The sequence below is a fragment of the Pandoraea pulmonicola genome, from assembly GCF_000815105.2.
Lineage (GTDB): Bacteria > Pseudomonadota > Gammaproteobacteria > Burkholderiales > Burkholderiaceae > Pandoraea > Pandoraea pulmonicola.
Window position 1 is genome coordinate 1,894,653 of the sequence record NZ_CP010310.2, and the last position, 57,671, is coordinate 1,952,323.

Here is a 57,671-nt window from a genome sequence, read left to right on the forward strand (position 1 = left end):
CGTCAAGATTTTCGAGACAGATTGAGGGACCGCGTTGCGCCCGTTGACTGGCGTTACAATCCCGCAGATAACCTCAACGCAGTGACGGCCCACATTGGATTCGTGGAGCAGACTCCTCGTTTGGCGATGGCCACCGTAAGAACCCAATCAATCGAGGCGGCAACTCAACCGGGGGTGACAGGAAATCACGTTATCGGCCGCTCGATTCTGGGCCGAACAAGGCCCGGTGATTCGGGAGGGCCTGTGTTGGCACATATCCCGGGTATCCCAGAGCTTCGGGTCGTTGGTGTCATCAGAGGCGGACTGGAGCGCCCACTGCCCGGCCCCTTTAGAGGCGCGCGCGAGCTCTGGACGCCGCTCAACCAGGAACTGGTGCTCCGACTGCGGATTACGCAGAGGCCTTTTGAAGTGACGTTGGCCGCACCGCGCAACGGCACGATCGCCTCATGCTCGTACCGAGTGGCGCGCGATTCGTGAGTTGCCAATCGATTTGCCTGCTTTGGTCATCGCCGAGCGCTATTGCGTGAGTATACGATCCGTGAATTACCCGCACGCGGCGTCGCACGAGCGACGTTGGCCCAGATCGCCATGTCTACACACACTTCTAAACGGTACCGCACGTTCCACCGCCGGGACGGCATGAGCGGCGCGCCGCGCCTGTGACACTCATTCAGGAGAGCACAGGCTCCTGCCCCTAGTCCGGCAGGGTAGCCACACGCGGCATCCCGCGGCAGGCAGACGGCAGCATTCAAACTGAGCACCGAAATGCAGCGCCCATCGAAGTGGGGAGGGGCGCTGCGCTTCGGTGTTTTTTCATTTCCGGTCCGGCTTCGTCTCGATTCGTTTTTAGGTATTTTGTATTCAATATATTAAAAGAAATGCGGCAAAATTCATGGGAACGAGGGCTTAGTTTTCATCCAACAAGCATGCCTGTAAACCCTAGGGCGTACAGGGTTTAGTTCATCGTGCCGTGCCGTAGAGACCTTATCAAACAAGGCTTCGCGGGATTTTCTCACCCTCGATGCTGCGCACCGATGGACGCCACCGGCAACAGAAAGCCGTTGATAAAATATCGTGTATGAAATACTGTATATCACAAGAATGTGTCAGCGCTAGTGACGGCGCCCGAAGCGGCGACGGCTTGCTGAACCGGCATCCCCCGATTTGCTTATCACGCATACCAATTACATAAACGCCGTCGCATCAGGAGGAGACAAACCATGATGATCGTCGCCAGCATCCGGCGCGAAGCCAGCCCTGCGGGCCGCCCGCACGCACATCGCATGCGGGCGCGTGCCACCAATCCCGTCCGACTTTCGACGTGTGCGCCGGCCACCACGGTCCGAGCCATTTCCTGAGCGGAGACGATCATGGGCAAAGCACTCGAAGGCGTTCGCATTCTCGATTTCACGCACGTGCAGTCCGGGCCGACCTGCACGCAACTGCTGGCATGGTTCGGCGCTGACGTGATCAAGATCGAACGGGCAGGGCATGGCGACGTCACGCGCGAGCAACTGCGCGACATTCCCGATGCCGACAGCCTCTACTTCACGATGCTCAACAGCAACAAGCGCTCGATCACGCTCGACACCAAGCACCCGGAAGGCAAGGCCGTGCTCGAGCGCATGATTCGCGACTGCGACGTGCTGGTGGAGAACTTCGCACCGGGCGCGCTCGATCGCATGGGCTTCACCTGGGAGCACATCCACGCGCTGAACCCGCGCATGATCGTGGCGTCGGTCAAGGGCTTCGGCCCCGGCCCGTACCAGGACTGCAAGGTCTACGAAAACGTCGCGCAGTGCGTGGGCGGTGCGGCATCGACGACCGGCTTCGACGACGGCCCGCCCATGGTGACAGGCGCGCAGATCGGCGACTCGGGCACGGGACTGCATCTGGCGCTGGGCATCGTCACGGCGCTGTACCAACGCACGATGACCGGCCAGGGCCAGCGCGTGCTCACCGCCATGCAGGACGGTGTGCTGAACCTGTGTCGCGTGAAGCTGCGCGACCAGCAGCGTCTCGAGCGCACGCGCGTGATGGAAGAATATCCGCAGTACCCGAACGGCACGTTCGGCGACGCGGTGCCGCGCGCGGGCAACGCGTCGGGCGGCGGCCAGCCCGGCTGGATTCTCAAATGCCGCGGCTGGGAGACCGATCCCAACGCCTACATCTACTTCATCACGCAGGCGCCCGTGTGGGGCTCGATCTGCAAGGTGATCGGCAAGCCCGAGTGGGTCGAGCATCCGGACTACGCCACGCCGCGGGCCCGCCTGCCGCGCCTGCGCGAGATCTTCGACACCATCGAGCAATGGACCATGACGAAGACCAAGTTCGAGGTCATGACCATTCTCAACGAGTACGACATTCCGTGCGGCCCGATTCTCTCGATGAAGGAGATCGCCGAGGATATGTCGCTGCGCGAGACCGGCACCATCGTCGAGGTCGATCACCCGGAGCGTGGCAAGTACCTCACCGTCGGCAACCCGATCAAGCTCTCCGACAGTCCCACGCACGTGGAACGCTCGCCGCTGCTCGGCGAGCACACCGACGACGTGCTTGCCGAGTTCGGCTACAGCGCCCAGCAGATTGCCGCATTGCGCGAAGTCGGCGCGGTCTGAGCGGTTCGCGCGCGCATCGAATGGATTCAAGACATCGCGCCCGGCGCGCACGCGGCGAACGTTGCCGCGCGGCCGGGCCGTCACCGGAATGGCAAACGCATGAAACTCTGGACCCGCTTCAAGACCGCGCATGGGCGCATCGGCTTTGGCCTGCTGCAGGGCGATCAGATCGCCGAGCACCGCGGCAATCTCTACGATCAGCCGGTGCCGACGGGCGCGACCATCGCACGCGACGCGGTCGATCTGCTGTGCCCGTGCGAGCCCACGAAAATCGTGGCGCTCTGGAACAACTATCACGCGCTCGGCGCGAAGCTCGGCAAGGCCGCGCCGTCGCATCCGCTCTTTCTCATCAAGCCGGCCACCACGCTGGCCGGGCCCGACGCGGTGATTCGCCGTCCCCCGTCGTATGCGGGAAAGATCGTCTTCGAGGGCGAGCTGGGCGTGGTCATCGGCAAGCCGGCGAGCCACGTCAGCGAGGAAACCGCACGCGACTACATCCTCGGCTACACGCTGGTCAACGACGTGACCGCCGCTGAAATCATCGAACAGGACGGCAACTTCGCGCAGTGGACGCGCGCCAAGGGTTTCGACACGTTCGGCTGCCTCGGCCCCGTCATCGCGCAGGACTTCGATTGGCGCGAAGCGGAACTCGTCACGCGTCTGGACGGCGCGGAGCGCCAACGCTATCCGCTCGCCGACATGATCTTCAACCCGTGGCAGCTCGTCGCACGGCTCTCGCAGGACATGACGCTGCTGCCTGGCGACGTGATCGCCGTGGGCACGTCGATCGGTGTGGGTTCGATGAAGGAAGGTGCGCTCGTGGAAGTGAGCATCGACGGACTCGGCACGCTGGCCAACCGCATGGGCGGATGAAGCAAATGGGGCAGCTCAGCCGCTTCAGCCCGGAATAGACGGACGCAGATGCGGACGGGCGCAGCGGGAACGCAAGCGATTTCACGGTGGTCGGCCGGGGTGGCAATGGCCTGAGTCGATCGCCCTTTTTCATTCGGCAGACCGTGTGCGATGCGGCGCGGTCTGCCCTGGGGAAGCGCGTGGTTTGCCTGATGCGGCGCTCAAATGCGCTCGAACTTGCATCAAACGCCGATGCCTGCCGGCGGCGGTACGGGACTCTTGTAGGCCATCATGCCGTCGATCAACGCGGCGCCATCGGCAAGCAGGAACTCCCGGAACGCGAGCGCGACCGGTGGCAGGCGTTTGCTGCGGCGATGCACGACGTACCAGCTTTGCCACGCCGGAAAGCCCTGAACGTCGAGCACCGTCAGGTCGCCCGTACGCAGTTCCATGCCGACGGTGTGCGCCGACAGGAAGCTGATGCCCATGCCCGCGATCACGGCCTGCTTGATGGTCTCCGTGCTCGAGATCTCCATGGCGATCGTCAGTTGCTGGGTGCGATGGCCGAAGGCGTCCTGCAACGAGTTCCAGGTGTCGGAGCCGCGCTCGCGACTGATGAAGGGCTCCTGCGCGAGCCGCGAGAACGGAATCTGGCGTTGGCCGGCAAGCGGATGGTCGGGCGGCGCGACGATGACATACGGGTGCGGCGCGAACGCTTCGTTGATCGTATCCACCTCGTGAGGCGGTCGCACCATCACCGCGAGATCGGTCAGGTTCTCGGTGAGCTGATGCAGCAGTTCCTCCCGGTTGTGCACGGTGAGGTTGAGCGTGACGCCCGGGTGCCGCGCGGTGAATGCCGCAAGCAGGCGCGGGAAGAAGTAGTCGCCCGCACTGATGACGGCCACGTTGAGCTTGCCGCCCGTGATGCCCTTGAGGTGATCCATCGCCTCTTCGGTCTCGCGAAAGAGCGCAATGATTGCGCGGCTGTAGTGAAGCATTTCGCTGCCCGCCGGGGTCAGGAAGATCTTCTTGCCCAGTTGCTCGAACAGCGGGAGCCCGGCGTGTGTCTCGAGTTGCTTGACCTGGGTGGAGACGGCCGGTTGTGTGAGGTGCAGCTCTTCGGCGGCGCGCGAGAAGCTCAGGTGGCGCGCGACGGCTTCGAAGACTTTCAACTGACGGAGCGTGGCGTGTTTCATGCGACGAGGACCGGGCAGGGTAGAGATCAAGGGGCGTGCGATGCGACGACGTTCGCAGGCGGCGCATGGCTGAAGAAGTATAAGTAATCGCAGATGGTTTGCATAATTAACTTTAACTGTCTTTTATGGTTTGGGCTGCGTAATCTGCAGTGGCAGCCCGCGAAGCAGTGATGTGACAGCAAGGTGTTGGCGAGTGCCAGACCAGGCGAGCGCGGGCCAGCGTGTTCTGAAGACGATCACTGTTTTGGGAGAGCGCCATCATGTCTGTCATCGAAACGCATATCAAACCCGCCGCCCTGGCACCGGTTGCCAATGCCCATCTGCATGCGTTCAACAACGCATTCGTCGAACTGGGTCTCGACTGGTATTGGGATCATTCGACGTACACCCGTTTGCTGCATCTCACGGGTAATCAGGATTTGCCGCTGGCGTATCTCGAGGGCGCTTCGGCGCAGGCGTTGCGCATGGCCGAGCTGCTGCTGATCGGGGCTTACCTCGACGGGCACCAGCCGCATCTGCTGCGCGCCTACGAGCCGGAATTCCTGTGCGATCTGATTCACTGCACGAAGGTGCGCTGCTTCGAAGCTGCCAATGAAGGCCGTTCGATGCAGCCGCCGCGAGCCGCGTTGGCCTGAGTTTCACAACACCACAGGGGCCGAGACCCCGAGACAATAACTATGCATATTGGCATTCCAAAGGAGACGGTCGACGGCGAATCCCGCGTCGCGGCCACACCGGAAACGGTGAAGAAACTGGTGGGCGCAGGGCATCGCGTCACCGTCGAGCATGGCGCAGGAGAGGCGGCGAGCGTGCCCGATGCGGCATATGTCGCGGCGGGCGCGTCGAGCGGTAGCGCGGCCGACGCCCTGGGCGCGGAACTCGTGCTCAAGGTGCGGGCGCCGTCGATGGACGAGATCGCGCGGATCCCGCGCGGCAGCGTCGTCGTGGGCATGCTCAATCCGTTCGACGCCGAGAACAACGCCCGCATGGCGGCGGCCGGCGTCGTCGGCTTCGCTTTGGAAGCCGCACCGCGCACCACGCGTGCGCAAAGCATGGATGTGCTGTCCTCTCAGGCCAACATCGCCGGCTACAAGGCGGTGATGCTTGCCGCCAACCTCTACCAGCGCTTCATGCCGATGCTCATGACGGCCGCCGGCACGGTCAAGGCCGCCCGTCTGGTGGTGCTCGGCGCCGGCGTGGCGGGCCTGCAGGCCATCGCGACGGCCAAGCGCCTGGGCGCCGTGATCGAGGCGTCCGACGTGCGCCCAGCCGTGCGCGAGCAGATCGAGTCGCTTGGCGCCAAGTTCATCGACGTTCCCTTCGAAACCGACGAAGAGCGCGAAATCGCGCAAGGCGTCGGCGGCTACGCCCGCCCGATGCCCGCCGCCTGGCTCGCGCGTCAGGCACAGCTCGTGCACACGCGTCTCACGCAGGCCGACATCGTTATTGCCACCGCGCTCATTCCGGGGCGCGCGGCGCCGACGCTCATCGCCGAGGACACCGTCAAGGCGATGAAGCCCGGCTCGGTGATCGTCGACCTGGCCGCCGGGCGCGGCGCCGAGCACGACGGCAAGCGCGGTGGCAACTGTCCGCTGTCGGTTGCCGACGCGGTCGTGAAGGTGCACGGCGTGACGATCGCCGGCTACACGAACCTCGCCGGCATGGTCGCGGCCGACGCCTCCGCGCTGTATGCGCGCAACGTGCTCGACTTCCTCAAGCTGGTGATCGACAAGGAAGGCAAGCTCGTCATCGATACCAACGACGACATCGTCGCCGCGTGCCTGATGTGCCGCGACGGCCAGGTGCTGCGCGCCGCATAAGGAGGGGGACGCAAATGGAATTGATCAATCACACGGTGATCAACCTGATCATCTTCGTGCTGGCGGTGTACGTCGGCTATCACGTGGTGTGGAACGTCACGCCCGCGCTGCACACGCCGCTCATGGCGGTGACCAACGCCATCTCGGCGATCGTGATCGTCGGCGCGATGCTCGCGGCCGGCCTCACCGAAGGCGGACTCGGCAAGACGATGGGCGTGGTGGCGGTGGCGCTTGCCGCCGTCAACGTGTTCGGGGGCTTCCTCGTCACGCAGCGCATGCTGGAAATGTTCAAGAAGAAAGACAAGGCGCCGGCCAAGGCGGCAAATGACGAAGCTGCAAAGGGAGCGCACTGACATGAGCATGAATCTTGTGACGCTGCTGTATCTGGTCGCGTCGATCTGTTTCATCCAGGCGCTCAAGGGCCTGTCGAATCCGAAGATGGCACGACGCGGCAACGCGTTCGGCATGGTCGGCATGGCGATCGCCGCCGTCACCACGATTGCGCTGATCTTCGAGCTTCGTCGTCTGACAGGCGGCGATTACTCAGGGCTCGGTCTGATCCTGGCGGGGTTGGTCGTCGGTGGCGGCGTCGGCGCATACGTCGCCCGCAAGGTCGAGATGACCAAGATGCCGGAGCTGGTCGCCGCCATGCACTCGCTGATCGGTCTCGCCGCGGTGTGCATCGCCGTGGCCGCGGTGGCCGAGCCGGCCGCGTTCGGCATCGTGCCGGCCGGCGAGACCTCGCTGCCCGCAGGCAACCGCATCGAGCTGTTCATCGGCACGTTCGTCGGTGCGATCACGTTCTCGGGCTCGGTCATCGCCTTCGGCAAGCTCTCGGGCAAGTACAAGTTCCGTCTGTTCCAGGGCGCGCCGGTCGTGTTCACCGGTCAGCACACCGTCAACCTGTTGCTCGCCATTGCGATGCTTGGCTTCGGCGTCATCTTCTTCCTGTCGCAAAGCTGGCTGCCGTTCATCCTGATGACGGCCATCGCCTTCGTGCTCGGCGTGCTGATCATCATCCCGATCGGCGGCGCCGACATGCCCGTGGTCGTGTCGATGCTCAACTCGTACTCGGGTTGGGCGGCGGCCGGCATCGGTTTCTCGCTGAACAACCCGATGCTGATCATCGCCGGCTCGCTGGTCGGCTCGTCGGGCGCGATCCTGTCGTACATCATGTGCCGCGCGATGAACCGCTCGTTCTTCAACGTGATTCTCGGCGGCTTTGGCGCGCAGGCGGGGGCAAGCGCGGGCGGCGGCGATCAGCAGCAGCGTCCGGTCAAGTCGGGCTCGCCCGACGATGCGGCGTTCCTGATGAGCAACGCCGAATCGCTGGTGATCGTGCCGGGCTACGGTCTGGCCGTGGCGCGCGCGCAGCATGCGCTCAAGGAACTGACCGACAAACTCGTGGAGAAGGGCGTGAGCGTGCGTTACGCCATTCACCCGGTGGCCGGCCGCATGCCCGGGCACATGAACGTGCTGCTCGCCGAAGCCGAAGTGCCGTACGACCAGGTGCTGGAGATGGACGAGATCAACGGCGAATTCGGTCAGACGGACGTGGTGCTGGTGCTGGGAGCGAACGACGTGGTGAACCCGGCGGCGAAGAACGATCCGCAATCGCCGATTGCCGGGATGCCGATTCTCGAGGCTTACAAGGCCAAGACGATCATCGTCAACAAGCGCTCGATGGCGGCCGGCTACGCCGGTCTCGACAACGAACTCTTCTATCTCGACAAGACGATGATGGTCTTCGGCGACGCGAAGAAGGTCGTCGAGGAAATGGTCAAGGCCGCGGCCTGACCGGTGTGTCACGCGGTGCGCTGCCGTGTGCGGCGCACCAGAGCCATCCGGGGGATCGAGGTGGCTCGTTCGCTCACTTCTGCAGGGCACTAAGCACATGAACGTATCGCTGAGACAACTCAAGGTCTTCATGGTCGTGGCGCGCAGCAAGAACTTCAGCCGCGCGGGCGCCGAGATCGGTCTGACACAACCGGCCATCAGCCGTTGCATCAACGAACTGGAAGGCCAGCTCGGTCTGCGCCTGGTCGATCGCACCACGCGCGAGGTCGCCCTGACGGACGCCGGCGTCACGCTCGCGGGCAATCTCGACCGGGTGCTCGACGAGCTCGAGATCGCACTGCTTCAGACGCACGGCGCCGAAGCACGTACGACCGGACGCGTGCGTATCGGCGCGGCGCCGACCATCTCGGCCACGCTCATGCCGCGCGTGATGCTTGCCTCGCATGCGACGTACCCGGATATTGCGCTCGCGCTCGTCGACCAGATGCAGCGTGCGGTGCTCGACAGCGTTCGCGCCGGCGATGTGGACTTCGGCATCGTGGTCGCGCCGCAAGGGGCCGACGATCTCACGACGGAGACGCTCATGAGCGAGCCTTTCTGTCTCGTGTGCCGCAGCGACCATCCTCTGGCGTCGCAAGCGGCGGTGTACTGGTCGGAGCTTTCCGGTGAAAACCTCGTGTTGCTCAACCAGAGCTCGGGTAGCCGTCCGTTGATCGATCGCGCGCTTACCACGCAGAAGGTGCAGGGCAACATCACGCAGGAGCTCGGGCATGTGAGCACGATCTTCCACATGGTGCAGGAGGGGCTGGGCGTGAGCGTGCTGCCGCCGCTCGCGTTGCCGCTGCCGGAGAATTCCACGCTGGCCGTGCGGCCGCTGCTGCCCGCCTTCGAGCGCACCATCGTGCTCGTGCGACGCAAGAACCGCTCGCTCTCGCCCGTCGCCCATACCGTTTGGGAACTGATCCACCGCGTGGTGCGCGAGCGCAACAAGGGTTTCGCGCTGGACGCCGAACGCCTGCTGGCCGCCGCGACGAGTCAAATCAGTTAAATATGCTATTCAAATCAATGGTTTGAATCACCTCCCCAAGGGCTTATCCACAGACTTGAACACAAAATCTGTGGATAAGTTGGGGTGTTTGTGCACTGCGTGCCCGCGAGTGCCCGCGTCTGATGTCCTCCGTCAAAAACTCCCTATCGATCAAGCGGTTGGCGACCTTGCTCAATTCGTTGTCCACAGCGTTGTGAACAAAAACGGTGGATAACTTCGGGATTCGCGGCGGCCGGCTTTTTTCAATGCCGCGTTGACGCGTCGTGCCGGGCAAGACCTGCAACGACCGGCGCAGTGCGTTAGAATCGACGCATTCACGGATGGCGCACCGCGCCGACAATCCGTCGATGGTCCCCCAACGACGACGCAGATGTTTGCGCTACGTCACTTCCGCATCCGTTTCGATTTCCATGACTTCTCAAACTGCGAAGCCTCGCACCGGCTTTTGGCCTGCGCGCGCGGCGACCATGGCGTTGCTGTTCTGCAGCGGTTTTCTTTATGCGACCTGGGGCGTGCATGTGCCCACGGTCAAGGCGATGTTCGACTTGAACGACGCCAACCTTTCGGTGGCCATGTTCGCCGTCGCGGGCGGCGCCATCGTCACGATGTCGCGCATGGCGCGCTGGGTCGGGCGCGCCGGCAGCCGGCGTGCGAGCCTGCAAGCGGGCGTCGCGCTGGCGGTCACCAGTGCATTCATTCTTTCGATGCCGAATTATTGGGGCCTCGTGGGCTGGCTCGCGCTGTATGGCGCCGCGAACGCGACCTACGACGTGGCCGTCAACGCACAGGCGGCCACGCTCGAGGCGCGCTATCGACGCCCGATCATGGCGTCGCTGCACGGCTGCTTCAGCCTCGGCGGCATGGCCGGTGCGCTTGTGGGGGGCGCATGGCTCGCCCATCACGGCTCGCCGCAATGGCACGTCGGTCTCGCCGCGATGGGATGCGCGCTCGTCATCCTCGTCGGCGCACGTTTCATGCAGCCGGACATGTTGCCGGGCGAGGCGCCGGCATCCGCCGCGGCGCAGAACGCAGAGGCGACGGAGGGCAAACCCAGGCCCAGGCAGGCGCCGCCGCCGGTGCTGGACGAAGCCGCTCGCCGCAAGTTGCATCGTCGCCTGACGGGCTTTGGCATCCTCGCGTTCCTGGGACTCGTGGTCGAAGGCGCGATGTACGACTGGACGGCTGTGTACATGCGCGAAGTGGTCGCCGCGCAAGGCGCGTGGATCGGCGCGGGTTATGCCGCATTTTCGCTGGGCATGGCAGGCGGGCGCTTCGGCGGCGATCCGGTGCGCGCTCGCATGGGCGGTGCCCGTCTGTTGCGCGCGAGCAGTCTGCTGTGCGTGGGCGGCGTGCTGCTCGCGCTGCTGTGGCGTGAACCGGCGGCAGCTGTGGCGGGCTTCGCGCTTGCCGGCCTCGGCCTGTCGAACGTCATGCCGGTGATGTTCGCCGCGTCGGGCGAAGTGGCGCGCAGTGCGGGCATGGCCAGCGCGGAAGCCATCGCCGTCATGGCGCGTCTCGCCTATCTCGGGTTGCTCGTCGGCCCGGTGGTGATCGGCGCCATCGCGCACGGCGTCAGTCTGCCCGTCGCGCTCGCGGCCGGACTGCTGTGCATCGTGCCGATCACGTTGCTCGCGCCGAAGATGCTGGCAGGCGCCGACGGACGCACGCCGCGGCGCTGAGCACCGCGGCGTGGGTGGCGGATCGCCTTCACTCGAGCGTGACCGAGGCCTCGCCGATGCCGTCGATGGTGCCGCGCAGTACACCCCGAGTGGCAGCCGGAATCATGCCGACGTAGGAACCGCAGGTGACGATGGCGCCTGCGCGCATCGTGATGCCGCGCTTGCCGTTGTGATTGACGAGCCACGCAAGCAGCGCGCGCGGGTCGCCGCCGGGGTTGCCCGTGCGCGCCGGCGTGATGTCGCGGCCATCGAGCGAGAAGGCGACCTTCGGCGTGAGATAGTTGAGCGAAGCGTCGTAATCACGGCCGCTGCCGACCACCAGGGCGCCGTTGTTCTGCAGATCGGCCAGCGCGAAGCGCTTGTCAAGCGTCGTCGAAGCGAAGCGGCTGTCGGTGATTTCGATGGTGACAAGCGTCTCGCCGACGAACATGAATGCTTCGCGCTCGTCGTAGCGTCCCGGTTTGATGTCGCGCGACAGACGGAAAGCGATCTCCAGTTCGAGCCCCGGCCGGAAGAACTCGCCGAGCGCCAGCGCGCCGCCGGCGTGGCTCACTACCGAAGCCGGAATCGGCGCGCAGTTCGGCAGATCCGACGGATGCTTCGCGCCCACTTTCCACGCGGCGATCGTCTCGCCGAGCAGGTCGAGCGTGCGCAATTGCACGGCATAGGCTGCATCGGCGTCCACGGGAAGCAAGGCCTGCGCGGGGGCGTCGATCGGCGTGTCGCCGCGACGCGTGTCGGCCAGCAATTGCGCCAGCGATTCGACGCCGGCTCGAGTCTCGAACATATTGTGTGTCTCCGAAAAAGGGCGGGAAGGTGGGCGACGGCCTGTGGCTGCGCGGCCCCGGTGCAGTCACATCGTATACAAAATCCAACCGTCGTTGCGCGCTGTGGCGAACCTGTTGTCTATTCGGTGAAAACCGCTTCTAACGTAGTCAAAACGACATTGTTCTGCGAGAATCGGAGTACGTAATATTTTGTAATGTTTCGTGCGGCATGGTGATGGCCGTGAGCGACGCCGAGCGATGGATGCCCATGAAAGTGCGGTGCCTGCAGTCGATGTTTCCCTTTTTCAAGCGAACACCCTTGCCGAGCCTATGCACTCCATGACCCTGAACGCCATACGAGAACCTGGCATGCATCCGCCGCCGGACGGCGACGCTACGCAACCCATCAGCCGTCGGGCGCTGCACCACGCCGTGATGGATCGTCTGCGCAAGATGATCACCGAGGGCATCCTGCCGCCGGGCGCGCATCTGAACGAGCGCGCGCTGTGCGAGCAGCTCGGCGTCTCGCGCACGCCGCTGCGCGAAGCGCTCAAGATGCTGGCCGTGGAGCAGTTGATCGAGCTGCTGCCGAACCGCGGTGCGCGCGTCGTCACGCTGTCCGCGCGCGACATCGCCGACACCTTCGAACTGCTCAGCGGTCTCGAGGCGCTTGCCGGAGAACTGGCATGCGAGCGCATCACGCAGGTCGAGATCGACGAGATCCAGGAATTGCATTCGACCATGGACGCCTGCTATGCCAACGGCGATCTCTCGGGCTACTTCGACTGCAATCAACGCATTCACGACCGCATCAACGCCGCTGCACGCAACCCTGCGCTCACGCGGATGTACCAATCCGTCAATCGACGTCTTCAGCCGCTGCGCTTTCGTTCCAATCTGCATGCGGGCAAATGGGAGCAGGCCATCGATGAGCACGTCGCCATGCTGCGCGCGCTGCATCAGCGCGATGGTGGCGCGCTCTCGCGACTGCTGCGTGCGCACCTGATGACCAAGTGCGCCGCGGTGCTCGCCAACGTGCGCGTCGCCGCCTGAGACGTCGGGACCCGCGCCGTCATACACCGTTCGCACGCCACGTCATCGCGCCGCTCACCCTCGCGGTGCCGACCGCTCAGGCTGCGCGATGCATGCTCACCAGCCCCTCGTTGAGCATGGCCGCCACATAGGCGTCGGTCTTGCTGCGCAGGTGCGCTTCCATCAACGTGCGCAGGCGCTTGCCGTCGCGACGTCGCAGCAAGGCGAGCATCTCGGCATGCTCGTCGACCGCCTGGCGCCAGCGCTCCGGCGTGGGCGTCAGGCGCTCGCGCACGTACCGCAAGCGGGCATTGAGATTGTGGAAGTATTCAGCGAGCGGGCCGTTGTCGGCCATGCGCAGAATGCACAGGTGGATCCGCTGGTTCAGCGCGAAATACGCCGCGTGATCCTTGCGTGAATAGGCGGCTTCCATCTCTGCCTGAAGTCGGGTCAATTCGTCGAGATCCGCATCCGACGCCTTCTCGCAAGCCTGTTCGCCCGACAGCCCTTCGAGCACGGCCATCACGGCGAGCAGGTTCACAACCTCATCCACGCTCACGCGCGCCACCCGGGCGCGACGCGTCTCCGAAATCTCCACGAGTCCTTCGTTCGCCAGCCGCTTGAGCGCCTCGCGCAACGGCGTACGCGAAACCGCCAGTTCGTCGCACAGCGCACGCTCGGACAGCGGTGCGCCCGGCCGGAGCTCACCGCGCACGATGCGCGCCTTGAGGGCTTCATAGGCGGAGGCGTTCAGCGAGGCGGGCGTGTTCATGAGGTGGTGATTTCAAAATTGGAATGCCAATTTTGATGATCGTGCCGAACGTCGTCAATCGGTGTTTCAATTATTTCCAACGTTAACCCTGATTTTTCCATTTTTCACTTGCGTTTTAGTCACCATCAACTCTATCGTTTATGAAAATTGGTATACCAAAAATCAATTCCAGCCCACATCGGGTGCGTGCTGGCGTAACAAGGAGGCAATGTGACATCGACCGTTCTGACCGAGCGAGACGGCGCGATTGCGCGGGTCACGCTCAATCGTCCCGAGAAGCTCAACGCATTGACCAAGCCCATGTGGCAGGCGCTGGGCGACACGATCCTGGCGTTGTCCGAGGCACCCGACGTGCGCTGCATTGTGCTACGCGGCGCCGGCGAGAAGTCGTTTGCTCCGGGCAACGACATCGCCGAGTTCGAAACGGATCGCGCCAACGTCGAGCAGGCGCGTGCCTACGGCGCGCTCATGCATCGCACGCTGGACGCGCTCGCCAACTGTCCCGTGCCGCTCGTCGCGATGATTCACGGCATCTGCGTTGGTGGAGGCATGGAGATCGCCTCCGCCTGCGACGTGCGCATCTGCGGCGAATCGAGCCGTTTCGGCGCGCCCATCAACAAGCTCGGCCTCGTGATGGCGCATGCCGAACTTTCCGGGCTTGTGCGTCTGCTCGGACCCGCGCGTGCGCTGGAGATCCTGCTCGAAGGGCGCATCTTCGACGCGCAGGAGGCGCTGCGCATCGGGCTCGTCACGCGGGTGGTGGCCGATGCCGACGTGACGCGTGAGGCGATGGAGAGCGCGCAGCGCATCGCCGCCGGCGCGCCGCTCGTCGCGCGCTGGCACAAGCGGTTCGTGCGCGAGCTGGCGAGCGGCGCGCCGCTCACGGCCGAGCAGATCGACGAAGGTTTCGCGTGCTTCGGCACGGCCGACTTCCAGACGGGCTATCGCGCATTCCTCGCGAAGACGGCCCCGGTATTCGAGGGACGCTGACATGACGGCGATGAACGACAAGGCGAGACGGGCGAGCGGCCCGTTGCAGGGCGTGAAGGTGATCGAGCTTTCGCACATCATGTCGGGACCGGTGTGCGGCATGATGCTCGCGGACATGGGCGCGGACGTCATCAAGGTCGAGAAGATGGAGGGCGACGATGCGCGCCGCTTCGCGCCGATCCTCCCGCACGGCGAGTCGGCATCGTTCATGATGCTCAACCGCAACAAGCGCGGCATTGCGCTCAACCTGAAGACCGAGGGCGGCAAGGCGGTGCTGCGCAAGATGCTCGCGAGCGCGGACGTCGTCACCGAAAACTATCGCAGGGGCACGATGGAGAAGCTCGGTCTCGGGTACGAGAGCCTGCGCGAGGCGAACCCCGGCCTGATCTATTGCGCGATCTCGGGTTACGGGCGCACCGGGCCCTATGCCGACAAGGGCGGCTTCGATCTGATCGCGCAAGGCCTCTCCGGTCTCATGAGCGTGACGGGCGAGCCGGGCCAGGCGCCGATCAAGGCCGGCTCGCCGATCGCCGACATCAACGCGGGCATTCTCGCCGCGCTCGGCATCTCGGCCGCCTACGCGCATCGTTTGCGCACGGGGCAGGGGCAGATCGTCGATACGTCGCTGCTCGAAGCCGGCTTTCAGCAGATGTACTGGGCGGCGGCCAACTTCTTCGCCAGCGGCGAGAATCCGCCGAAGCTGGGCTCCGCGAATCCGACCAGCACACCGTACCAGGCATTCCGCACGAAGGACGGCTGGATCAATATCGGCGCGGCGAATCAGGCCAACTACGAACGATTGCTGCAAGTGCTCGACGCACCCGAGATCGCCGGCGACGCGCGCTTCGCCACCAATGCCGGACGCACCGTGCATCGCGCGGAACTCGTCGAGCGGCTCACCGCGTATCTCGTGCGCGATACCACCCACAACTGGGTCGAGCGGCTCGATGCCGTGGGCTTGCCCGTCGGCCCGGTGCTGCCGATTTCGGAGGCGGTCTCGCACCCGCAGATCGTCGCTCGCGAGATGGTCGTCGAGACGCATCATCCGCTCGATGGACCGACGCGCGGCATCGGCCTGCCGATCCGCTTCTCCGAGACGCCGAAGTGCACCGGTGGTCCCGCCCCCCGCCTTGGTGAGCACACCGATGCAATTCTGCGCGAGTACGGCTTCGATGCGCGGCACATTCGTGAACTGATCGCACAGGGAGCGGTGCGCGTGCTGGAGGCGGCAACCGTGAGCGATTGACGTATGCGCGCCAACGACGACGCGGTTTCGCCGCGAGTTGCCGCGCCATGGAGAACTTCCTTCCTGATGACGGGTCGCTTTTCGAATGAGCGGCACAGACTGAACGAGGCGATGGACCCTCGTCGACGCTCACCCGACCATCACGTCGCAAGGAGGAAAGCATGACCATTCGCAGGTTCTGCGGCAGACATCCCATTTCATCTCAAGTCCCATGGCCGTGCGTGCGCGACGCGCGTACCATAGGGCTTCATGCGACGAGCGTGTCGTGCCGTGTGCACGGCGCGTCGTTCCTCTCCGTTTCCCGAGGTGAGCATGCCGGCACGAATTGAAGACTATGCAATGATTGGCGACTGCCGCAGCGCCGCGCTCGTTGCGCGCGATGGCTCCATCGACTGGCTTTGTTGGCCGTATTTCGATTCCCCCGCCTGCTTCGCCGCGTTGCTCGGCGGCCCGGAGCACGGCCACTGGAAGCTCGCGCCCGAAGATCCGAACGTCACCACTACTCGGCGCTACCACGACGACACCCTGATTCTCGAAACCCGTTTCGAAACGGTGGAGGGTTGTGTCGCGGTGATCGACTTCATGCCGCTGCGCGACGGGGCGGCCGAGCTGGTGCGGCTCGTGAAGGGCATTCACGGCAAGGTCACGATGTCGATGGAGCTGATCCTGCGCTTCGACTACGGCGCGTCGGTGCCATGGGCGCGTGCGCTCGCCGAAGACGACGCCACGGGCCCCGGCATGCGGCTCATCGCCGGTCCGGACAAGGTCGTATTGCGCACCCCCGTGCGGATTCAGGACGTGCCGGGTAGCCTGCGCGCGCGCTTCGAAGTGAGCGCCGGCGACACCGTGCCATTCGTACTCTCGCGCGTGCCGTCGCATCATGCGGATCCGCGTGAGATCGACCCGCACGCCGCGCTCGCCGACACCGAACGCTATTGGCGAACCTGGGCCAGCCGCTGCCAGCTCGACGGTCGCTGGACCGAAGCCATTCGCCGATCGCTCATCGTGCTCAAGGCGCTCACCTTCGTGCCGACGGGCGGCGTGGTCGCGGCGCCCACGACATCGCTGCCCGAACAGCTCGGCGGCGAGCGCAACTGGGACTATCGGTATTGCTGGTTGCGAGACGCCACGCTCACCCTGCAGGCGCTCATGCTCGGCGGCTACTACACCGAGGCGAGCGACTGGACGCAATGGCTCGTGCGTGCGGTGGCCGGCGCGCCGTCGCAAGTCCAGATCATGTATGGGCTTGCGGGCGAGCGGCGCCTGCCCGAGTGGGAGGTCGGCTGGCTGCCCGGATACGAAGGCGCGAAACCGGTGCGCGTCGGCAACGGCGCGGTCGGGCAGTTGCAGCTCGACGTCTACGGCGAAGTCATGGATGCCCTGCATCAGGCACGCCTCGGCGGCCTGCCGCCGGATGAAGCCACTTGGGAAGTGCAGACGAAACTCGTCGCGCATCTGGAAACCGTCTGGCGTCAGCCCGACGAGGGCATCTGGGAAGTGCGCGGCGGACGCCAGCACTTCACCTATTCGAAGGTGATGGCATGGGTCGCGTTCGATCGCGCGATCAGGTCAGCCGAGCGTTTCGGCCTGCCGGGGCCGGTGGCGCACTGGCGACACCTGTGCAAGGAAATTCACGCGGACGTGTGCGCGCACGGCTTCGACCCGGTGCGCAACGCGTTCATGCAGGCCTACGGCTCGTCGGAAATGGATGCGAGCGCGCTGATGATTCCGCTGGTCGGCTTTCTGCCGCCCGACGATCCGCGCGTGATCGGCACCATCGAAGCCGTCGAGCGCGAACTCATGCGCGACGGTCTGGTGCAGCGCTATCGCACAAGCCGCGTGGACGACGGGTTGCCCGTCGGCGAGGGCGCATTCCTCGCGTGCAGCTTCTGGATGGTCGACTGCCTGGTGATGATCGGTCGCCAGCGCGATGCCCGAGCGCTGTTCGAGCGTCTGCTCGCGCTGCGCAACGATGTGGGGCTGCTGGCCGAGGAGTACGACACGCGTCATGCGCGTCAGGTCGGCAACTTCCCGCAGGCGTTCTCGCACATCGCGCTCGTGCACGCCGCCATTCGGCTGGACGCCCTTGCCAGTGACGATCGCGTCGACGGCGAGGCCGACTATGCGGCGGACGACCCGAGTCTCGAGCACGTGGGTTACCGCGCCATCCGGGTATGAGGTGAAGTGGGGGCGTCGACGCGGGGAAGGGCGAGTCAACGCGGCGGTGAGTCGGACTGCCATCGAGGTGATCAGTACGGGGCGGCCTGCGCCAGGGACGCGCTAAAGAAAACGTGAAGGATGCCGTAGTATCTTGCAATCCATTACATTTCTGGCGCGTCCACGCCCGCAAAGTCTTCTTCATGACGACCATCATCCCGAACAAGGGCAACGCCACGTCGAGTCTGCTCGACGTCTGGCAGGCTCATATTCAACGGCAGCAGACCGAGCGCGCGTCATCGGCTGCCGCCGCCCCCACGGCGATTGCCGGCTCCCAAGGGGAGAAGCGCGCGGCACAGGCAGCGGGTGCGGTTGGCGCGTCGAATGCGTCGAATGTTCCGACCGCGGCCGGCAGTGCCGCCGCCACCGCGAACGACGGCGACAAGCGCCCGAGCGTCGTCGATACCGACCGCGTCAATAGCCTGCGCGATGCGAACGAAAGCGCCAGGCACGTGGGGCAGTCGATCGCGGGCGCCAAGGGCGATGCGGGAGGGGGCGGTGGCGCGGGCGAGGCGTCGGACGGGGGGCTGAGCCCCATCGTCAGACAGACGATCGAAAAGCTCAAGCAAATGCTCGCGAAGGTCATGGCGCAGCTCGAAGCCGTGCGCAACAACGACACCATGCCACCGGAAGTCAAGCTTCAGCAGACCACCGTGCTGTCCGCGCAGGCCATGACGATTCAGGGGCAGATTCAGGCACTGATGGACCCGACCAAGACCAAAGGCACGCGCGTCGACACCACGGCCTGAACTGCGTTCACTCGCTGCACCGACTTCGGCATTTCAGTCGGCGAAGGCAAAGCGCGCTAGAATTCTGCTTTCGCTTAATTCTCTTCGGAGGGGGGGCCGTTCGCCGCGCCTCGCCCGCGCGCCGCATGAAGCAAGACACGACACTCACCGCCCTGCTCTGGATCGTTGCGGCGGGGTTTTTCATGCAGGCGCTCGACACCACCATCGTCAACACGGCATTGCCGGCCATGGCGGCGAGCCTCGGCGAGAATCCGCTGCGCATGCAACCGGTCGTGGTGTCGTATTCGCTGACCATGGCCATGCTCACCCCGGCCTCGGGATGGCTCGCCGACCGGTTCGGCACGCGCCGCGTCTACTTCGTCGCTATCCTGCTCTTCGTGCTCGGCTCGATCTGCTGCGCGATGGCCCACACGCTCCCGCAATTGGTGCTCGCCCGTGTGCTGCAGGGCGCGGGTGGCTCCATGCTGCTGCCCATCGGCCGCCTGGCGGTGCTGCGCACGTTTCCGGCCGAGCAATATCTGGCGGCGCTCGCCTTCGTGTCGATCGCCGGACAGGTCGGCCCGATGATCGGCCCCGTGCTCGGCGGCTGGCTCGTGCAGGTTGCGTCCTGGCACTGGATTTTCCTCATCAACGTTCCCATCGGTCTCATCGGCAGCCTGGCCGTGCGCCGTTACCTGCCGCGGCCGGTCAAGGACGAAGTCATCGCCACCGGCTTCGACTGGCCCGGCTTCGCGCTGCTCTCGGTCGCGATGGTGTCGTTTACGCTCGCGCTCGACCATCCGTTTTCCGATACGGGCTGGGGCGCCTCCGCCGGGCTGGCGCTGCTGTGCGTGGCGACGACCCTCGGCTATTGGCCGTACGCTCGCCGTCGCGCGGCGCCACTCTTTCCGCTGGAACTCTTCGAGACGCGCAGCTTCAGCCTCGGCCTGCTCGGCAACCTGGTGGCGCGCATCGGCAGCAGCGCCGTGCCGTTTCTGCTTCCGCTGCTGCTGCAAGTGGCCATGGGCTACAGCCCGCTTGCTTCCGGGCTGATGATGTTGCCGGTGGCGCTCTCGGGCGTGGTGGTCAAGCGCATGGTCACACCGTTGGTGCTGCGCTACGGTTATACGCGATTCCTGATGGCGAATACGGTCGTGGTCGGCGGCTCGATTGCGAGCTTCGCGCTGTTCGGCCCGGGCTGGCCGGTCTGGCTGGGGCTCGTGCAGCTTGCTGTCTTTGGCGGCGCGAACTCGATGCAGTTCGCGGCAATGAACAGCGTCACGCTAAAGGACCTCGGCACGCGCCGCGCGAGCGCCGGCAACGGTCTGTTTTCGATGGCGCAGATGCTGGCGCTGGGACTCGGGGTGACGATCGGCGGTCAGTTGCTGGCCTTGTTCGGTCACTTGGCGGGGCAGACGGCCGAGGGCGGCACCGTGGCAGGTTTTCGGCTGACGTTCGTGTGCGTCGGGCTGATCACCCTGGCTTCGGCTCTGGTGTTCCGCCGCGTGGAAGATCCGGCGGCATCTCACGGTGGCGGGGCGTCGGGCGCCTCCGCCACCGAACTCAAGCGCTGAGCATCCGGCTCACTTCCTGACGAGTGAGCACTTCGACTCGGCCAGCGGCGAGAATGCCTTGTCGGCCGGGATCGTCTCGAGGATCTTGTACAGGTCCCACTCCGACTTGGACTCGGCCGGTGTCTTGACCTGCACCAGCAGCATGTCGTGGACGAGCTTGCCGTCGGCGCGAATCTGGCCGTTGCGAATGACCGGATCGTCGATCTTCATCGATTTGAGCTTGGCCATCACGGCGTCGGCCTCGTCGGTCCCCGCCGCCTGAACCGCCTTCAGGTAATTGAGCACCGCCGAGTACACGGCGGCCTGCATCATCGTCGGCATCTTCTTGTGCTGCGCGTAGAAGCGCTGTGCGAAGGCGCGCGAGCGATCGTCCTGATCCCAATAGAAACCGTTGGTCAGCACCATGCCCTGGGCATTCTTCAGGCCCATGCCGTGAATTTCGGTAATGAGCGAGAGCAGCGGCGTGAAGACCTGTTTGCCGCCCTGAATGATGTTGAACTGCGACGCCTGCTTGACGGTGTTGAGCGTGTCGGTGCCCGAGTTGGCCAGCGCGATGACCTGTGCGCCGGAGGTTTGCGCACGCAGCAGGTACGACGACAGATCGGGCGAGTTCACCGGATGCTTGACCGAGCCCACGACCTTGCCGCCCTGACGCGTGAGGATTTCGCTGGCGTCTTTCTCCAGCGCCTGACCGAAGGCGTAGTCGGCGGTGATGAAGTACCACGACTTCAGGCCGCGGCGCAGCAGTGCCTGCGACGTCGAGTTCGCCAGCGCGTACGTATCGTACATCCATTGCACGCTGTGCGCCGTGCACTGCTCGTTGCTGATGGCCGACGAGCCCGCACCGGTCACGAGCGCGATCTTCTTCTTTTCGTCGGCGATGCGATCGACGGCCAGCGCAACGTTCGAGAACGTGAGGTCGGTGATCATGTCGACCTTGCCCCGGTCGTACCACTCGCGTGCGATGGTGGCTCCCGTGTCGGTCTTGCCCTGCGAGTCGGCAGACACCAGTTCGATGGGGGCCCCGAGCACCTTGTGATCGCGCGAGAAGTCGTCGATGGCCATGCTGGCGGCCAGCACACTGCCTTTGCCCGCGTTGTCGCTGGACACGCCGGACAGATCGGTCAATACGCCGATCTTCACGACGCCATCCGAGATGCCGGCGCCCGGCGCGGCGTGAGCGGCGGGCAGGGCGGGGCCGAGCGTGGCAAGGGTGAAGGCTGAGGCGGCAACGGCAATCGTGCGGCGCAGGTGGCCGCTGAGGCTGGGCATGGCTTGTCTCCTGTGTTTCGAATTATGACGGCCCAGCGGTTGGCATTTCTATCGAACGACGATCCGACGGGCTTCGAATATCTTAAACATCTCGTAATCGATTGCGCAATCCGTAATTCTCAAGCCGGCATCGGGATTTTCCAGACCTTTCGCGTTCGCGCGAGACGGGGTATGCGTGCGGACGCGAGTGCCCCAGTGCCCGAGTGCCGTATGCGGCGCTCGGATTTCCGTTCGGTGGGTGGGGGAGCCTAGTCCTGGCAGCGCGGCGTTGTTCCCTGCGCGCTGGTGGCGATGGCGTCGCCCATGCGCTGTGCCAGACGGTCGACGAGTCGGCGTTGTGCCGCGACGACACCGGCGATGTCGCCGGCGGCCGGTTCCGTGCCGGTGAAGCGGCAGGTGAGCACGATGTCGCCGGGCACCCGGCGTACCGACCAGACAGCCGTGAGCGCGGCCTGTTCGCCCGGCACGGATTCGAAGCGTTGCACCGATGTCGACACGCGATAGACCGTGAGGCCGTCCGCGCGCGGCAGGCCGTACACGTCCATGGCGCCGAGACGTTGCGTGAGATCGCGGGAAAGGGTCGACGTCAGTTCCGTCTTGAGCGGCGCGGCCCAGCGCGATTCCTCGAGAATATCGACGCGTCCGCCGCCGCGCGTGACCACGATCTGCGGCCGGTCGACCTGTTCCGGCACGGCAACGGGGGAGACCTCCACGGCGTACGGCGTTGCCGGTGCATTGGCCCCGATCGTGACGGCGCTGGCCGCCGTCGCGGCAGGCGAGGCGTCGCTCAGTGTGTAGAAGCGGGACGGCGGCGACGCGCAGCCGGCCAGCGCCACGAGTGCGCTCAGCGCGGTGAGCAGGGCGCCGGGGCGCGGACGGCGAGTCATGGCAATCGGCCTCGTCATGGTTGCGGATCCTTCGGTTTGCCGCGCAGCAACGCCTCGGGATGCTGCTGCAGGTACTCGGCAAGCGTATTGAGCGAGCGCAGGGTCCTGGTCAGTTCCTGCATCGCCTGACGAACGTCCTGTTGCACCGGCGAGTCTTCGGAAAGCGTGCGCTCGGCGGCGCCGAAACTCTTCTTCGCCTCGCCCAGCGTGGCCTTCGCTTCGGGTGCGATTTCTCCATCGAGCTGACGGAAGAGCCCCTGCGCGCTTTCCAGCGTCTTGTCGAGCTTGCGTAGCGACGAGTCGAGATTCTGTCCAATGCTGTCGAACGGAATCTTGTCGAGCTTGGTCGCGATGTCGGCAATCTGCAATTGCAACTGATCGAGTGTGTTGGGCACGGTCGGAATGAGCACTACGTTGTCGATTTCCTCGGCCTTGGCGGGCTTCGCGTTCGGGAAGAAGTCGAGCGCGACGTATAACTGCCCGGTGAGCAGGTTGCCATTGCGCAACTGGCCGCGCAGTCCCTTCGCGACGAGCGCGTTCAGGATGTTCCGGCTGACGGCCTCGTTGGGCGCGACGGTGCGCTTCGGATCGCGACGGCGCAGACGATCCGGATAGATCTGCACCGTTACCGGCATATTGATCTGCTTGGTCGTCTGGTCGAAGTCCACGCCGATCGACGTGACCTCGCCCAGCGTGATGCCACGGAAGTCTACCGGTGCGCCCACGACCAGGCCGCGCAGCGACTGCTGGAAGCGGAATACCACGGTGACGGGGTGCGTGTCGGGCGACTTCATGGCCGACGCCTCGTCCGGCGCCAGGCGGAATTCCTGTCCCGCCTTGGCCATCACGCCGGCGCCGGCGTCGTTGGGCGCCTGGAAGGCGATGCCGCCGATGACCACCGACGCAAGCGATTGCGTATTGACCTGGAAGCCGCTCGAATCGAGTCGCAGATCGATGCCGCTCGCATGCCAGAAGCGGGTGTTGCTGCCCACGTACTGGTCGTACGGCGCCTGCACGAACACGCGCAGCGTGACGCCCTTGCCGTCGGGGTCGAGCGAGAACGCTTCGACCTGGCCGACCTGGATGCGCCGGTAGTAGATCGGCGAGCCGATGTCGAGCGAGCCGATGTCGCTCGCATGCAGCACGAACGGTTTGCCCGGTTGGCCGCTCGAGACCACCGGCGGCACTTCGAGCCCCTGAAAGTGGTTGGACGATTCGGCAGACTTGCCGGCATCGGCGCCGATGTAGGCGCCCGAGAGCAACGTCGAGAGGCCGGACACGCTGCCTCCGGCCACGCGCGGGCGCACCACCCACCAACGTGAATCCTTCACCGCGAACTTCTTGGCGTTTTTCGTGAGATCGACGCTCACGCGCACATGCGAGAGGTCGTCCGAGAGCTCGATGCTCTTGACCGTACCGATGTCGACTTCCTTGTACTTGACCTTCGTCTTGCCGGCCTCGAGCCCTTCGGCGGTCTTGAAGTCGATGACGACGGTCGGCCCGCGCTCGATGAGCGCCTTGGCGACGAGGGATAGCCCGATGACGGCGGCCACCAGCGGGATCAGCCAGACGAGCGACGGCGCCCAGCGCTTGCGCGGCTCGATGGCCGGCGTGGGCAACGCGTCGGCGCCGGGCTGCGGCACGGCCTTCGGGTCCTGGGTGTCGTGCGGATCAGTCATGGTCATCCTGTTCGGTGTCGTCGTCGCGGATCTGGTCCCAGATCAGCCGAGGGTCGAACTGCATGGAGGCGAGCATCGTGAGCACGACCACCGAGCCGAACGCCACGATGCCGGGGCCGGCCTGAATCACGGCCAGCGACTGAATATTCACGAGCGCCACCATCAGTGCGACAACGAAGACGTCGAGCATCGACCAGCGGCCGACGAGCTCGATCATGTGATACAGCTTGGTGCGCTGATGCGGCTTCCAGCGGGCGCCGCGCTGCGCGGTGATGCACAGCAGCGACAGTGCGATGAGCTTGAGCATCGGAACGAGAATGCTCGCCGTGAACACCACGATGGCCAGATCGTACTCGCCGCCGGTCCAGAAGTAGATCACGCCGCTCATGATGGTGTCGCTGGAAGTGCCGAGCAGCGAGCGGGTCTGCATCATGGGCAATACGTTGGCGGGAATATACAGGATCGCCGCGGCGATCAGCAGGGCCCAGGTGCGGACGAGGCTGTCGACCTTGCGCTGATGCAGCACGGCGCCGCAGCGCGGGCAACGCACCTTTTCCACCGTTCTGACCGCGCGCGCGAGCCTGCCGCACACCGAGCAGGCGACGAGACCGGCGTCCTTGGCAGAAAGGTATTTCATCGCGAAGCGGTTCGGGAGGCCGGCGCCGCATCGGGCCCCGGGGTATGGTCGATCACGATCCACAGATTGCGCAGATCGTAGGAGAGCACCATCGCGAGCAGGACGGTCAGCGCGCCGAACGCCCATAAGGCGATGCCGGGCAGGACGCTCGCCATTGCCGAGAGTTTGACCAGCGAAACAAGGACGCCGAGCATGAACACTTCGATCATGCCCCACGGGCGGAAGGACTCGATGGCGCGCATGACCGCGAATACGCCATAAGGCCGTCGGCCCAGCGACAGGGGACCGATCAGGTGCATGAGCGCGAGCAGTTGCGACAGCGGAAACAGCACGGTCGTGGCGAACACGAGCAGTGCGACGAGCCACATGCCTTCGCGATACAGCGCCCAGGCGGCGCCCACGAGCGTGGTCTCGGTGTAGATGCCCTGGACCTCGATCTCCACGATGGGGAACGCGTTCGCGATGGCGAACACGATCAGGCAAGTCAGAGTGAGCGCCAGCACACGTGACAGGCGCAGGTCGGGCGAGCGGTAAAGCACCGAGTGGCAGCGCACGCACCGGGCGGTTTCGCGCGGTGGCAAGTCCTGGCGACGGTGCAGCGTGTCGCAGTTCGGACAGGCAATCAGGTTCGCCACGTCATCTTCTGGGGGCAATGTGTCCATTACCAGGGGACGGTGTCCAAGTGAGGCTCAGAATACCAAACACTTTGTTAAGTTCCCATATGCTGCGACGCAACCGAAGTTCTGGGCATGGTTTGTGCTGAGTCACGTAAAACCGCATGTCTTTGCTCTATACTCAACAGACTCCCGCAGAGTATCTAAAGAATTGAGGAGAAATCCCCCATGCTAAACATGTCGAGGCGCCAGTTCCTCAAGGTGAGCGGCGCAACGCTTGCCGGGTCGAGCCTGGCAATGCTTGGGTTCGCGCCAGACGCGGCACTGGCGGAAGTGCGCCAGTTCAAGCTCGCGCGCGCGACCGAGACCCGTAATACGTGTCCGTACTGCTCCGTGGCTTGCGGTATCTTGATGTACAGCTACGGCGACGGCGCCAAGAACGCCAAGAAGAGCGTCTTTCACATCGAGGGCGACCCCGACCATCCGGTCAATCGCGGCACCCTGTGCCCGAAGGGTGCGAGCCTCATCGACTTCATCCACAGCCCGAACCGCCTCATGTATCCGGAATACCGCAAGCCGGGTTCGGACAAGTGGGAGCGCATCTCGTGGGACGACGCGCTCAATCGCATCGCCAAGCTGATGAAGGACGACCGCGACGCCAATTTCGTCGAGAAGACGGACGATGGCTTGACGGTCAACCGCTGGCTCACGACGGGCATGCTGGCCGCCTCGGCATCGAGCAACGAAGTCGGCTACATCACGCACAAAGTCATCCGCAGTACCGGGATGCTGGGATTCGACAACCAGGCACGTGTCTGACACGGCCCGACGGTGGCAGGTCTTGCCCCGACGTTTGGCCGTGGCGCGATGACGAACCATTGGGTCGACATCAAGAACGCGGATCTGGTACTCATCATGGGCGGCAACGCGGCTGAGGCCCACCCGTGCGGATTCAAGTGGGTGACCGAGGCGAAGGCGCACAACAAGGCGCGCCTGATCGTCGTCGACCCTCGTTTCAACCGTTCGGCATCGGTCGCGGACTATTACGCCCCGATCCGTACCGGCACGGATATCGTCTTCCTCGGCGGTTTGATCAACTACCTGCTGACGAACGACAAGATCCAGCATGAGTACGTCAAGAACTACACCGATTTCACCTTCCTGGTGAAAGACGAGTTCACGTTCGAGGACGGCATCTACTCCGGCTACAACGCCGAGAAACGCACGTACGACAGGAGCGCCTGGGACTACCAGAAGGGCGAGGACGGTTACGTCCTGACGGACCCGACGCTGCAGCATCCGCGTACGGTGTTCCAACTGATGAAGCAGCACTACTCGCGCTACACGATCGACATGGTCGAGCGCGTGTGCGGCACGCCGGCCGAGAAGGTCGAGTACATCTACAAGCAGATCGCCGAATGCTCCACCCCCACGCGCACCATGACCATCATGTACGCGCTGGGCTGGACGCAGCACTCGATCGGCTCGCAGATGATCCGCACCGGCGCCATGGTGCAACTGCTGCTGGGCAACATCGGCGTGGCGGGCGGCGGCATGAACGCGCTGCGCGGTCACTCGAACATCCAGGGCCTGACCGATCTGGGGTTGATGACCGATCTGCTGCCCGGCTACATGTCCTTGCCCAAGCAGGCGGAGCAGACCATCGAGCAGTACCTGACGGCGCGCGCGCAGAAGCCGCTGCGACCGAACCAGCTCAGCTACTGGCAGAACTATCCGAAGTTCTACGTGAGCCTGATGAAGGCGTGGTGGGGCGATGCGGCGACCGCCGAGAACAACTGGGCCTATGACTACCTGCCCAAGCTCGACAAGCCGTATGACCTGCTGCAGGTGCTCGAGCTGATGAACCAGGGCAAGATGTCGGGCTATATCGCGCAGGGCTTCAACCCGATCGCGGCGGCGCCGGCTAAGTTCAAGTGGGACCAGGCGCTCGCCAAGCTCAAGTTCCTCGTCATCATGGATCCGCTGGCCACGGAGACGTCGGAGTTCTGGAAGAACTTCGGCGAACACAACAACGTGGATTCCAGCAAGATCCAGACGGAAGTGTTCCGCCTGCCGACGACCTGCTTCGCCGAGGAAGACGGCGCGCTGGTCAACTCGGGCCGCTGGCTGCAATGGCACTGGAAGGGCGCCGAGCCGCCGGGCGAGGCGCGCACCGACATCGAGATCATGACCGGGCTGTTCCTGCGCCTGCGCGAGATGTACAAGACGCAGGGCGGCAAGTTCCCCGATCCGATCGTCAACCTGTCGTGGCCGTACGCGCAACCGGAGAGCCCGTCGCCCGAGGAAATCGCCAAGGAGTACAACGGCCGTGCGCTCAAGGACCTCGTCGATCCGAAGGATCCGACCAAGGTCACGCGCAAGGCCGGCGAGCAGCTCGCGGGCTTCGCGGAACTGAAGGACGACGGCAGCACGTCGTCCGGCTGCTGGATCTTCGCCGGCGCATGGACGCAGGCGGGCAACCAGATGGCGCGCCGCGACAACAGCGATCCGACCGGCATCGGCCAGACGCTGAACTGGGCGTGGGCGTGGCCGGCGAACCGCCGCATCCTGTATAACCGCGCGTCGGCCGATCCGTCCGGTAAACCGTTCAACCCGAAGCGCAAGCTGGTCTGGTGGAACGGCAAGTCGTGGACCGGTCCCGACGTACCGGATTTCAAGCTCGACGAAGATCCGGCCGGCGGCATGAACCCGTTCATCATGAACCCCGAGGGCGTGGCGCGCTTCTTCGCGAAGGGCGCCATGGCCGAAGGGCCGTTCCCCGAGCACTACGAGCCGTTCGAGACGCCGCTGGGCTACAACCCGCTGCATCCGAAGCAACCCAAGGCCACGAGCAACCCGGGGGCGCGCGTGTTCCCGGACGATCTGGCCACGATGGGCACGGCCGACAAGTTCCCGTACGTGGCCACGACTTACCGTCTGACCGAGCATTTCCACTACTGGACCAAGCACGCGTTGCTCAACTCGATCATCCAGCCCGAGCAGTTCGTCGAAATCGGCGAGGCGCTCGCGAAGGAGATCGGCATCGTGGCGGGCGACACGGTCAAGGTCTCGTCCAACCGCGGCTTCATCAAGGCCAAGGCGGTCGTGACCAAGCGCATTCGTGCGCTCAAGGTGGACGGCAAGACGATTCACCACGTAGGCATTCCGATTCACTGGGGCTTCAAGGGAGTGACCAAACCCGGGTTCCTCGCGAACACGCTTACGCCCATCGTGGGCGACGGCAATTCGCAGACACCCGAGTTCAAGTCGTTCCTGGTGAAGGTCGAGAAGGCATAAGGGGGCGCCATGGCATTGCAATCACTGGATATCAAACGGCGCTCGGCAACCACGCTGCCGTCGCCCTCCGTGCGGGAAGCGCACACGGGCGACGTCGCCAAGCTCATCGATACGTCGAAGTGCATCGGCTGCAAGGCGTGCCAGACGGCGTGCATGGAGTGGAACGACCTGCGCGACGAGGTCGGCACCAACGTCGGCGTGTACGACAACCCGGCGGACCTCACGGCCGACTCGTGGACGCTCATGCGCTTTACCGAGTACGAGAACCCGAAGGGCGACCTCGAGTGGCTCATCCGCAAGGATGGCTGCATGCATTGCGAGGACCCGGGCTGCCTGAAGGCATGTCCGTCGCCGGGGGCGATCGTGCAGTATGCGAACGGCATCGTCGACTTCCACGAAGAGGCCTGTATCGGCTGCGGGTACTGCATCACAGGGTGCCCGTTCAACGTCCCACGCATCTCGCAGAAGGACCACAAGGCGTACAAGTGCACCCTGTGTTCCGATCGCGTGTCCGTCGGGCTGGAGCCGGCCTGCGTGAAGACGTGCCCGACCGGTGCGATCATGTTCGGTACGAAGGACGCCATGAAGGATCAGGCGGCCGAGCGTATCGAGGACCTGAAGTCGCGGGGCTTCGATAACGCGGGGCTGTACGATCCGGCCGGCGTGGGCGGCACGCACGTCATGTATGTGCTGCACCATGCCGACAAACCGTCGCTGTATCACGGTCTGCCGGACAATCCGCGCATCAGCCCGATGGTCACGTTCTGGAAGGGCGTCGCCAAGCCGCTTGGCGTGGCTGCGATGGCGCTCACCGCGCTCGCCGGCTTCTTCCACTACATCAAGTCCGGTCCGAACGAGACGACCGAGGAAGACGAAGAGGAAGCCCGCCGGTACGATGCTTCCCGCAAGGGCGGCCCTGACGGCCAGAAGGGCGTTGTCACGCACGAGGAGGTCTGACCATGTCGCAAGAACACAGCGATCGCAAGCGTGCCGATGACGATCTGATCGAGCGCTACAACGCGGCGGAACGCATCAACCACTGGATTGTCGCGGGCACGTTCATTCTGCTCGCGCTCTCCGGTCTGGCGCTGTTCCATCCATCGATGTTCTGGCTCACCAACCTGTTCGGCGGCGGACCGTGGACGCGGATTCTGCACCCGTTCGTCGGCCTGGTGATGTTTGTCGCGTTTGTCTGGCTTGCGTTGCGGCTCGCCCGCTACAACAAGTTCGAGCAACGCGACGCCGAATGGATGAAGAACATCGGCGACGTGCTCAACAATCGCGAAGAGAATCTGCCGGAAGTCGGGCGCTACAACGCCGGGCAGAAGCTGCTTTTCTACGTGATGGTGTTGTGCATGATCGGGCTGTTGCTCTCGGGTATCGTGATCTGGCGCGCGTACTTCGCGCTCTATTTCCCGATCTGGTTGATTCGTCTTGCCTCGGATGTGCACGCGGTGTGTGCATTCGTATTGATTTGCGGCATCATTACGCACATCTACGCGGCGATCTGGATCAAGGGCTCCGTGCGCGCCATGACGCGCGGAACCGTCACCCGCGGCTGGGCGTGGAAGCACCATCGCGCTTGGTACAAGCAACTCAACAAATAAGTCCGGCCCTGGTGGCCGGACACTCCTACGAGGCCGGTCACCTTGCAACGCATTCTTCAACCCGGACAGATCGAATCGCTCGATCGCACCGCCATTCCCCGCCTGCGCATGCCGCAACGCGCCGAAGTCTTCTCGGCGCGGGCGGGCCGTTTGCGTCAGCTCGCCGAAGGTCATCCGCTCGGCGACTATCTGCGCCTCATGGCGCTCGTCGCCGACGCCCAGCAACGCTTGCTCGACACGCTCGATGCGCCGCGTCCCTCGCCCGAAGCCATTGCCCAGGCACAGCAACATTGCATGCCGCTCGTGCCGGCGACAGGCGGCTACGAAGCCGGCCGCTGGCAACCGCTGCTCATGTCGCTGCTCGATGCCGTGGCCGCGCAAGTGGGGCCGCTGGGTTTGCCTGGCGGCGTGCGTACCGTGCTCGACAAGATTCGCAGTGCCGATGCCGGCACGCTCGACATGTCGGCGCAGTCGCTGCTCGCGGGCCATGGCAAGGGCGTGGACGCCGCCGGCGCGCCATTTCTGATGGCGGCACTGCAGGTGCTGTGGACGGGCGTGGCGAGCCAGTTCGACGCGGGCGAAGTGCCGATGCTCGACGTCCCGAACGTGTGCCCGATGTGCGGCACGCTGCCGGTGGCGAGCGTGGTGCGCATCGGCGGTGCGCACGAGGGCTATCGCTACCTCGCCTGTGGCCTGTGTTCGACCGAATGGCACATGGTGCGTGTGAAGTGCACCCATTGCGAAGCGAGCGAGCATGTCGCGTATCACGTCGTCGACAAGGCCGGCGACGGGGCGGCGCTCGACGCGAAGGCCGCCGAAGCGCTTGACGCGCCATCCGCACGGACGGACGAAGGCGCAGCGTCCGCCGAGGGGCGCCAGAAGCTCCATGGACTCGACGAGGCGGCCAAGCGCGTGGCGTCGTCCCCGATCCGCGCCGAGTCGTGCGACGACTGCCACAGCTATCGCAAGATCTTCTATCAGGACAAGGACCCGTTCGTGGAGCCCGTTGCCGACGACCTCGCGAGTCTCGCTCTCGATGTGTTGATGGGCGAGGCGGGGTACGCCCGAGCCAACGGGAACCCGTTGCTCTGGCAAGGTGCCGAGGAGTAAGCGAATGGCCGTGCACGATCGTGAGCTGGCCGGGGCGGCGGACCTCCCCTCGCTGGACCGGCTGCTGGGCATGTCCGACTTCCAGGCCATGCTGGCCGATTTCGGCCGCACGCAGGTCACCGCCGCATTGCGCCGCGATCTCGACGAGTGCCGGGCCGCCGCGCTCGCCGGCATGCTCCTGCGCGACGCCGTGACGCCTGCGGCCTTCGCCGGGCGTCTCACCCAGGCGCTCACGATGCGCAATCAAGCGGCGTTGCGTCCGGTATTCAACCTGACCGGCACCGTGCTGCACACGAATCTCGGCCGGGCATTGTTGCCGGAGTCGGCGCTCGAAGCGGTCATGCAGGCGCTCACGTCTCCCGCGAACCTGGAATTCGATCTCGCCACGGGCGGGCGAGGCGACCGCGACGATCTGATCGCCCCCTTGCTCTGCGAGCTGACGGGCGGCGAGGCCGCGACCGTCGTGAACAACAATGCCGCGGCGGTGCTGCTGATGCTGGCGACGCTTGCGAAGCGCCGCGAAGTCGTGGTCTCGCGCGGCGAGCTGGTGGAGATCGGCGGTGCGTTTCGCATTCCCGACATCATGACCCACGCGGGCGCGAAGCTCGTCGAGGTGGGCACGACCAATCGCACCCATGCGGCGGATTACCGCAATGCCATCGGCGAGAAGACGGCGCTGCTCATGAAGGTGCATTGCAGCAACTACGAAGTCACGGGCTTCACGAAAAGTGTCGACGTGGCGGAGGTCGTGCAGATTGCGAAGCCGCACGGCGTGCCCGTGGCGGTCGACCTCGGCAGCGGCACGCTCACGCCGCTCGAACGCTGGGGGCTTCCTCACGAGACGACCGTGCAGGAGACGATCGCGGCCGGAGCGGATCTCGTCACGTTCTCCGGCGACAAGCTGCTGGGCGGCCCGCAGGCGGGCATGATCGTGGGCCGCAAGGATCTCATTGCGAAGATCAAGAAGCATCCGCTCAAGCGTGCGCTGCGCGTGGGCAAGCTGACGCTGGCCGCGCTCGAGCCGGTGCTGCGTCTCTATCGCGACCCCGAGCATCTGCCGGAACGGCTCACGACGCTGCGGCTGCTCACGCGCGTGCGCACCGAGATGGTCGCGCAGGCCGAGCGGCTCGCGCCGGTGCTGGCGAGGTCCCTCGGCGACGCCTATACGGTCACGACCGCGCCGATGGTCAGCCAGATCGGCAGCGGCGCGCTGCCCGTCGAGCAGTTGCCGAGCCATGGACTGGCGATCGCGCCGGCGAGCGGAGGCAAGCGCGGCGGCGGCCGAGCGCTTGCGAAGCTCGAAGCCGCGCTGCGCGCGCTGCCGTATCCGGTCATCGGTCGCATTGCCGATCAGACGCTGTGGCTCGACCTGCGCTGTCTGGAAGTCGACAACGAGGCGCGTCTCGCGCTGCAATTCGCGGAGCTGCACGTATGATCGTCGGTACGGCGGGACATATCGATCACGGCAAGACGAGCCTCGTTCGTGCGCTGACCGGTGTCGACACGGACCGTCTCAAGGAGGAAAAGGCGCGCGGCATTTCCATCGAACTGGGCTACGCGTACACGCCGTTGCCCGACGGTGAAGTGCTTGGCTTCATCGATGTGCCGGGGCACGAGAAGCTCATTCATACGATGGCGGCCGGCGCGGTCGGCATCGATTATGCGTTGCTGGTAATTGCGGCCGACGACGGCATCATGCCGCAGACGCGCGAACATCTGGCCATTCTCACCATGCTCGGTGTGCGGCGTGGCGTGGTGGCACTGTCGAAGGCCGACCGCGTCGATGCGGCCCGGCTCGCGCAGGTGACGCACGATATCACGCAATACCTCGCGAGCACGCCGCTGGCGCGGGCAGCCATCGTGCCGGTGTCCGCGACGACGCCGGGGGATACGGGCGTTGCCACGTTGCGCGAGCAGTTGACGCAGGCGATGCGGGCGATGCGGGCGATGCGGAATGCGGGCCCCGCGGATTCGACCACGCGCGCGGTGCGCCGTGACGACGCCGTGTTCCGCCTTGCCGTCGACCGTGTCTTCACATTGGCGGGGCATGGCACGGTGGTGACCGGCACGGCGTTCGCGGGCACCGTGCGCGTGGGCGATACGCTGACGGTCATGCCGCAGGGGCTGCCCGTACGCGTGCGCAGCATTCATGCGCAGAATCGCCCGGTGGAGGCCGGGCGCGCCGGAGAGCGGTGCGCCTTGAATCTCGCGGGCGTGGAGCGCGATCAGTTGGGACGCGGCGACTGGATCGTCGCGGCCGGGCTGTCGCAGCCGTTGAAACATGTCGATGTCGAGCTGCATTGGCTCGAAGGCAATGCCCCGCTGACGCAATGGTTTCCGTTGCATGTGCATCTGGGCACGACACACGTGCAGGCCCGCACGGTGCTGCTCGACGGCGACGCCCTCGCGCCCGGTGGCACGATGCGCGTGCAATTGGTGTTCGACACGCCGGTCTGTACGATGCCCGGCGATCGCTTCATCGTGCGCAATCCGCAGGCGACGGCAACCGTGGGTGGCGGGCGTGTACTCGATCCTGCCGCGCCCGAGCGCAAGCGCCGGGCGCCGGCGCGGCTGGCGTGGCTCGATGCGGTGGCAACGTTCCTCGACGGCGGGGGGCTCGATGCACTGCTCGCGCAGTCGGCATTCGGCCTGACGGGCGCGCAAGTGGTGGCGATCACGGGCTTGCCGCCCGAACAGTGGCAATGGCCGTCGAATGCCGTGGTGTATGCGGGCGCCGAGAACCAGTCGTTGGCGTTCGCCCCACATGTCTGGCAAACGATGGGCGCGCGTGTTCTCGATGCGTTGCGCGACTACCATGCGCGCGTGCCCGATGAGCCGGGGCTCGACGTCGCCCGGCTGGGACGCATGACGTGGCCGGCGCTGGAGGCGTCGCGTTGGCGTGTGATCGTACAGGCGTTGCTGACGGACGGGGCGTTGGCGCGAACGGGCGCGTGGCTGCATCTGCCGTCGCATCGTGTCGAGATGACGGATGAGGAGACGGCGTTGGCGCAGGCGCTACTGCCTCGTGTGGCGCAGGGGCGCTTCGATCCCCCTTGGGTGAGGGATATGGGGCGCGAGTTGAACGTGCATGAGGAGCGAGTGCGGACGGTACTGCGCAAGCTGGCGCGTCAGGGGCGCGTGCATCAGATCGTGAAGGATCTGTTCTACGACGACGCGTGTGTGCGGGCGCTCGCCGACCTGATCGTGCAGGCGGACGGCAGGGTCGAGGCGGGAGCGTTTCGCGACGCGACGGGGCTCGGGCGCAAACGTGCGATTCAGATTCTGGAGTTCTTCGATCGTGCGGGATATACTCGCCGCGTTGGTCATTTGCACGTTCAGCGCCCCGGTGTGGTGTGGGGCGCTGTGTAGGTCTCGGAAGTATCGTGCATGCTTCATCCCAGGGAAGGCATCCGCATCCGGTGATGCGGCCGGGCTTCAAACCCGGTTGGGGGCGTCAGCCGCTCCCAGGTCGGTTCGACTCCGGCTGCTTTCCGCCACAAGGCTTTCGTCTGTTTTCTGTTTCCGGTTTTCGCCGATCTCCTGTTCCGCAAAATACTCGCAGTTCCGCAAAACTCATTTCGTCGGCTTCGCCTTATCTCCCCGGCGATTACGCACATAGTGCTCGGTCATTGTCACCGAGGTGTGGCCGAGTTGCTTTTGCGCCTGCCTGATATCTCCCGTCGTGTCGGTCTTGTCGGTACCGCCTCCGTACGCAGTTCCGCCGCTGCCGGCGGAAACGCGCCAACCGACGGCGGAACGGACGCCCTAGATCTGCTCACAGGGTTGTTCAGCAGGATTGACGACGCTGCGGGACGACTTGCGGAATTCGCTAACGCTGCCCACGTCGCAGGACTCGCCTGCGAGCGCAACTACGACGCGTTGATTTCGGGGAGATGAGATCACCAGCGATCGGGGGGATGAGGTAATACAATTTATTCAGATTCGCCATGAGTCCACATACGCTGGTTATAGCCAGCTATTCGGATTGTTAGTATGCATACAGAAATACTACGTCTACTATTTAGACGCTTCCTCTTCTTCGGAGAAGGCGAGATGCAATGAAGTCAAGTCGCTGGTGGGCCCTGGGCCGTTGCAAATCATGTGTATGGAGTTTCGACGCCGACGAGGATTCTGGCAGTCGAACGGAAGGACTCGGGTCCGAGCATCGGGCGTGTTCATTGCGTGATGGCCCGGCGATCCTGTTTGTTGTACGAAAAAGGACGCGGAACGCGAATTGAGGAGTAGGAAATCGGAATGGTCTGCTTGTCGATTCGCAGCGTCGCCCCTCCCATAACCGGAGCATGAGGACAGCTATGCACAACAATGACCCATTTCCTCCCCTAGATCCATCCGTAGATCCGACTATTGCCATCGTCATGTACAGCTCGAAATGGTACATCATGACGTATGCGGACAACTCCGGGTCTATGCAACTTGATGTCTCGTATGGGAATGAGCACGACGATGGCCATGGACTCCTTGCGTACCTTAATGGTTACCCCGCGATGGCCGTTTACAACGGGGTGGTGTATCTGACGCATCAAGCCTCCCTTACCGATCACGCGCTTTGGCACATGACATACGATGGGACGAACTGGTCGTTTGACACCACCATCCCCAACGTTTATTTAAATGAATCCCCCGGGATGGCTGTATTCAATGGAAACCTGTATGTGGCGCATCAGGGCTCCGACACTACCGGCGCTGCGAACTCGCTTTGGTATACCGTAACCAACGGTAGAGCCTGGTCGCAGGACAAGAACATCCCCGGCATTCAGATGAATGGTTCGCCCGCGATGGCCGTTTTCAACGACACGCTTTACCTGTTTTTTCGAGGTATTGACGGCTCTACCCTTTGGTACACAACGACGACGGACGGAAAGACTTGGCCGAACCAATGGCAGGTCGACGGCGTTTCCATGCGCAATTCGCCTTCCGCGGCCGTTCGCGACGGCGTGCTTTATGTGGCATACCATAATAGCGACGATGGGACGATCTGTTACTCAACTTACGATGGGAACTCTGAAAGGAACTGGTCGCCACCCGCGACCATCGAGATGACGACTACACTCCCCATAGCCGATAAGGGGTCCCCCGCGATATACCTGGATGACACTAATAATTATCTTATGTTGGCCTATACTTATCCGAGCGGTTTCCAAAACCTGATTTCCGTGGTGCCCCCTCAGCCGACCATCGACGGAGACTAATCTCGGATCTGGCGTGAGGTGGTAGACAGCGAGCACGAAGAAATGAACTACTCCCCCAAGATTGGGCATGAATCCAACCTTGGGGATTCACGAATCCTGGACAACCCTCCATTTAGCGGCGTGGCGCGCCCGGTGTGCCGGGTAGGTCTCCGCGCAACAGGCGTAGTTCAGAGAAGCGGAACTTCATGCACTCAAGCGCGATCGACTTGTCGCCGACCGCTTCTCGCCAAGACTGGTGGATTGCCACAGACGGCTACGAGAAGCGTCTCAGGTCAAGAGATCGCTGGGCCATTACATTTCCAACTCCCTGCCAACTAACGTTTCCATAAGCGACTTGTAAGCCGTTAAGTCTCCCTTCCAATCGGCGCGAAATTTTTTAATAGCATCGAACGTGGTTACGGGGACACTTACTCCCAGCTTTTCTAGCTCTTCATTGACATAGTCGCGATCCTCACTCCGGCAAAGTAGGCCACGTATGTTTAATCGTTGGAACGCAATTTCGCGTTTTTGTCCTTTGATATCCCCGCCGATTCCTATGCCAACCGCAGAACTCCCTCGCGCTTGCACGTCCGCCCCATCCCCGATGACAACGATCGGTGTATGAGAAGCTTGTCCGTGATCGACTCTCAGATGCGCCGAGATAGCTTGATAAGCATATAAACGTGTTCCGTCCACCGCCGCCGAAAATTGAAGTTGACCGTCGGTCTCGGTCTGACCAGGTTTGCTGACGAACTGCCGCGGCCCTCCGTAGACGGGCATAGTACTTACACGTCGAAGATTCAATGAGGTAATGCCGAACTCCCCTGCCAGCAATTGTTGCCCACGCTTTATGAGATTCCCTACTGGCAGCAATTGACCACCCATCTTCATCGCACACAAAACCGCGTCTAGATTTGTCCCATGCATCGCGAGATTTTTAGGATTTATATTCTCTGGAATTTTATTTAACCATGCTCTCTTGGATGTTTTCATGTGTTTTTCGTATTCCAAGACAGTTTTTCCTTGCCATTTTATGATGTTCTTTGTGTAGGATTTTAGTGCATTGATTGAGCCTGAGATTGGTAAGCCACTTAGATTTTTTTCTTCCCGAAATTTTGCGAAATCAATTATTCGTTGATCAACCAATAATTCATCTGGATTACTCTTTGTGTCATCCTCTGCGGTCTCAAGTGGTCTCGTCGCATGAGAAGATTCCGCCGCCACGACTGTACCTGGCGAGAACAACCGCCCTACACCGGTAAAAATTGCATGAACGTTTTCTGGCATACGACGGGTGCCGGGATTTTTCAACGTGGCCGCATCGAGATCAGAGCCAGGCCCTATCTCTGCATTTCGAAGGCCGGGGGTGAATTCGAATTTGATCTGCGGGCCGGAGTATCCGGGAGCTTTGACCGCAGTGTTCAACCAATCCAAGGTGTCTGGAGCAAGAGGGTTATTGGTGAGAATTAATGTGGCTTTCTTGTCCAAGGACAGAAGGCCCTTCTGCAGGTTGCGCAACTCGTTGGTGTTTGCATTGAGATAGAAGGGCCCAGTCGGAAGATTCTGCGGGTCTGGCAGATGTGTCAGTTGATTTGAACTTATGTCTACATGTCTGATGCCACTTGGTAAGCATCGCACGTGTTTCAAGTAAGTTCTGCGGATTTCAAGCGTTTTAAGTCCCTCCGGCAAGACGTCTGGCAAGCTTGATAAGCTACCGCCGTTTATCCTCAGAGTCTTGAGCCCTGGAGGGAGGCGTAGAAGTTCGCTGAAATAATTTCCTCGGATTTCAAGCGTTGTAAGTTGTGGGGGTAAGCCGGGAAGACTGGTCAAGTGATTTGCGCCGATCTCGAGCATTCTTATCGTCGGGGGCAAGGCCGGCAGGGTGTACAGTCCCCAAGACGGGATCTTTAGCACGCGACCGCGCTTATTCGCCAGGTCACAAAGCATGTCAGCCAAGCTGGTACGTTGGAGGTTTTCTCGGAAATCAGGTTGCAGAACCCTCCCCATCATCTCCCACGCCCTTACTGAGTACTGATACAGTTCCTCGGATCCGTTTTCGTCAATCAGGCCAGGTTCAACATGGACTTTTTCAATTATCCAATTGATGTGCCTGATCACGTCGTCCTCGTTCACGTGCGGAAACATTGTGCGCGTGAGCGCCACCGCCACACCAGTGGTTACGGTTTCACGTTCATCCCAAAATGCGCTTGCGATCTTGTCGGCCAGGTCCCTCGTAGTATTTGATGCAGTCCCCTCTTGGCGACATACTTCGTCAAGATGGCGCTCAAGCTTCTCTGCAGTCGATGACACTGCCTCGCCGCTATGAATCTTGCGATCAGCCCATATAATTCCGGCTAGGAAACCCTCGGATAATCGGGTTAGAGATCCGCCGTTTTGCCCATAAGATACGTCGCCCCAAACGCTGACGAACGCCGAAATCGGTCCCTCGACTTCGCGAACTTGTGAAGTATTTGATGTGGCGGGCTTCAGGGCACGCATCGGATTGTGCGCTGAGGACAATTTCGCGTGATCAATAGTCATTGAGTTTCAAGCCTTCTACCAAATTCAATGTAATCTTGTAGTCTGAGTGCAGGCGCTCAACCTCGACCACGGAATGACGGCGTTGGGAGATGCGATAGCGCGGTGTTGTGGCATTTTGCCTCGCATGCGATTGTTATATTGCAAAAATTGACCAGAATTGGCTCTGCTACTCTAGGTGCGGGGGCGTCGGCTTCACTTGTGCGTGGCCGTCATGGCTGGGCTGATACCTTGAACGACCAGATCCGGACTATGCGTGTGAGGGCGGGGGCTATGGCAGGCGCAGGAAGGCGAGGATGGTCCTCGATTGTCGTTCACGATGCTCGCGTCGAACGGCAGACCATCATCCGCTGATGAAGCGCTTCCGCAAGCCGGGAAGCGCTCGGTGATCATCATCCGGCAGGACGATTACGACGACTGACTCGACGCCCGATCGATGGATACGGCAAGGTCGTTTCTGGTGCTGTCGGATGCTGCGGCGTTGACTGCAAGCCCTACCTCGAAGGCCTGAAAAATCGTTCCGCAATTCTTTGCAGACATCGTAAACGAAGGGACTGTATTAAACGATTTTTGCGTTGTTTGCGGAACGGAAATTTTTTTAACGCATTGATTTGAATAGGATAGCGGCCGGGCTTCAAACCCGGTTGGGGGCGTCAGCCGCTCCCAGGTCGGTTCGACTCCGGCTGCTTTCCGCCACAGCGCTTGCTTCGGAATTCAGCCGTTTCAGTCCCTTTGCGGTTAGCTCGCCTTGGCGCGTTACATATGCGCGTGCTGTTCTGACAGTCAGACCAAGCCTTTGGGCCCACTCCTTCAGGTCGAATGGGCCGCCGCGGGCCCGCTCGTCACGCAGCGCCCGCAAGTCTCCCGGCCTTGTCATCTTTCGCAAAGGCGCGTTCCTCTGGAGTTTTTTAGCATCGAACAATACACTATCGGCGAGCAGTCCATACCTGTCGGCAAACGCTTTCGCATTAAGCTGGCCACTGTCCACCTCGGCCTTCAGCGCCGGCCAGTAGTCCGTCGTCAATCGCACGTTGGTCCTCGAGGCTTCTCCCTTGATCTCGGCCACCCTTGACTTTCCCCATGGCGTTAATTCTGCCTTATGTGTTTCAGGGCAGACGATATCCACATAACGGCGTAATCCCGCCCACGTTACGTCGTGCCGTCGTGCAAATTCTGCCCCGATAAACGGGCGGCCGCTGTTCACCTCGGCCTCCAGCGCCAGAACGACATCGTCTCTCACCGTTACCTTGTGGCTGGTACTTTTCTCGGCAATCCGAGCCAATCTGTTCCGTGCTACCGTTGTTAGCTCGTTCTTGAATACATACCACCTCAACGTGCTCAGGCCCACGCGAAGTTCTCGCGCAAGCTCAGCAACTTTAAGAGGTCGATCAGCGGCATGCGCTGCCGCGATGGCCCCCTGGATGCGGAGCAGAATTTCGTCGGTGACCACCTTGCCGGTTTTCCTGGTTGACGAAAGGGGTAACCCGGAGGCGTACCCGCTGTTCGAGCCCCGGGGCGCTGCGCGCCTTTTCCCTGCGCGCGCTCCGAAAAGAGGCGGCTGTTGGACTGAACCCGACGGTCCATCGGCCAACGCCTCGGTATCGGCATGTGCCGCTGGTGCGCCCAGATACATGGCCAGTAGAACCGGTGTTTCGGACGGGAGCGGCCGTTGGTCCGAACTCGACAGTGGGTTGACCCACGCGTCGGTATTGGTCTGCAGCGCTGGTGCAGCGTCCATGTATGTCAGCTCCCCCTCGACTGTTCGTGGTGTTGCGCAAGGCGGCGGACGTTGGATCGAACTCGTCGGTATGTCGGCCAACGTGTCGGCATGGGCATGCGGTTGCTGAAAAAGAGGCCACTGGCCCGCCAACCCCGAATCCTGTCCAGCGACTGTCGGTGTTTTGAGAGGAGGTAGGAGTTGGCTCAAGCTCCACGACGAACGAGACCATCCATCAGCCTGACGCACTTCACGCACGTCGACGCGAAATGGATTCGGTAGCGTTGACGTTGAGGTCGTCACGGGAGGTTGGGAGTACAGCGCTCCAGCGCCGGAAATGGAACCCATGTATTGTCTCGCGGAAGCTCGCTCGTTCGCGGCATGCTCGTCATTGTCGGTGACACACCGTATGTATTTTTATTGTCACAGAGGCTGGGTCATCCGCATTTGTACAAATCGCTCTTTTTCCGCGACTGAGTCAGCAGTCAGCCGCACCGACCTGCATTCCAGCGCCGCAAACGAGGACTATGTGCAATTGACGAACTTCAGGGCGGGAAGCGTGAGGGCTTCTTCAAGCCAGTTCTTCGAAGGACAGGGCCCAGCCTTCACCGGCAAGCCAGACTGACGCGTGCCGCCTCGCGCTTGCCAAGAAAACGCTATCCCGCATCTTGTAAGCCGGTTTGTTTCAACTGGTTCAGTCCCATTTCGGTCAGTTCGCCTTCCGCGGTTACATGCTGATATACCGAATAGGGGCTCAAGCCAAGCCTTTGCGTCCACACGGCCCGGTCAAACGGGCCGCCGCGCGCCCGTTCCTCGCGCAGCGCCAGCAAGTCTCGCGGCTCCACCCGCCTCATCACGGACCTCCGGCGTGGAGGAGCGGGCGATTCCGTACTCGCAAGCCTTGTCGCTGGCGAGAGGGCTAGCTCCCGAAGTCTCCTCGCATCTCTCCATACGGTGCGGGTAGGCAATGCATACTTGGTCGCAAACGCTTTCGTATTGAGCGGATGGCCGCTGCCCATCTCGGACTTCAGCGCTTGCCAATAAGCAGTCTCGAATCGTACGTCGCGTATGTTGGGCCTCGGCGCATTCCCCTTGATCCTATCCAGCTTCGCTCTTAGCCGTGGCGTGATTTCCGCCCTGCGTGTCTGACGATCGACCATACAAACATGTGCGCTTAACACGGTCCTGGTGATACCGTGCCGTCGTGAAAATTCTGATGCGTTGAACGGGCGGCCGCTGCTCACCTCGGCGTCCAGCGCCAGAAGGAGCTCGTCTGTCATCTCCGGCCTGACACCAGTCTCGTCCCCAGTGATTCGAGCGAGTCTGTTTCGTGCGTCCACTGTCAACGCATTGTTGATCACATAGTTAGCCAACGTGCGGTAGCTCACGCCGAGCGCTCTTGCAAGCGCCGTCTTGTGAAGTGCCCGGCCGGCGGCTTGCGCTGCCTGGACGGCCGAACGGATAGCCAGCAGCGTTTCGTCGGTGATCACTTTGCCGGCTTTTTTTGTTGGCGGAGGCGCGAATTCGGTGGCGCACCCGCCGTCTGCGCCCGAGGGCTGCGTGCGCTTTTGCCCTGTGCGTGCTTCGAGGAGGCGCGGTTGTTGGACCGAACCGGACGGTCTGTCGGTCAACACCTCGTTATTGGCGTGCACCGTCCGTCCAAACGGCGACATGACCAGTAGGTCCGATGTGTCGGGGGAGAGCGGGCGTTCGGTCGAGCTTGACGGCATGTCGGCCAGTGTTTGGGGGCCGAGGCGCTGCTCCACGCTCTCTTGAATAGCCTCAAACCTCTCCAATAGTTGCGATGTTCCGGGGGACGGCGGTTGCTGGAGGAATTTCAGCAAGGCGTCCACCGTCCCGGTAGGGCCACGCTGTTTCGTTCGCCCACTGGTCTGATTTGCCAGGTGCGCCCAGCGCACATTGACATCGACTGTAGTCGATCGCGTTGATGTCGACGTCGATGGGCTCACGTTTCCCGGGGGCGGGCCGGTGCCCGTTGTCGTTTCGTGGAGCGGCAGGCGTTGGCCCAAACTCGGCGACGGGCGGGACCGCCTGTCAGCCTGACGCACTTCGCGCACGTCGGTGTCAAGGGCGGACGACTGCGTTGAAGTCGAAGTCCACGGAGTCGGCCGGGCAGACGTTAAGGGCGTTACAAGAGGTCGGGAGCGCGAGGCCCCACTACCGGAAACGGAATACATGGATTTTCTCGCGAGAGCCTTTTCGTTCGCGGCGTGCTCGTCATTGCTGGTGGTGCACCGCGCGTATTTCTATTGTCACAGACGCCGCGGTATCCGCATTTGCATAAATCGCTCATGCGGCGCGGGGCAATGTGGCGGCTCATGCAGCGTAGCGCACCTGGATCGTCGCCAATCTCTCCGCCTTCTCCTGATGTAGCGACGTTGACCGCATTGCGTTGCTCGCAGTGTGCAATGGCCTCAGTTCTCGCAAACACGCTCGCGGAGTTTCCGGTAGCGCCGGATGGGGATGATCTTCATGGCACTGCTATCATCCGAAAGCCGTCCCGCAGATTCCCCCAAGTCGAAGGTGAAGTGATTGAACCTGGTTTCGCTAACGCGCGATGTTCGCGCTGAGTTGAAAATTTGCCCGCGCTGGCCGGCGAGGCGGGTTCGTGTGGACGAGCGGGCGTTGCACCGGCTCCAGACGATTCAGGCCGGGTTGCCGCAAGGGATGAACCTGATCCTGACGCGCGGCTACGAGCCCAAGGCGAACGGACTTGGCATGGCGCGACGCCGATTTCGCGCAATCGGCACGGGCATGTTCCGGCTGATGTATCCGTCCAGATCGGCCGAGATCGCCGATATTTTCGGCAGCAATGGTCATGATGTCGACGGCACGCATGTCGATGTCTCGCTTGCTTTGCACGGCCGTCGCATCCGGATGCTTCCGCTCGGCGTGTTCACGCCGCCGTCCTGGCAACGCCGTTATGTGAGACGCTACGACGCCGCACTGACCGTGATTCGCTCCGCGTTGCAGGCGCAAGGATTCCGGATTCACCGCAACGCCACGGAAAGCCTCCAGATTCACTGCGATTTGATCGACTGAGCCGCGGGGGGCGGTGCAAGTCGACGACTTCCATCGCGCGGCGCTTGAAGCGGGCGCCACGGACAACGGCGCGCCTGGCCTGCGCCGGTACCATCCGAACTACTACGCGGCCTTTGTCATCGGCCCCGATGGCCACAACATCGAGGTGGTCTGCCATCAGGCGGAGAGTTGGGCACGCGTGGGAGCCGACGGGAGGTGAGGCGTCACCCGGCGCGGCCGACCGCTTACTGCGCCGCGTGACGCACCGATGCCAGCATGTCGTGCAGATTGAACGTCATGAGCGCCAGGAACGCAAGCAGGCCGAGGTAATAGGCGCCGTACGTCATCTTGGTTTCCATCGTCACCCCGTAATAGCGCACGTTCTCCGGCGCCTGCGGATCGTAGCGCCACGCTTTGCCGAGTTGGGGTAGTGCGAGAATCGCCACGAGAATCAAAATCGGACTCGGATGCCAGACGAATAGCGCGATCAGCACCGGCACGCCCGCAAACCAGATGCGTGGCGACAACACGGCGGTGATGCGCCCACCGTCGAACGGGGAAAGCGGAATCAGATTGAACAGATTCAGGAAGCAACCCGCATAGGCCAGCGCGAGCAGCAGATTGCTGTCCTGCTCGCGGGCAGCGAAATAGCACGCCATCGACGCGAGCGTGCCGACGAACGGCCCCCCGAGTCCCACATACGCTTCCGTCTCCGCGTTGAGCGGCGTTTCCTTGAGTTCGATCCACGCACCGACGAACGGGATGAACGTCGGCAAACCGACGTCGAGCCCACGCTGTCGCGCGGCCACGTAGTGCCCCGCTTCGTGGGCGAACAAGAGGATCACGAAGCCGAGGGCGAACTTCCATCCGTACACCCAGGCATAGACGACGATGGACAGCAGCATCGTGCCGCCCGTCGTCAGTACTTTGCCCAGCTTGAGCCCGCCGAAGACGAGCAAGAGGATTTTCGTCATCGCAAGCGTCAGGCACGTGGGGCGCCGGTGTCGTTACGTGGGTCGTTGCCCGCCGGTTGGGCGGCGCTCGGCGCGACCTCAGACGGCGTCGGGGCGCTCGACTGCGGGACGTCGCTCGTGCCGGTCGCATCAGTTGTCGGCATCGGCTGTGAGACGGGCAAAGGCTTGGGCTTGCGCTTGAAGAACTTGCCGAACGCGGCGCCCGCTCCGAGCAGGGCCAGCACGCCCACCTTGGCGAACTTTGCGAAGAATGCGGCGATCAGCGCAAACAAGCCCAGCTTCTTGGCCGCGACACCCGCCACGAGCGCGGCCAATCCGTATTCGGCGACGCGGTCGGTCTTTTCGTTGAAGTCCGCGTAACGCTTGCCCTCGACGAAGTTCAGGCCGGCCAGGATTTTGTCCGCCACCGGCTTGTCTGCCGTCAGCAGCGATTCGCTGGTTACCAGCGTGGTCGAAAGATAGCCGTCACGGCCGAGCGCCGTGGTGCGGTAGTTCACCGACGGATCGTTGTCGGCTCGCCCGCCAGTCTGCTTGTGCGCCACGCGAGCGGCCCAGACCAGCCGGTGCGTGCTGCTGTCGTACTGCGGCAACTGGGCCCAGCCGGTGACTTCCAACTCGGGGACGCCGTGCTCGCGACGTGTCGCATTCGCGTTTTCCGTGCCCTTGCGCAGGGACTCCAGAATGTCGTCCGCCTTCCAGTCGCGTGCGTCGTCGTCGCGCACGTAGCCGTCGTTGACGTAGGCGATGACATCGAGCCATTCGCCCTTGCCGTCGGTCGGCACGACGAGGCCGGCGAGCGTCTTGTCATCCACCGTATTGCCCATCGCCCGCAGCAGCCGCGCGGCCGTGGTGTCCGGAATCCAACCCATGCCGGTGGGCAGCGAGAATTTCGCCTGATCGCGGATGTCGACGATCCTCGGCCCTTGGATCAGGGCTTCGTTGGCTGCCTTGATGGCGGCGCGCACCTCGGCTTCGCGCGCCTCTGGCGTCGTCGACGACGCGGGAGTCTGGGCGAATGCGAGCGAGGCGGACAGCGTGAGCGCAACGAACAATGTGCGAAGGATAGAAGACATGTTGGGGCGTTCCCTGGTCGGCGTCGTTTTGAATATTCACATCTGAACAATGTGTGCCGCGGCGGATTATGCCAGAAGCCGCGTTGGATTCCGGAACAACCATAGGACCGGCGGACCGCCCAAGGCGCTCGGCGGACGCGCGCCGGGGGGAGCCCACAACGATCTGTCGGCGAGCCGAACGCTATTGCATTGTCGGCGCGAGGACTATGCGGGACTTCCGAAGCTCAAACGCATCCGGTGTCAATTTCAGACGGGCTCCGGATATTCGTCCGTTTGACGTCATCGTTTACCCGCAATTCGCGTTCCGGGACAGTTTTCCTCATTGACCGCCCATTTGTTTTTTGCTGGTATACCAGTTATGAACCAGACCCATCGCACCCCCGCCCTGAGCGATTCGGCCTACGACGCCATTCGCGCCCTGATCGTCTCGGGTGAAATTCGCGCCGGCGAGGCGCTCTCCGAGCGCGTACTCTCGGAGCGCTTCGGCATCAGCCGCACGCCTGTGCGTGAAGCGATCCGGGCGCTTGCCAACGACGGCCTGCTCGAGATCGTGCCGATGCGCGGCACGTTCGTGCGCCAGCTCTCGGTGCAGGACCTGCGCGAAATTCACGAAGTGCGGCTTGCGCTCGAAGGGATGGCCGCCTGGCTCGCCGCGCAAAAGGGCGTAACACCCGCCCTCGAAGAGGTCGCCTCCCGCCTGCGGGCGCTCGACGCACAGGCGGCGCAGGACATAGCGCTCGATGTCGACATCACGCAGCGCGTCGGCTGGCAGTTCCACGAAGCGATGTTCGCTGCCGCCGATAACGCGCGCCTGACGCAGACGTATCACGCGTTGCGCACCGAGAACGGTCTCGCGCTGCAACGCATTCCGCACTACGACGCCGAGCGCACGCGCGACGCGGTCCGCGAACACCTCGCGATCTTCGACGCCATCGCCGCCGGACATGCCGAGGCCGCCCAGCGCCATGTCTGGGACCACCTCACGCACGCCATGCAGGCGCGCTTGCAGGCGCTCGTACCCGCCACGGCGTCGACGACGTCCGACAACCCGGCCGCGGCGCCGGCCAAAGCCCGTCGCCGTTCGCTCAGATAAGCCGCCGCGCGCATCAGGCGCCGCGTCAGGAACACTCCCGGAGATAGCCGTCATGTCGTCAAGTACCGCCAGCAAGAAGAAACGCCTGATCCCGTTGCCCATCCAGATGCTCATCGGCCTGGCGCTTGGCATCGGCTGCGGGATGGTTGCGCCCGCGCTCGCCACGAAACTCATGCCGGTAGGCACGGCGTTCGTGCAGGCGGTGAAGATGATCGTCGTGCCGCTCGTCTTCACCGCAATCACGCTGGGCATCTATCAGATGGGGCATAACGCCCGCGCGCTCGGACGCGTCTCGGCGATCAGCCTCATCTACTTCTTCATTGCCACGATCGTCTCGATCGTCATCGGCCTGGGACTCAACGCGATCTTCCATCCCGGCCTCGGCGCGAACCTCGCCGCCGCGCACGCCACGGCCAAGCCGATCGCCGCATCGGTCGACTGGACGAAGTTCTTCCTCGACATGATCCCGTCGAACATCTTCGCGGCGATGAGCGGCAGCAATCTCCTGCCGGTGCTCGTCTTCGCGGTGTTGCTCGGTCTGGCGCTGTCGGCCATCGGCGAGCGCGCCAGGCCGCTCGTCGTTGTGCTCGACGCACTCATGGGCGCGGTCTTCAAGCTGACGGACTGGATCATCTCGCTCTCGCCGCTGGCGATTTTCGCGATCATCTCGTGGCTGTTCGCCACCCAGGGTCTGGGCACCATCCTCGCGCTGGTCAAACTGGTGGGCACGATGTACCTCGGCCTTGGCGTGCTGCTGGCGCTGTTCTGGATTCTGCTCAAGGCGATCGGCGAGAAACCGCTGGCGACCACACGCGCCATCGGCGAGCCGGTGATCCTCGCGTTCGCCACGCGCTCGTCGGAAGCGACGCTGCCGCTGCACATGGAAAAGCTCATCGCCATGGGCGTGCCCAAGGCCATCGCTTCGGTCGTGCTGCCGCTGGGCTACGCATTCAACCGCGATGGTTCGATCATGTACTTCGCGCTGGCGGTCGGCTTCCTCGCCGACGCCTATCACGTGCCGCTCGACATGCCCACGCTGCTCTCCATCGTGCTCGTTACCACGCTCGCGAGCAAAGGCAGCGCGAACGTGCCGTCGGGCGGACTCGTGGCCATCGCCATGGTGCTCACGACCATCGGCGTGCCGATCGAAGCGCTCGCCATCATCGCCGGCGTCGACGCGTTCCTCGACATGGGACGCACCGCCATCAACGTTTTCAGCAACACCGTGGCCATCAAGCTCGTCATGAAGCTCGCAGGCATTCCGTACGAGTCGCCCGAGGCCGTGCGGGCCGCCGCTGAAGCCTCCGAAGCCTCCGCGGCGTCCGGTACTGCCGCACCGGGCGGCGCCCACGGTCAGGAGTTTGCATGACCCTCAGTCACACCGAGTGCTTCATCGATCTGCGAAGCGACACCGTTACCCGTCCCACGGCCTCGATGTGGGAGGCGATGCAAAGCGCATCGCTGGGTGACGACACGCTCGAAGGCGATTCGACCGTGCGTGCACTGGAGCATCTCGCGGCGACCATGACGGGCAAGGAAGAGGCGCTGTTCGTCGTCTCCGGCACGATGGGCAACCTGATTGCGTCGCTGTGCCACGCCACGCGTGGCGGCGAGGCCGTGATCGACGCCCAGGCGCACATGGCCAGGTCGGAAGCGGGGGGCATGTCGCGGCTCGCCCATCTTTATCCGGTGCCGATTCCATCCGTGCGCGGCGAAATGGATCTCGATGCACTCGCCGGGGCGCTGCGTCCCGGTTTTTCGCGCTATGGTCAACCGACGGCCATGGTCGTCGTCGAATCGACGCACAATCACTCCGGTGGCTACGTGCCCTCGCTGTCGTATCTGGCCGAGGTGCACGCGCTCGCCGAGCGCGCCGGGGTGCCAGTGCACATGGACGGCGCGCGTGTCTTCAATGCGTCCGCCGCGCTGGGCGTGGACGTCGCGCAAATTGCCGGGCATTGCGAGAGTCTGACCTTCTGTTTGTCGAAGGGACTGTCCGCGCCGATGGGCGCATTGCTCGTAGGTTCGCACGCGATGATCGAACAGGCTCGCACGTTCCGTCGCATGACGGGGGGCGGCCTGCGTCAGGCGGGCATCATGGCCGCTGCCGGCAAGGTGGCGCTCGAGACGATGGTCGCGCGGCTGGCCGACGACAATCAACGCGCGCAGCGCCTGCACCGGGCGCTGGCGCAACTCGAGCCGCAACTGGTGGACGCGGTGCCGTCGCTCAGCAACATCGTGCGCCTGCGTGTCGGCGAGCAGCGCGAGGGCAACCCACGCGCGTGGGAAGCGGCGCTGGCGGAGCACGGCATTCTGGCGCGGGCGAGCGGGGCGTCGATGTTGCGGCTCGTCACGCATCGTCACATCGGCGACGACGATATCGATGCGACTGTCGCCGCCATCACGTCGATCCGCGGGACGTTTGCGGCGAAGGCCGCGTCGCCTGAGGCTTGAGCGGCGTGAACGTTGCGATGGCGATGGCCGGGTTGTCCGCCGCCCGGGGGGCTTCGTGGAACAGTGTGTTGCACGGCGCGGCCGGCCGAAAAACGGAAATGGCGGTACACTCCTAGCGCACGCCACCGCTCCCCGGTGGCACGCCATTCCAAAATTCGGCCCGTTTGAACGTCAACATGAAGTCCCCTGGTACTGCCTCCACCACGCCCGCGTGCGACGCCGGCGAGTGCGTCGAGCTTGTCGCATCGGCGACGCTGCCGACCCGCTATGGCACCTTCACCTCCCACGCATTTCGCGTCAAGGGCGGCGATAACGAACATCTGGCGCTGGTCATGGGCGATGTCGCCGGCGACACGCCCACGCTTGTGCGCCTGCATTCCGAGTGTCTGACAGGGGACGTCTTCGGCTCGTATCGCTGCGATTGCGGCGAACAGCTCGACGCCGGCATGCGCAAGATTGCCGAGGCCGGACGCGGCGTGATGCTCTATCTGCGCGGCCACGAAGGGCGCGGCATCGGCCTGAGCAACAAGATTCGGGCATATCTGCTGCAGGAGCAGGGGCGCGACACCGTCGAGGCGAACCTGGACCTGGGCTTGCCGGACGACGCGCGGGAATACGATTCCGCCGCTGCCATCCTGCGCATTCTCGGCGTGCGCTCGGTGCGCCTGATGAGCAACAATCCGAAGAAGTTCGACACCCTTGCCAAGCACGGCATCCCGGTGTGCGAGCGCGTCGCCCTCGACATTCCGATGCGCGAAGAAAACGAACGCTACATCCGCACCAAGCAGGTCAAGTTCGGCCACTACTTCGAAGAGAACGAATAAGCGCCGGACGGTGTGAAATACTCCCGTCGGTGCAAAGCCGTTTTGGGAGATGGCCGATATCCCCGGTGTGTTGATCCTCAGCAAAATCCCCGTGAATCCCGCGCAGGGCCTGATGTCAGCGCCGACAGCGGCTTTGTGTGATCGGTGGGCCGATCGGTAAAGGCGGGGTGGCCGGGTTGCGGCGCAGCAATTTTTGCTTGACGCTCCAAATTCGCCTCAGTTACCATCCGCCCTGTCTTCATTCGAGGGGTTTGTCCGTGAATACCGATGCCAGTTGTAGTCGACCGTTGATCGACTGATTGCCTGAGGATCCACAGCCATTCCCTGTGCCGCATCCTCATGCAGGATGCGGTGTCTCGCGCCATAAAACGCTCGCCCGAGCGTAGTCTTCCCGGCGCCATTCCCGCAGAAATTTCCACTGTCGTGCCCGCCACGGGCGCTGTCGCTTCGCGTGCGTTTTCCCGCATGGCGACGGTGTGCACGTGCGAGCCGGCCGTCCGGGCCGCAAACGGTCTGGACGATTCGCAGCGATGCGAGGAAGTCATGCGAGCTTTTCCAACATTTCAGGCTTTTCAAAGCCAACCGACGCGCGCCACGCCGGTGTCGCGCCTGACCATCGTCTGCCTGGCCGAAGCTCTCGGGGCATTGCGCAAGCAGATGTTCATCGATCTGACCGCGCTCGGCCTGCGCGCCACGCATGTGAGCATTACGCGCTGGAGCGATCGCGATGTGGCCTCGGCTACCGTCACGCTCGACTGCCCGCATGCCTCGCGTGCGTCGCTCACGTCGTTCGTCGTGCGCTTGTCGGGCGATCACAGCGTGCGTCGCGTGTTCTGGTCCGACGATGCGCAGCGCTGCACGTGGGCCGGCGCCATGCCGGCCCACGCCTGAGCGGCGCAGGCGAAAACATCGATCTCTTGCCGGGGCAGGGCCGTTGCCGCTGCCAATGAACGTAACCGAATACCGTAAGGAGCCGATATGGACGACGACAGTAGCCGAATGTGGCCCGTCGGAATCGTGCGCGTGACGTGCGGCTTTCCGGCGGGCAATCCAATGCCATTCCTTTGCAGTTTTGTTATCACCGACCGCGCGCCGCGCGGCGCGGCTGGGTACGCTCGCGCTTTTTTCCGGAGAGATGAGCTTCGGTAGCGTCTGACGAGTCCGGCCGGCCGCCATGCCAGCGTAAGCCGCGCCAGGAAATCGTCATGACCAAGGACCTTCATTCGCGCCACAAGCAACGTGGCTTCGTCGAACACTCGATACAGGAAGACCGCCCACTCTCGGGCCCCGACGTCGTCGCCCGGCTGGCCGCCGAGCCGCTGCACGATGTCCTCCACATGCTGCACACCAATCTGCGCGGCTTGCCGCTCGCCGAGGTCGGCCAGCGCCAGACCCGCCATGGGCCCAATGAAATCGCGCACGACAAGCCGCCGCACTGGCTCGTGCAACTCTTCAGCGCTTTCAGGAATCCGTTCGTGATGGTGCTGCTCGCGCTTGCCGTGGTCAGCTTCTTCACCGACGTCTATTTCGCCGATCCGGCCGATCGCGACTACAAGGGCATCATCATCCTGCTCACGATGGTGACGATCAGTGGCCTGCTGCGCTTCTTCTCCGAATTCCGCTCGCTGCGCGCGGCGGAGAAGCTCAAGGCGATGGTGCGCACGACCGCTAGCGTTCGCCGCCGCACGACCGTGTCGGGCAAGCCGGAGCGTCACGAAGTCGCCATGCGCGAGCTCGTCGTGGGCGACATCGTGACGCTGCAAGCCGGCGACATGATTCCTGCCGACCTGCGGTTGATCGAATCGCGCGACCTGTTCATCAGCCAGGCGGTGCTGACAGGCGAAGCGCTGCCCGTCGAGAAATACGACACGCTGGGCGCCGTTGCGCAGAAGTCCGCCGAAGTCTCGGCCGGACTCTCCGCCGGAACTGCCGGACTCGACGGCAAACAAGGCAACACCAGCCTGCTCGATCTCTCGAACATCTGTTTCATGGGCACGAACGTGGTCAGCGGCACGGCCACGGGCGTGGTCGTCGCGACGGGCGGCAACACGTACTTCGGCGCACTGGCCAAGAACGTGGTCAGCCGCAAGCGCGTGGAGACGAGCTTCGACCGCGGCGTGAACAGCGTGAGCTGGCTGCTCATCCGCTTCATGCTGGTGATGGTGCCGGTGGTGTTCATGATCAACGGCCTCACCAAGGGCGACTGGTTGAGCGCACTGACCTTCGCGCTGGCCGTGGCCGTGGGGCTGACGCCCGAAATGCTGCCGATGATCGTGAGCGCCAACCTCGCGCGCGGCGCGCTGGCGATGTCGCGCCGCAAGGTGGTGGTCAAGCGGCTGAACTCGGTGCAGAACTTCGGCGCGATGGACGTGCTGTGTACGGACAAGACCGGCACGCTCACGCAGGACCGCATCATTCTCGAGCAGCATCTCGATGTGGACGGCGATGTGCACGAAGACGTGCTGCGACTCGGCTGGCTCAACAGCTATCACCAGAGCGGCCAGCGCAATCTGATCGACGTGGCGATCATCCGCCGCGCCAACGAGATCGGAGACGCGGTGCAGCCTCGCACGTTTGCGAAGATCGACGAGTTGCCGTTCGACTTCGTGCGCCGTCGTTTGTCGGTGGTGGTCGCGAACGAGCGCGACGAGCACCTGATGATCACCAAGGGCGCCGTCGAGGAAATGCTCTCGGTGTCGACGCATGTGAAAACGCCGCAGGGCGTACGCGTGCTCGACGACACGGCGCGCGCCATGCTGCTCGCTCGTGCCGAGGCCTACAACGAAGACGGCTTCCGCGTGCTGGTCGTGGCCATCCGCGACATTCCGGCCAGCGAGACGAAGACGCAATACAAGACGTCCGACGAAGCCGGGCTGACCGTGTGCGGTTTCCTCACCTTCCTCGATCCGCCCAAGGATTCCGCCGCGCCGGCCATTGCCGCGCTGCGCGACCACGGTGTGACGGTGAAGGTGCTCACCGGCGACAACCCCATCGTCACGATGAAGGTGTGCCGTCAGGTGGGACTTGAGCCGGGCACGCCGCTCCTCGGCAGCGACATCGAGCCGATGACCGACGAGGTGCTGCGCGAAGTCGTCGGCCGCACCACCGTCTTCGCCAAGCTCGCACCGCTGCACAAGGCGCGTGTGGTCAAGGCGCTGCAGGCCAACGGTCACACCGTGGGTTTCCTCGGCGACGGCATCAACGATGCGCCCGCACTGCGTGACGCCGACGTCGGCATCTCGGTGGACACCGGCGCCGATATCGCCAAGGAAACCGCCGACATCATCCTGCTCGAGAAAAGCCTGATGGTGCTGGAGGAGGGCGTGATCAAGGGCCGGGAGACGTTCGGCAACATCCTCAAGTACCTGAACATGACGGCCAGTTCGAACTTCGGCAACGTGTTCTCGGTGCTGGTGGCGAGCGCGTTCCTGCCGTGGGAGCCGATGCTGGCCATGCAACTGCTCATTCAGAACCTCGTGTACGACATCTCGCAGATGTTCCTGCCGTGGGATCGCATGGATCCGGAGTTCCTCAAGAAGCCGCGCAAATGGGATGCGGGCAATATCCGTCGCTTCATGCTGTGGCTCGGCCCGACCTCGTCCGTGTTCGACATCACGACCTATGCGCTGATGTGGACCGTCTTCGGCGCCGGGGCGCTGTATCACGCGCACGGGGGCGACGGCGGACAGGTGATCATGAATTCGGGCTGGTTCATCGAAGGGCTGGTGTCGCAGACGCTCGTCGTGCACCTGCTGCGCACGCAGAAGATTCCTTTCCTGCAAAGCACGCCGGCGTTGCCGATCATGCTCTCGACCTCGGTGGCAATCGCCATCGCGTGCTGGCTGCCGTATTCGCCGTTCGCGAGCGCACTGGGTTTCGTCAGCCTGCCGTACTCGTACTTCTACTGGCTCGTGGCGACCATGTTCGGCTACATCGCGCTGGCCCAGACCGTGAAGACGATCTACATCCGCCGCTTCGGCCGCTGGTTCTGAGTCCTAACGGAGTTCAGCTTCCTATCGATAACCATCGATAACCATCGACGACACCCCCGCCATACCGGGCGGGGGCGAAACCCACACGCGACCCGGCGCGAACGACGCGCCGGGCGACGAACGCAAAGACAGAGAACGACTCATGAAGAAGCTACTGGCCTATCTCGCGCTGTTCTGCCCGCTCAGCGCCTTCGCAGCACACCCGCTCGTGACCGACGACACCGGCACGCAGGGCGACGGGAACTGGCAATTCGAATCCAACGGCGAAGTCACGTCGAAACAACCCGACATCGGCCGCCAGACGCTGTGGAATAGCACGCTCACGCGAGGCATCGGCGAAACGCTCGACCTCTACGTGAACGCGCCGTACACCAATGTTCAGACCCGCTCGGATTCGGCCGGCAGCGGGTTCGGCGACGTGGAGACCGGCGCGAAATGGCGCATGTACGACGACGGTGCCCTCAGCATCGGTCTCAAGCCCTATCTCACGTTTCCGACGGGGAACGACCAGCGTGGCCTGGGCAGCGGCCGCGTCAACGGCGGCGCCACGCTGCTCACCCAATATGTGGTCGATAACTGGACGTTCCTGTTCAATGCCGGCGCGGCCTATCAGCCGAACCGCCAGGGGCAGCGTCAGTCGTTGTGGAAGGTATCGGGCGCGGTGCTCTACCGCGTGCTGCCCACGACGCAGCTGATTTTCGACATCGGGACGCAGCAGAATCCCGATTTCTCGCAGCGTACCAATCCAGCCTTCATGATCGTTGGCGCGATCTACAGCCCGAAGCCGTGGCTGGACCTGGACGTCGGCTACCGACGCGGTCTCAACCCGCAGACGTATGACAATTCGTGGATGGGCGGCGTGACCGTTCGCTGGTAAGCGGCAACTCTGGCGATTCCAGCGGTCGGCGATCGCCGACTGCCGTTCCGAAGTGCGCGAATGCCGTCAGGCAGGGTGGGGAGTGGCAAACCCCGCCCGTCAGGACGATAATGACTTTGCAGTATAATTTTTTTCCAAAGTCATTGTCCCGGCGCTTCGCGCCGATTTGCCGTTTCGTCGTTACTGCCGCACTACTTTCGTTCCCATGCCCAAATCGCCGGCCTCCAAGGCGCTCACCGTCACCAATCCCGCCTGTCTGGTTGACGGCTCCGACGCCGAATTTCGCCATCTGATCAACGGTTTGTTGCCGTTTGCCGCACGCTTGCTGTCCGTGCGCGACGGCTTCGGCAGTCTGATCGGGCTCACCGGCATTCAATACTCGCTGCTGCAATCGGTCGTGCATCTGTCGTCCATCGGCGATGTCACGGTCAATCAACTGGCCGAGCACCTGCACCTCTCGGGGGCGTTCGTGACGATCGAAACGAACAAGCTCAAGGCCCTCAAGCTCATCGACAAACGCCAGAACCCGGAAGACCGTCGCAAGATGAGTCTGACGATCACGGCCGCGGGCGCGAAGCTCCTGCACGAACTCACGCCTTCCCAGCAACACATCAACGACGTGCTGTTCGATGGTGTGACCCGCACCGAGTTCAAGGTGCTTTGCGCGGTCGTCGACAGGCTGGTCGCCAACGGCGATCGCGCCACGCTGGAACTGAGCCACCTGCTGGCGACGCGGGAAAAGCGTTAGGCGCGCAAGGAAGTGGCAAGCGGTCGACAAACCTCGGCCGTGGCGAGGCTCGCGCCCGTTCAGTGGGCGGCCCACTGAATCGTGGTGAGATCCACGCCGTCCCGATACATATCCCACAGCGGACTCATCGCGCGCAGCTTGTCGACGGTGCCGCGCACCTGCGCGATCACACTGTCGACCTCCGCTTCGGTCGAGAAGCGCCCGAGTGTGAAGCGAATCGAGCTGTGCGCGAGCTCGTCGCTGCGCCCAAGCGCGCGCAGCACGAATGACGGCTCCAGCGAAGCCGACGTGCACGCGGAGCCCGACGACACCGCCACTCCCTTGATGCCCATGATGAGCGACTCGCCTTCGACGAAGTTGAAGCTCACATTCAGGTTGTGGGGGACGCGGCGCGTCATGCTGCCGTTGACGTAGACCTCTTCCATCTCCTGAAGTCCCGCCAGCAGGCGGTCGCGTAGTGCACCCACGCGGGCTGCTTCCTCTTCCAGTTCCAGCTTCGCCAGGCGGAAGGCCTCGCCCATGCCGACGATCTGGTGCGTGGGCAGGGTGCCCGAGCGCATGCCGCGCTCGTGGCCGCCGCCATGGATCTGCGCCTCGATGCGAATGCGCGGCTTGCGGCGCACGTACAGCGCACCGATACCCTTCGGGCCATACAGCTTGTGCGCCGTGACCGTCATCAGGTCGACCTTGAGGGTTTGCAGATCGATGGGGATCTTCCCCGCGGCCTGTACGGCGTCGCAGTGAAACACGATGCCGCGCTCGCGGCATAGTTCGCCGATTTCCGCGATGGGTTGAATGACGCCGATCTCGTTGTTGACCATCATCACCGACACGAGGATCGTGTCCGGACGCAGTGCATCGCGCACGGTGTCGACGGTGATCAAGCCGTCTTCCTGCACGTCGAGATAGGTGACCTCGAAGCCTTGCCGTTCGAGATCGCGCATGGTGTCGAGCACGGCCTTGTGCTCGGTCTTCACCGTAATGAGGTGCTTGCCCTTGCCGCTGTAGAAGTTCGCCGCGCCCTTGATCGCCAGGTTGTTGCCTTCGGTCGCGCCGGAGGTCCAGACGATTTCGCGCGGGTCCGCGCCCAGCAAGGCGGCAACGTGCTCGCGTGCGGTCTCGACCGCTTCCTCCGCCGCCCAGCCGTAGCTATGACTGCGCGAGGCCGGATTGCCGAAGTTGACGTTCAGATACGGCACCATTTTCTCGACGACGCGCATGTCGACCGGGGTCGTCGCGCTGTAGTCCATGTAAATGGGCGTCTCGAAATGGACCGTCGGCGCCGAGGGCGTCGGGGCAGGGGACTTCTCGGTTGCGTTCGCAGTGTTGCTCATGAGGACCTCGGATCGTCCGGTGGACAGCTTGAATTGCGGCCGAGTGTAGCACCGCAAATCTCTCGCATCGCACTCTCCCACATTGAAAAAAGGGTTTCCCTTCCCCTTGTTTGTCGCCCTTGTGCCTCCCAAAAGCACTGCGCGCAGCACATGAGTTGCGCGCAATCGGGTTGTGCCTGATGCATTGCAATGTCCCTTGAAACCCTTGTGAAACAAAGCTCTTGCTCGCATCCGGTGCGGCAGTGCACCAGCATCATGCGCATGCACTGGCATTGCCCTCAGGGTTTACCTTGCTTGATTAGCTAATTTTGTTAATGTTCAATAATTACTAACAAACAAAGCTAAATAAAAAAGACGGTTTGGTGGGCAAGACACGG

The 57,671-nt window shown here is 63.4% G+C and carries 46 protein-coding genes, 1 tRNA gene and 1 pseudogene (1 of these 48 only partly in view); 34 read left to right on the top strand and 14 right to left on the bottom strand.

Annotated features, from left to right (window positions below):
* The 3 genes from RO07_RS08230 to RO07_RS08240 all read left to right on the top strand — a co-directional run.
* Positions 1-477 carry the 3' portion of a trypsin-like serine peptidase gene (locus RO07_RS08230; RefSeq protein ID WP_039409703.1) on the top strand. Its footprint begins 345 nt before the window's first position, so the window shows 477 of its 822 coding nt (coding positions 346-822); its start codon lies beyond the left edge, outside the window; the stop codon is at positions 475-477.
* Between the two features lie 893 nt (positions 478-1,370).
* Entirely contained in the window at positions 1,371-2,618 is a 1,248-nt protein-coding gene (frc, locus tag RO07_RS08235) for a formyl-CoA transferase (RefSeq protein WP_039409706.1), read from the top strand.
* 99 nt (positions 2,619-2,717) lie between these two features.
* Positions 2,718-3,491: a fumarylacetoacetate hydrolase family protein gene (locus tag RO07_RS08240; RefSeq protein WP_039409709.1), complete on the top strand. Its 774-nt coding sequence runs from the start codon at positions 2,718-2,720 to the stop codon at positions 3,489-3,491.
* Positions 3,492-3,712: 221 nt separating this feature from the next.
* Here RO07_RS08240 and RO07_RS08245 read toward each other — a convergent pair whose 3' ends face one another.
* On the bottom strand, positions 3,713-4,666 hold the full coding sequence (locus tag RO07_RS08245) for a LysR family transcriptional regulator (RefSeq protein WP_052267126.1): 954 nt from the start codon (positions 4,664-4,666) through the stop codon (positions 3,713-3,715).
* Positions 4,667-4,926: 260 nt separating this feature from the next.
* On the opposite strand from RO07_RS08245, the gene RO07_RS08250 reads away from it, so the two are divergent.
* From RO07_RS08250 to RO07_RS08275, 6 genes are all read left to right on the top strand, one after another.
* Positions 4,927-5,301 (top strand): HAD family hydrolase, encoded by a 375-nt coding sequence (locus RO07_RS08250; RefSeq protein WP_052267127.1) that lies wholly within the window; start codon positions 4,927-4,929, stop codon positions 5,299-5,301.
* 42 nt (positions 5,302-5,343) lie between these two features.
* A complete protein-coding gene (locus RO07_RS08255; RefSeq protein ID WP_039409712.1) occupies positions 5,344-6,486 on the top strand; it encodes an NAD(P) transhydrogenase subunit alpha in 1,143 nt (380 codons plus the stop codon).
* Between the two features lie 14 nt (positions 6,487-6,500).
* Positions 6,501-6,839 carry an NAD(P) transhydrogenase subunit alpha part 2 gene (locus tag RO07_RS08260; protein WP_039409715.1) on the top strand — a complete coding sequence of 113 codons (339 nt, stop codon included), beginning with the start codon at positions 6,501-6,503 and terminating at the stop codon, positions 6,837-6,839.
* 1 nt (position 6,840) lies between these two features.
* Entirely contained in the window at positions 6,841-8,283 is a 1,443-nt protein-coding gene (locus RO07_RS08265; protein ID WP_039409718.1) for an NAD(P)(+) transhydrogenase (Re/Si-specific) subunit beta, read from the top strand.
* A 97-nt stretch (positions 8,284-8,380) separates the two neighbouring features.
* On the top strand, positions 8,381-9,331 hold the full coding sequence (locus RO07_RS08270) for a LysR family transcriptional regulator (protein WP_039409721.1): 951 nt from the start codon (positions 8,381-8,383) through the stop codon (positions 9,329-9,331).
* 410 nt (positions 9,332-9,741) lie between these two features.
* A complete protein-coding gene (locus RO07_RS08275) occupies positions 9,742-11,010 on the top strand; it encodes an MFS transporter (protein ID WP_052267128.1) in 1,269 nt (422 codons plus the stop codon).
* A 28-nt stretch (positions 11,011-11,038) separates the two neighbouring features.
* Here the strand turns inward: RO07_RS08275 and RO07_RS08280 are convergent, their stop codons facing one another.
* Entirely contained in the window at positions 11,039-11,797 is a 759-nt protein-coding gene (locus tag RO07_RS08280) for a 2-keto-4-pentenoate hydratase (RefSeq protein WP_039409722.1), read from the bottom strand.
* Positions 11,798-12,146: 349 nt separating this feature from the next.
* Here RO07_RS08280 and RO07_RS08285 point away from each other — a divergent pair, with 349 nt between their 5' ends.
* Positions 12,147-12,830: a GntR family transcriptional regulator gene (locus RO07_RS08285; protein WP_052267129.1), complete on the top strand. Its 684-nt coding sequence runs from the start codon at positions 12,147-12,149 to the stop codon at positions 12,828-12,830.
* Positions 12,831-12,906: 76 nt separating this feature from the next.
* Here RO07_RS08285 and RO07_RS08290 read toward each other — a convergent pair whose 3' ends face one another.
* On the bottom strand, positions 12,907-13,581 hold the full coding sequence (locus tag RO07_RS08290) for a GntR family transcriptional regulator (protein WP_039409726.1): 675 nt from the start codon (positions 13,579-13,581) through the stop codon (positions 12,907-12,909).
* A 210-nt stretch (positions 13,582-13,791) separates the two neighbouring features.
* Here RO07_RS08290 and RO07_RS08295 point away from each other — a divergent pair, with 210 nt between their 5' ends.
* The 5 genes from RO07_RS08295 (at position 13,792) to mdtD (ending at position 20,336) form a co-directional block, all read left to right on the top strand.
* Complete coding sequence (locus RO07_RS08295) at positions 13,792-14,571, top strand: enoyl-CoA hydratase-related protein (RefSeq protein WP_039409728.1); 780 nt, start codon at positions 13,792-13,794, stop codon at positions 14,569-14,571.
* 1 nt (position 14,572) lies between these two features.
* Positions 14,573-15,817 (top strand): CaiB/BaiF CoA transferase family protein, encoded by a 1,245-nt coding sequence (locus RO07_RS08300; protein WP_418303707.1) that lies wholly within the window; start codon positions 14,573-14,575, stop codon positions 15,815-15,817.
* Between the two features lie 312 nt (positions 15,818-16,129).
* Complete coding sequence (locus tag RO07_RS08305; RefSeq protein WP_039409729.1) at positions 16,130-17,995, top strand: glycoside hydrolase family 15 protein; 1,866 nt, start codon at positions 16,130-16,132, stop codon at positions 17,993-17,995.
* A 182-nt stretch (positions 17,996-18,177) separates the two neighbouring features.
* Positions 18,178-18,783, top strand: a complete 606-nt coding sequence (locus tag RO07_RS08310) for a hypothetical protein (protein WP_039409731.1) — start codon at positions 18,178-18,180, stop codon at positions 18,781-18,783.
* Between the two features lie 125 nt (positions 18,784-18,908).
* Positions 18,909-20,336 carry a multidrug transporter subunit MdtD gene (gene mdtD, locus RO07_RS08315; protein WP_039409732.1) on the top strand — a complete coding sequence of 476 codons (1,428 nt, stop codon included), beginning with the start codon at positions 18,909-18,911 and terminating at the stop codon, positions 20,334-20,336.
* A gap of 9 nt (positions 20,337-20,345) precedes the next feature.
* Here mdtD and RO07_RS08320 read toward each other — a convergent pair whose 3' ends face one another.
* The 5 genes from RO07_RS08320 to RO07_RS08340 all read right to left on the bottom strand — a co-directional run bounded on the left by RO07_RS08320 (position 20,346) and on the right by RO07_RS08340 (position 25,446).
* The gene (locus RO07_RS08320) at positions 20,346-21,608 is read right to left on the bottom strand and encodes an ABC transporter substrate-binding protein (protein WP_084072519.1); all 1,263 of its coding nucleotides are present in this window, start codon (positions 21,606-21,608) and stop codon (positions 20,346-20,348) included.
* Positions 21,609-21,856: 248 nt separating this feature from the next.
* The gene (locus tag RO07_RS08325; protein WP_072637188.1) at positions 21,857-22,495 is read right to left on the bottom strand and encodes a PqiC family protein; all 639 of its coding nucleotides are present in this window, start codon (positions 22,493-22,495) and stop codon (positions 21,857-21,859) included.
* 14 nt (positions 22,496-22,509) lie between these two features.
* Positions 22,510-24,174: a PqiB family protein gene (locus RO07_RS08330; RefSeq protein WP_039409734.1), complete on the bottom strand. Its 1,665-nt coding sequence runs from the start codon at positions 24,172-24,174 to the stop codon at positions 22,510-22,512.
* The gene (locus RO07_RS08335; RefSeq protein ID WP_039409736.1) at positions 24,167-24,811 is read right to left on the bottom strand and encodes a paraquat-inducible protein A; all 645 of its coding nucleotides are present in this window, start codon (positions 24,809-24,811) and stop codon (positions 24,167-24,169) included. Before RO07_RS08335 ends, RO07_RS08330 begins: the two co-directional genes overlap by 8 nt.
* Complete coding sequence (locus tag RO07_RS08340) at positions 24,808-25,446, bottom strand: paraquat-inducible protein A (RefSeq protein WP_237171402.1); 639 nt, start codon at positions 25,444-25,446, stop codon at positions 24,808-24,810. The genes RO07_RS08335 and RO07_RS08340 overlap by 4 nt, the downstream gene beginning before the upstream one ends.
* Before the next feature lie 207 nt (positions 25,447-25,653).
* On the opposite strand from RO07_RS08340, the gene fdnG reads away from it, so the two are divergent.
* From fdnG to RO07_RS08395, 9 genes are all read left to right on the top strand, one after another.
* Positions 25,654-28,722 (top strand): formate dehydrogenase-N subunit alpha, encoded by a 3,069-nt coding sequence (gene fdnG, locus RO07_RS08350; protein WP_147284528.1) that lies wholly within the window; start codon positions 25,654-25,656, stop codon positions 28,720-28,722.
* A gap of 9 nt (positions 28,723-28,731) precedes the next feature.
* Positions 28,732-29,679, top strand: a complete 948-nt coding sequence (gene fdxH / locus RO07_RS08355; protein ID WP_039409745.1) for a formate dehydrogenase subunit beta — start codon at positions 28,732-28,734, stop codon at positions 29,677-29,679.
* A 2-nt stretch (positions 29,680-29,681) separates the two neighbouring features.
* A complete protein-coding gene (locus tag RO07_RS08360) occupies positions 29,682-30,329 on the top strand; it encodes a formate dehydrogenase subunit gamma (RefSeq protein WP_039409747.1) in 648 nt (215 codons plus the stop codon).
* 42 nt (positions 30,330-30,371) lie between these two features.
* Positions 30,372-31,439, top strand: a complete 1,068-nt coding sequence (gene fdhE / locus RO07_RS08365; protein ID WP_039409749.1) for a formate dehydrogenase accessory protein FdhE — start codon at positions 30,372-30,374, stop codon at positions 31,437-31,439.
* A gap of 4 nt (positions 31,440-31,443) precedes the next feature.
* Positions 31,444-32,874 (top strand): L-seryl-tRNA(Sec) selenium transferase, encoded by a 1,431-nt coding sequence (selA, locus tag RO07_RS08370; protein ID WP_039409751.1) that lies wholly within the window; start codon positions 31,444-31,446, stop codon positions 32,872-32,874.
* A complete protein-coding gene (selB, locus tag RO07_RS08375; protein ID WP_039409752.1) occupies positions 32,871-34,808 on the top strand; it encodes a selenocysteine-specific translation elongation factor in 1,938 nt (645 codons plus the stop codon). The genes selA and selB overlap by 4 nt, the downstream gene beginning before the upstream one ends.
* 32 nt (positions 34,809-34,840) lie before the next feature.
* Positions 34,841-34,936, top strand: a tRNA-Sec gene (locus RO07_RS08380).
* 145 nt (positions 34,937-35,081) lie between these two features.
* Positions 35,082-35,336: a DUF2514 family protein gene (locus tag RO07_RS26890; RefSeq protein WP_072636991.1), complete on the top strand. Its 255-nt coding sequence runs from the start codon at positions 35,082-35,084 to the stop codon at positions 35,334-35,336.
* 416 nt (positions 35,337-35,752) lie between these two features.
* On the top strand, positions 35,753-36,649 hold the full coding sequence (locus tag RO07_RS08395) for a DUF8189 domain-containing protein (RefSeq protein ID WP_052267131.1): 897 nt from the start codon (positions 35,753-35,755) through the stop codon (positions 36,647-36,649).
* Positions 36,650-36,940: 291 nt separating this feature from the next.
* Here RO07_RS08395 and RO07_RS25845 read toward each other — a convergent pair whose 3' ends face one another.
* The 3 genes from RO07_RS25845 to RO07_RS08410 form a co-directional block, all read right to left on the bottom strand.
* Positions 36,941-39,169 carry an NEL-type E3 ubiquitin ligase domain-containing protein gene (locus RO07_RS25845; RefSeq protein WP_147284527.1) on the bottom strand — a complete coding sequence of 743 codons (2,229 nt, stop codon included), beginning with the start codon at positions 39,167-39,169 and terminating at the stop codon, positions 36,941-36,943.
* A 631-nt stretch (positions 39,170-39,800) separates the two neighbouring features.
* Positions 39,801-40,616 carry a hypothetical protein gene (locus RO07_RS08405; RefSeq protein ID WP_039409756.1) on the bottom strand — a complete coding sequence of 272 codons (816 nt, stop codon included), beginning with the start codon at positions 40,614-40,616 and terminating at the stop codon, positions 39,801-39,803.
* A gap of 923 nt (positions 40,617-41,539) precedes the next feature.
* Positions 41,540-42,727: a hypothetical protein gene (locus RO07_RS08410; RefSeq protein WP_147284526.1), complete on the bottom strand. Its 1,188-nt coding sequence runs from the start codon at positions 42,725-42,727 to the stop codon at positions 41,540-41,542.
* Between the two features lie 709 nt (positions 42,728-43,436).
* On the opposite strand from RO07_RS08410, the gene RO07_RS08415 reads away from it, so the two are divergent.
* Both RO07_RS08415 and RO07_RS08420 read left to right on the top strand, forming a co-directional pair.
* Positions 43,437-43,946 (top strand): hypothetical protein, encoded by a 510-nt coding sequence (locus RO07_RS08415; protein ID WP_218026540.1) that lies wholly within the window; start codon positions 43,437-43,439, stop codon positions 43,944-43,946.
* A 16-nt stretch (positions 43,947-43,962) separates the two neighbouring features.
* A pseudogene (locus RO07_RS08420) lies at positions 43,963-44,145 on the top strand (VOC family protein); the annotation flags it as partial.
* 25 nt (positions 44,146-44,170) lie between these two features.
* Here the strand turns inward: RO07_RS08420 and RO07_RS08425 are convergent.
* Both RO07_RS08425 and RO07_RS08430 read right to left on the bottom strand, forming a co-directional pair.
* Positions 44,171-44,899 carry a site-2 protease family protein gene (locus tag RO07_RS08425; protein ID WP_039409760.1) on the bottom strand — a complete coding sequence of 243 codons (729 nt, stop codon included), beginning with the start codon at positions 44,897-44,899 and terminating at the stop codon, positions 44,171-44,173.
* Positions 44,900-44,907: 8 nt separating this feature from the next.
* Positions 44,908-45,972 (bottom strand): DUF2167 domain-containing protein, encoded by a 1,065-nt coding sequence (locus RO07_RS08430; protein ID WP_072636993.1) that lies wholly within the window; start codon positions 45,970-45,972, stop codon positions 44,908-44,910.
* A 358-nt stretch (positions 45,973-46,330) separates the two neighbouring features.
* Between RO07_RS08430 and RO07_RS08435 the strand changes: the two genes are divergently transcribed.
* The 8 genes from RO07_RS08435 to RO07_RS08470 all read left to right on the top strand — a co-directional run bounded on the left by RO07_RS08435 (position 46,331) and on the right by RO07_RS08470 (position 55,960).
* Positions 46,331-47,065 carry a GntR family transcriptional regulator gene (locus RO07_RS08435; protein ID WP_072636994.1) on the top strand — a complete coding sequence of 245 codons (735 nt, stop codon included), beginning with the start codon at positions 46,331-46,333 and terminating at the stop codon, positions 47,063-47,065.
* A 52-nt stretch (positions 47,066-47,117) separates the two neighbouring features.
* The gene (locus RO07_RS08440; protein WP_039409769.1) at positions 47,118-48,434 is read left to right on the top strand and encodes a dicarboxylate/amino acid:cation symporter; all 1,317 of its coding nucleotides are present in this window, start codon (positions 47,118-47,120) and stop codon (positions 48,432-48,434) included.
* Complete coding sequence (locus tag RO07_RS08445) at positions 48,431-49,519, top strand: threonine aldolase family protein (protein WP_052267132.1); 1,089 nt, start codon at positions 48,431-48,433, stop codon at positions 49,517-49,519. The genes RO07_RS08440 and RO07_RS08445 overlap by 4 nt, the downstream gene beginning before the upstream one ends.
* A 176-nt stretch (positions 49,520-49,695) precedes the next feature.
* Complete coding sequence (gene ribA, locus RO07_RS08450; protein ID WP_039414769.1) at positions 49,696-50,343, top strand: GTP cyclohydrolase II; 648 nt, start codon at positions 49,696-49,698, stop codon at positions 50,341-50,343.
* Positions 50,344-50,886: 543 nt separating this feature from the next.
* A complete protein-coding gene (locus tag RO07_RS08455) occupies positions 50,887-51,234 on the top strand; it encodes a hypothetical protein (protein ID WP_072637190.1) in 348 nt (115 codons plus the stop codon).
* Positions 51,235-51,548: 314 nt separating this feature from the next.
* Entirely contained in the window at positions 51,549-54,335 is a 2,787-nt protein-coding gene (mgtA, locus tag RO07_RS08460) for a magnesium-translocating P-type ATPase (RefSeq protein WP_052267134.1), read from the top strand.
* 142 nt (positions 54,336-54,477) lie between these two features.
* Entirely contained in the window at positions 54,478-55,212 is a 735-nt protein-coding gene (locus RO07_RS08465; protein ID WP_039409770.1) for a transporter family protein, read from the top strand.
* Positions 55,213-55,417: 205 nt separating this feature from the next.
* Positions 55,418-55,960, top strand: a complete 543-nt coding sequence (locus tag RO07_RS08470; RefSeq protein WP_039409772.1) for a MarR family winged helix-turn-helix transcriptional regulator — start codon at positions 55,418-55,420, stop codon at positions 55,958-55,960.
* Between the two features lie 59 nt (positions 55,961-56,019).
* Here the strand turns inward: RO07_RS08470 and RO07_RS08475 are convergent, their stop codons facing one another.
* Positions 56,020-57,210 (bottom strand): IscS subfamily cysteine desulfurase, encoded by a 1,191-nt coding sequence (locus RO07_RS08475; protein ID WP_039414776.1) that lies wholly within the window; start codon positions 57,208-57,210, stop codon positions 56,020-56,022.
* Positions 57,211-57,671 lie beyond the last annotated feature (461 nt).

Excerpts from the sequence above, each read along its gene's own strand:
- frc (WP_039409706.1), top strand. The coding sequence starts at position 1,371 with ATGGGCAAAGCACTCGAAGGCGTTCGCATTCTCGATTTCACGCACGTG.
- RO07_RS08240 (WP_039409709.1), top strand. The coding sequence starts at position 2,718 with ATGAAACTCTGGACCCGCTTCAAGACCGCGCATGGGCGCATCGGCTTT.
- RO07_RS08245 (WP_052267126.1), bottom strand. The coding sequence starts at position 4,666 with ATGAAACACGCCACGCTCCGTCAGTTGAAAGTCTTCGAAGCCGTCGCG.
- RO07_RS08250 (WP_052267127.1), top strand. The coding sequence starts at position 4,927 with ATGTCTGTCATCGAAACGCATATCAAACCCGCCGCCCTGGCACCGGTT.
- RO07_RS08255 (WP_039409712.1), top strand. The coding sequence starts at position 5,344 with ATGCATATTGGCATTCCAAAGGAGACGGTCGACGGCGAATCCCGCGTC.
- RO07_RS08260 (WP_039409715.1), top strand. The coding sequence starts at position 6,501 with ATGGAATTGATCAATCACACGGTGATCAACCTGATCATCTTCGTGCTG.
- RO07_RS08265 (WP_039409718.1), top strand. The coding sequence starts at position 6,841 with ATGAGCATGAATCTTGTGACGCTGCTGTATCTGGTCGCGTCGATCTGT.
- RO07_RS08270 (WP_039409721.1), top strand. The coding sequence starts at position 8,381 with ATGAACGTATCGCTGAGACAACTCAAGGTCTTCATGGTCGTGGCGCGC.
- RO07_RS08275 (WP_052267128.1), top strand. The coding sequence starts at position 9,742 with ATGACTTCTCAAACTGCGAAGCCTCGCACCGGCTTTTGGCCTGCGCGC.
- RO07_RS08280 (WP_039409722.1), bottom strand. The coding sequence starts at position 11,797 with ATGTTCGAGACTCGAGCCGGCGTCGAATCGCTGGCGCAATTGCTGGCC.
- RO07_RS08285 (WP_052267129.1), top strand. The coding sequence starts at position 12,147 with ATGCATCCGCCGCCGGACGGCGACGCTACGCAACCCATCAGCCGTCGG.
- RO07_RS08290 (WP_039409726.1), bottom strand. The coding sequence starts at position 13,581 with ATGAACACGCCCGCCTCGCTGAACGCCTCCGCCTATGAAGCCCTCAAG.
- RO07_RS08300 (WP_418303707.1), top strand. The coding sequence starts at position 14,573 with ATGACGGCGATGAACGACAAGGCGAGACGGGCGAGCGGCCCGTTGCAG.
- RO07_RS08305 (WP_039409729.1), top strand. The coding sequence starts at position 16,130 with ATGCCGGCACGAATTGAAGACTATGCAATGATTGGCGACTGCCGCAGC.
- RO07_RS08310 (WP_039409731.1), top strand. The coding sequence starts at position 18,178 with ATGACGACCATCATCCCGAACAAGGGCAACGCCACGTCGAGTCTGCTC.
- mdtD (WP_039409732.1), top strand. The coding sequence starts at position 18,909 with ATGAAGCAAGACACGACACTCACCGCCCTGCTCTGGATCGTTGCGGCG.
- RO07_RS08320 (WP_084072519.1), bottom strand. The coding sequence starts at position 21,608 with ATGCCCAGCCTCAGCGGCCACCTGCGCCGCACGATTGCCGTTGCCGCC.
- RO07_RS08325 (WP_072637188.1), bottom strand. The coding sequence starts at position 22,495 with ATGACTCGCCGTCCGCGCCCCGGCGCCCTGCTCACCGCGCTGAGCGCA.
- RO07_RS08330 (WP_039409734.1), bottom strand. The coding sequence starts at position 24,174 with ATGACTGATCCGCACGACACCCAGGACCCGAAGGCCGTGCCGCAGCCC.
- RO07_RS08335 (WP_039409736.1), bottom strand. The coding sequence starts at position 24,811 with ATGAAATACCTTTCTGCCAAGGACGCCGGTCTCGTCGCCTGCTCGGTG.
- fdxH (WP_039409745.1), top strand. The coding sequence starts at position 28,732 with ATGGCATTGCAATCACTGGATATCAAACGGCGCTCGGCAACCACGCTG.
- RO07_RS08360 (WP_039409747.1), top strand. The coding sequence starts at position 29,682 with ATGTCGCAAGAACACAGCGATCGCAAGCGTGCCGATGACGATCTGATC.
- selA (WP_039409751.1), top strand. The coding sequence starts at position 31,444 with ATGGCCGTGCACGATCGTGAGCTGGCCGGGGCGGCGGACCTCCCCTCG.
- selB (WP_039409752.1), top strand. The coding sequence starts at position 32,871 with ATGATCGTCGGTACGGCGGGACATATCGATCACGGCAAGACGAGCCTC.
- RO07_RS08395 (WP_052267131.1), top strand. The coding sequence starts at position 35,753 with ATGCACAACAATGACCCATTTCCTCCCCTAGATCCATCCGTAGATCCG.
- RO07_RS25845 (WP_147284527.1), bottom strand. The coding sequence starts at position 39,169 with ATGACTATTGATCACGCGAAATTGTCCTCAGCGCACAATCCGATGCGT.
- RO07_RS08425 (WP_039409760.1), bottom strand. The coding sequence starts at position 44,899 with ATGACGAAAATCCTCTTGCTCGTCTTCGGCGGGCTCAAGCTGGGCAAA.
- RO07_RS08430 (WP_072636993.1), bottom strand. The coding sequence starts at position 45,972 with ATGTCTTCTATCCTTCGCACATTGTTCGTTGCGCTCACGCTGTCCGCC.
- RO07_RS08435 (WP_072636994.1), top strand. The coding sequence starts at position 46,331 with ATGAACCAGACCCATCGCACCCCCGCCCTGAGCGATTCGGCCTACGAC.
- RO07_RS08440 (WP_039409769.1), top strand. The coding sequence starts at position 47,118 with ATGTCGTCAAGTACCGCCAGCAAGAAGAAACGCCTGATCCCGTTGCCC.
- RO07_RS08445 (WP_052267132.1), top strand. The coding sequence starts at position 48,431 with ATGACCCTCAGTCACACCGAGTGCTTCATCGATCTGCGAAGCGACACC.
- ribA (WP_039414769.1), top strand. The coding sequence starts at position 49,696 with ATGAAGTCCCCTGGTACTGCCTCCACCACGCCCGCGTGCGACGCCGGC.
- RO07_RS08455 (WP_072637190.1), top strand. The coding sequence starts at position 50,887 with ATGCGAGCTTTTCCAACATTTCAGGCTTTTCAAAGCCAACCGACGCGC.
- mgtA (WP_052267134.1), top strand. The coding sequence starts at position 51,549 with ATGACCAAGGACCTTCATTCGCGCCACAAGCAACGTGGCTTCGTCGAA.
- RO07_RS08465 (WP_039409770.1), top strand. The coding sequence starts at position 54,478 with ATGAAGAAGCTACTGGCCTATCTCGCGCTGTTCTGCCCGCTCAGCGCC.
- RO07_RS08470 (WP_039409772.1), top strand. The coding sequence starts at position 55,418 with ATGCCCAAATCGCCGGCCTCCAAGGCGCTCACCGTCACCAATCCCGCC.
- RO07_RS08475 (WP_039414776.1), bottom strand. The coding sequence starts at position 57,210 with ATGGACTACAGCGCGACGACCCCGGTCGACATGCGCGTCGTCGAGAAA.